The sequence below is a fragment of the Streptomyces sp. NPDC049040 genome (assembly GCF_043197715.1).
In the GTDB taxonomy this organism is placed as follows: domain Bacteria; phylum Actinomycetota; class Actinomycetes; order Streptomycetales; family Streptomycetaceae; genus Actinacidiphila.
In genome coordinates this window covers 56080-113750 of record NZ_JBICTO010000008.1, presented here as the reverse complement: position 1 = coordinate 113750, position 57671 = coordinate 56080, and the positions used below count along the sequence as shown (strand labels likewise).

Annotated in this window: 45 protein-coding genes and 1 tRNA gene (2 of these 46 only partly in view); 25 read left to right on the top strand and 21 right to left on the bottom strand. The window is 73.6% G+C overall.

Annotated features, from left to right (window positions below):
* Positions 1-332 carry the start of an FMN reductase gene (locus ACGFMP_RS21690; protein WP_393674416.1) on the bottom strand. The gene continues 352 nt to the left of window position 1, outside the view, so only the first 332 of its 684 coding nucleotides appear in the window; it begins with the start codon at positions 330-332; its stop codon lies beyond the left edge, outside the window.
* Positions 329-1420 (bottom strand): LLM class flavin-dependent oxidoreductase, encoded by a 1092-nt coding sequence (locus tag ACGFMP_RS21685; protein ID WP_393674415.1) that lies wholly within the window; start codon positions 1418-1420, stop codon positions 329-331. Before ACGFMP_RS21685 ends, ACGFMP_RS21690 begins: the two co-directional genes overlap by 4 nt.
* Before the next feature lie 308 nt (positions 1421-1728).
* Between ACGFMP_RS21685 and ACGFMP_RS21680 the strand changes: the two genes are divergently transcribed.
* Both ACGFMP_RS21680 and ACGFMP_RS21675 read left to right on the top strand, forming a co-directional pair.
* Positions 1729-1801, top strand: a tRNA-Arg gene (locus ACGFMP_RS21680).
* A gap of 46 nt (positions 1802-1847) precedes the next feature.
* The gene (locus ACGFMP_RS21675; RefSeq protein ID WP_393674414.1) at positions 1848-2798 is read left to right on the top strand and encodes a pseudouridine synthase; all 951 of its coding nucleotides are present in this window, start codon (positions 1848-1850) and stop codon (positions 2796-2798) included.
* 7 nt (positions 2799-2805) lie between these two features.
* On the opposite strand, the gene ACGFMP_RS21670 is transcribed toward ACGFMP_RS21675, so the two are convergent.
* Positions 2806-3615 carry a VOC family protein gene (locus ACGFMP_RS21670; protein ID WP_393674413.1) on the bottom strand — a complete coding sequence of 270 codons (810 nt, stop codon included), beginning with the start codon at positions 3613-3615 and terminating at the stop codon, positions 2806-2808.
* A 241-nt stretch (positions 3616-3856) separates the two neighbouring features.
* Between ACGFMP_RS21670 and ACGFMP_RS21665 the strand changes: the two genes are divergently transcribed.
* Positions 3857-4060, top strand: a complete 204-nt coding sequence (locus ACGFMP_RS21665) for a hypothetical protein (protein ID WP_393674412.1) — start codon at positions 3857-3859, stop codon at positions 4058-4060.
* Between the two features lie 93 nt (positions 4061-4153).
* Here the strand turns inward: ACGFMP_RS21665 and panD are convergent, their stop codons facing one another.
* Together panD and ACGFMP_RS21655 are read right to left on the bottom strand one after the other, a co-directional pair.
* The gene (panD, locus tag ACGFMP_RS21660) at positions 4154-4582 is read right to left on the bottom strand and encodes an aspartate 1-decarboxylase (RefSeq protein ID WP_393674411.1); all 429 of its coding nucleotides are present in this window, start codon (positions 4580-4582) and stop codon (positions 4154-4156) included.
* Positions 4583-4701: 119 nt separating this feature from the next.
* Positions 4702-6810 (bottom strand): FUSC family protein, encoded by a 2109-nt coding sequence (locus ACGFMP_RS21655; RefSeq protein WP_393674409.1) that lies wholly within the window; start codon positions 6808-6810, stop codon positions 4702-4704.
* 117 nt (positions 6811-6927) lie between these two features.
* Here ACGFMP_RS21655 and ACGFMP_RS21650 point away from each other — a divergent pair, with 117 nt between their 5' ends.
* From ACGFMP_RS21650 to ACGFMP_RS21635, 4 genes are all read left to right on the top strand, one after another.
* Complete coding sequence (locus ACGFMP_RS21650) at positions 6928-7362, top strand: MarR family winged helix-turn-helix transcriptional regulator (protein WP_393674407.1); 435 nt, start codon at positions 6928-6930, stop codon at positions 7360-7362.
* A gap of 279 nt (positions 7363-7641) precedes the next feature.
* On the top strand, positions 7642-7854 hold the full coding sequence (locus ACGFMP_RS21645) for a heavy-metal-associated domain-containing protein (protein WP_393674406.1): 213 nt from the start codon (positions 7642-7644) through the stop codon (positions 7852-7854).
* Positions 7855-8018: 164 nt separating this feature from the next.
* Positions 8019-10274, top strand: coding sequence for a heavy metal translocating P-type ATPase (locus ACGFMP_RS21640; protein WP_393674633.1), 2256 nt, complete (start codon positions 8019-8021; stop codon positions 10272-10274).
* Between the two features lie 30 nt (positions 10275-10304).
* On the top strand, positions 10305-11471 hold the full coding sequence (locus ACGFMP_RS21635) for a winged helix DNA-binding domain-containing protein (RefSeq protein ID WP_393674405.1): 1167 nt from the start codon (positions 10305-10307) through the stop codon (positions 11469-11471).
* Positions 11472-11557: 86 nt separating this feature from the next.
* Here ACGFMP_RS21635 and ACGFMP_RS21630 read toward each other — a convergent pair whose 3' ends face one another.
* Positions 11558-13372, bottom strand: coding sequence for a D-alanyl-D-alanine carboxypeptidase family protein (locus tag ACGFMP_RS21630; protein WP_393674404.1), 1815 nt, complete (start codon positions 13370-13372; stop codon positions 11558-11560).
* 1046 nt (positions 13373-14418) lie between these two features.
* Between ACGFMP_RS21630 and ACGFMP_RS21625 the strand changes: the two genes are divergently transcribed.
* The 5 genes from ACGFMP_RS21625 to ACGFMP_RS21605 all read left to right on the top strand — a co-directional run bounded on the left by ACGFMP_RS21625 (position 14419) and on the right by ACGFMP_RS21605 (position 20541).
* Positions 14419-15120: a GPP34 family phosphoprotein gene (locus ACGFMP_RS21625; RefSeq protein ID WP_393674402.1), complete on the top strand. Its 702-nt coding sequence runs from the start codon at positions 14419-14421 to the stop codon at positions 15118-15120.
* Positions 15121-15682: 562 nt separating this feature from the next.
* Positions 15683-16537: a helix-turn-helix domain-containing protein gene (locus ACGFMP_RS21620; RefSeq protein WP_393674401.1), complete on the top strand. Its 855-nt coding sequence runs from the start codon at positions 15683-15685 to the stop codon at positions 16535-16537.
* Positions 16538-16779: 242 nt separating this feature from the next.
* Positions 16780-16989, top strand: coding sequence for a DUF397 domain-containing protein (locus ACGFMP_RS21615; protein ID WP_393674400.1), 210 nt, complete (start codon positions 16780-16782; stop codon positions 16987-16989).
* A 250-nt stretch (positions 16990-17239) separates the two neighbouring features.
* Positions 17240-18436, top strand: coding sequence for a PLP-dependent aminotransferase family protein (locus tag ACGFMP_RS21610; RefSeq protein WP_393674399.1), 1197 nt, complete (start codon positions 17240-17242; stop codon positions 18434-18436).
* Positions 18437-18966: 530 nt separating this feature from the next.
* The gene (locus ACGFMP_RS21605) at positions 18967-20541 is read left to right on the top strand and encodes a sodium:solute symporter family protein (RefSeq protein ID WP_393674397.1); all 1575 of its coding nucleotides are present in this window, start codon (positions 18967-18969) and stop codon (positions 20539-20541) included.
* An 18-nt stretch (positions 20542-20559) separates the two neighbouring features.
* On the opposite strand, the gene ACGFMP_RS21600 is transcribed toward ACGFMP_RS21605, so the two are convergent.
* The 4 genes from ACGFMP_RS21600 to ACGFMP_RS21585 all read right to left on the bottom strand — a co-directional run bounded on the left by ACGFMP_RS21600 (position 20560) and on the right by ACGFMP_RS21585 (position 28431).
* Positions 20560-21663 (bottom strand): ADP-ribosylglycohydrolase family protein, encoded by a 1104-nt coding sequence (locus tag ACGFMP_RS21600; protein ID WP_393674396.1) that lies wholly within the window; start codon positions 21661-21663, stop codon positions 20560-20562.
* Positions 21664-21878: 215 nt separating this feature from the next.
* Complete coding sequence (locus tag ACGFMP_RS21595; protein WP_393674395.1) at positions 21879-23111, bottom strand: phosphodiester glycosidase family protein; 1233 nt, start codon at positions 23109-23111, stop codon at positions 21879-21881.
* A gap of 165 nt (positions 23112-23276) precedes the next feature.
* Positions 23277-25823, bottom strand: coding sequence for a tetratricopeptide repeat protein (locus ACGFMP_RS21590; RefSeq protein ID WP_393674393.1), 2547 nt, complete (start codon positions 25821-25823; stop codon positions 23277-23279).
* Positions 25824-25854: 31 nt separating this feature from the next.
* On the bottom strand, positions 25855-28431 hold the full coding sequence (locus ACGFMP_RS21585) for a bifunctional FO biosynthesis protein CofGH (RefSeq protein WP_393674392.1): 2577 nt from the start codon (positions 28429-28431) through the stop codon (positions 25855-25857).
* Between the two features lie 228 nt (positions 28432-28659).
* Here ACGFMP_RS21585 and ACGFMP_RS21580 point away from each other — a divergent pair, with 228 nt between their 5' ends.
* Positions 28660-30198, top strand: a complete 1539-nt coding sequence (locus tag ACGFMP_RS21580; protein ID WP_393674391.1) for a CehA/McbA family metallohydrolase — start codon at positions 28660-28662, stop codon at positions 30196-30198.
* Positions 30199-30290: 92 nt separating this feature from the next.
* Here ACGFMP_RS21580 and ACGFMP_RS21575 read toward each other — a convergent pair whose 3' ends face one another.
* The gene (locus ACGFMP_RS21575) at positions 30291-30836 is read right to left on the bottom strand and encodes a GNAT family N-acetyltransferase (protein WP_393674390.1); all 546 of its coding nucleotides are present in this window, start codon (positions 30834-30836) and stop codon (positions 30291-30293) included.
* Between the two features lie 287 nt (positions 30837-31123).
* Positions 31124-32233 carry an AMP-binding protein gene (locus tag ACGFMP_RS21570; protein WP_393674389.1) on the bottom strand — a complete coding sequence of 370 codons (1110 nt, stop codon included), beginning with the start codon at positions 32231-32233 and terminating at the stop codon, positions 31124-31126.
* A gap of 333 nt (positions 32234-32566) precedes the next feature.
* On the opposite strand from ACGFMP_RS21570, the gene ACGFMP_RS21565 reads away from it, so the two are divergent.
* From ACGFMP_RS21565 to ACGFMP_RS21555, 3 genes are all read left to right on the top strand, one after another.
* A complete protein-coding gene (locus ACGFMP_RS21565) occupies positions 32567-35503 on the top strand; it encodes a BTAD domain-containing putative transcriptional regulator (protein WP_393674388.1) in 2937 nt (978 codons plus the stop codon).
* A 194-nt stretch (positions 35504-35697) separates the two neighbouring features.
* A complete protein-coding gene (locus ACGFMP_RS21560; RefSeq protein ID WP_393674386.1) occupies positions 35698-35859 on the top strand; it encodes a hypothetical protein in 162 nt (53 codons plus the stop codon).
* A gap of 429 nt (positions 35860-36288) precedes the next feature.
* Positions 36289-36933: a hypothetical protein gene (locus tag ACGFMP_RS21555; RefSeq protein WP_393674385.1), complete on the top strand. Its 645-nt coding sequence runs from the start codon at positions 36289-36291 to the stop codon at positions 36931-36933.
* 80 nt (positions 36934-37013) lie between these two features.
* Here the strand turns inward: ACGFMP_RS21555 and ACGFMP_RS21550 are convergent, their stop codons facing one another.
* Both ACGFMP_RS21550 and ACGFMP_RS21545 read right to left on the bottom strand, forming a co-directional pair.
* Entirely contained in the window at positions 37014-39383 is a 2370-nt protein-coding gene (locus ACGFMP_RS21550; protein WP_393674631.1) for a PQQ-binding-like beta-propeller repeat protein, read from the bottom strand.
* 237 nt (positions 39384-39620) lie between these two features.
* The gene (locus tag ACGFMP_RS21545) at positions 39621-40415 is read right to left on the bottom strand and encodes a VOC family protein (protein ID WP_393674384.1); all 795 of its coding nucleotides are present in this window, start codon (positions 40413-40415) and stop codon (positions 39621-39623) included.
* Positions 40416-40720: 305 nt separating this feature from the next.
* Between ACGFMP_RS21545 and ACGFMP_RS21540 the strand changes: the two genes are divergently transcribed.
* From ACGFMP_RS21540 to ACGFMP_RS21530, 3 genes are all read left to right on the top strand, one after another.
* Positions 40721-41368 carry a TetR/AcrR family transcriptional regulator gene (locus ACGFMP_RS21540; RefSeq protein WP_393674383.1) on the top strand — a complete coding sequence of 216 codons (648 nt, stop codon included), beginning with the start codon at positions 40721-40723 and terminating at the stop codon, positions 41366-41368.
* Positions 41369-41833: 465 nt separating this feature from the next.
* Positions 41834-42742, top strand: a complete 909-nt coding sequence (locus ACGFMP_RS21535) for a trypsin-like serine peptidase (protein ID WP_393674382.1) — start codon at positions 41834-41836, stop codon at positions 42740-42742.
* A 72-nt stretch (positions 42743-42814) separates the two neighbouring features.
* A complete protein-coding gene (locus ACGFMP_RS21530) occupies positions 42815-43984 on the top strand; it encodes a flavin-containing monooxygenase (RefSeq protein ID WP_393674381.1) in 1170 nt (389 codons plus the stop codon).
* Between the two features lie 78 nt (positions 43985-44062).
* On the opposite strand, the gene ACGFMP_RS21525 is transcribed toward ACGFMP_RS21530, so the two are convergent.
* The gene (locus ACGFMP_RS21525) at positions 44063-45439 is read right to left on the bottom strand and encodes an MFS transporter (RefSeq protein ID WP_393674629.1); all 1377 of its coding nucleotides are present in this window, start codon (positions 45437-45439) and stop codon (positions 44063-44065) included.
* A gap of 166 nt (positions 45440-45605) precedes the next feature.
* Here ACGFMP_RS21525 and ACGFMP_RS21520 point away from each other — a divergent pair, with 166 nt between their 5' ends.
* Positions 45606-46562 (top strand): GlxA family transcriptional regulator, encoded by a 957-nt coding sequence (locus tag ACGFMP_RS21520; protein WP_393674380.1) that lies wholly within the window; start codon positions 45606-45608, stop codon positions 46560-46562.
* A 31-nt stretch (positions 46563-46593) separates the two neighbouring features.
* Here the strand turns inward: ACGFMP_RS21520 and ACGFMP_RS21515 are convergent, their stop codons facing one another.
* Together ACGFMP_RS21515 and ACGFMP_RS21510 are read right to left on the bottom strand one after the other, a co-directional pair.
* Positions 46594-47001, bottom strand: coding sequence for an ATP-binding protein (locus ACGFMP_RS21515; RefSeq protein WP_393674379.1), 408 nt, complete (start codon positions 46999-47001; stop codon positions 46594-46596).
* A gap of 379 nt (positions 47002-47380) precedes the next feature.
* The gene (locus tag ACGFMP_RS21510; RefSeq protein WP_393674627.1) at positions 47381-47749 is read right to left on the bottom strand and encodes an STAS domain-containing protein; all 369 of its coding nucleotides are present in this window, start codon (positions 47747-47749) and stop codon (positions 47381-47383) included.
* A 241-nt stretch (positions 47750-47990) separates the two neighbouring features.
* Here ACGFMP_RS21510 and ACGFMP_RS21505 point away from each other — a divergent pair, with 241 nt between their 5' ends.
* Both ACGFMP_RS21505 and ACGFMP_RS21500 read left to right on the top strand, forming a co-directional pair.
* Entirely contained in the window at positions 47991-48602 is a 612-nt protein-coding gene (locus ACGFMP_RS21505) for a sigma-70 family RNA polymerase sigma factor (protein WP_393674377.1), read from the top strand.
* Entirely contained in the window at positions 48599-49942 is a 1344-nt protein-coding gene (locus ACGFMP_RS21500) for a maleylpyruvate isomerase N-terminal domain-containing protein (protein ID WP_393674376.1), read from the top strand. Before ACGFMP_RS21505 ends, ACGFMP_RS21500 begins: the two co-directional genes overlap by 4 nt.
* A 108-nt stretch (positions 49943-50050) precedes the next feature.
* On the opposite strand, the gene purU is transcribed toward ACGFMP_RS21500, so the two are convergent.
* Together purU and ACGFMP_RS21490 are read right to left on the bottom strand one after the other, a co-directional pair.
* Positions 50051-50929 (bottom strand): formyltetrahydrofolate deformylase, encoded by an 879-nt coding sequence (gene purU, locus ACGFMP_RS21495; RefSeq protein WP_393674375.1) that lies wholly within the window; start codon positions 50927-50929, stop codon positions 50051-50053.
* A gap of 45 nt (positions 50930-50974) precedes the next feature.
* Complete coding sequence (locus ACGFMP_RS21490; RefSeq protein WP_393674374.1) at positions 50975-51421, bottom strand: hypothetical protein; 447 nt, start codon at positions 51419-51421, stop codon at positions 50975-50977.
* A gap of 286 nt (positions 51422-51707) precedes the next feature.
* Between ACGFMP_RS21490 and ACGFMP_RS21485 the strand changes: the two genes are divergently transcribed.
* Positions 51708-52841 carry an ABC transporter substrate-binding protein gene (locus tag ACGFMP_RS21485; protein WP_393674373.1) on the top strand — a complete coding sequence of 378 codons (1134 nt, stop codon included), beginning with the start codon at positions 51708-51710 and terminating at the stop codon, positions 52839-52841.
* A 118-nt stretch (positions 52842-52959) separates the two neighbouring features.
* On the opposite strand, the gene ACGFMP_RS21480 is transcribed toward ACGFMP_RS21485, so the two are convergent.
* Positions 52960-54378: a hypothetical protein gene (locus ACGFMP_RS21480; RefSeq protein WP_393674372.1), complete on the bottom strand. Its 1419-nt coding sequence runs from the start codon at positions 54376-54378 to the stop codon at positions 52960-52962.
* 227 nt (positions 54379-54605) lie between these two features.
* Positions 54606-55985, bottom strand: coding sequence for a transcriptional regulator (locus ACGFMP_RS21475; RefSeq protein ID WP_393674370.1), 1380 nt, complete (start codon positions 55983-55985; stop codon positions 54606-54608).
* A gap of 360 nt (positions 55986-56345) precedes the next feature.
* Here ACGFMP_RS21475 and ACGFMP_RS21470 point away from each other — a divergent pair, with 360 nt between their 5' ends.
* Positions 56346-57002, top strand: a complete 657-nt coding sequence (locus ACGFMP_RS21470; RefSeq protein ID WP_393674369.1) for a bifunctional DNA primase/polymerase — start codon at positions 56346-56348, stop codon at positions 57000-57002.
* 120 nt (positions 57003-57122) lie between these two features.
* On the top strand, positions 57123-57671 hold the 5' portion of the coding sequence (locus ACGFMP_RS21465) for an ABC transporter ATP-binding protein (RefSeq protein WP_393674367.1). The gene runs 330 nt beyond the window's last position; only the first 549 of its 879 coding nucleotides appear in the window; its start codon is at positions 57123-57125; its stop codon lies off the right edge, out of view.

Sequence of the window (57671 nt, the reverse complement as noted above, 5' to 3'; positions counted from 1 at the left end):
CCGGTGAAGACCGGGGTGACCGCGATCAGACCGTCGGCCGAGGTGGCCGCGTCGACGGCGTCGCGCAGTTGCGGGCCGGGAAAGCCGGTCACCATGTTCTGCGCGATGTCGCCGGCGAGGTCCCGCAGCTCGATGACCCTGACCTCGACGTCGTCCGCACCGCCACTTTTGTCGACATTTCCGTCCGTGACATTGCCGTCCGCAGCGTTGCCGTACGCGGCGCTGCCGTCCGCGACATGCCGCTTGGTGGCGGCGGCCAGCCGGTCGGCGAGCAGCCGGGTCGAGGACGGGCGGCTGAGACCCGCGGTGATCACGACGATGCGCCTGGTCACGCGTCCACCTCCTGGGTGTCGCGGCGGGCGAGGAGCGCCTGGTGGGTGGGGCCTTCCGGCACGTGCGCCGGGCGGCCCTTGGCGAATTCGCGGCGCAGTACGGGGACGACCTCCTCGCCGAGCAGGTCGAGCTGTTCGAGCACCGTGCGCAGCGGCAGTCCCGCGTGGTCCATCAGGAACAGCTGCCGCTGGTAGTCGCCGAAGGACTCACGGAAGGCCAGCGTCTTGTCGATGACCTCCTGGGGCGAGCCGACGGTCAGCGGCGTCTGGTCGGTGAAGTCCTCGAGCGACGGGCCGTGGCCGTAGACCGGGGCGTTGTCGAAGTAGGGGCGGAATTCGCGTACCGCGTCCTGCGAGTTCTTCCGCATGAACACCTGGCCGCCCAGTCCGACGATCGCCTGGTCGGGCGATCCGTGGCCGTAGTGTGCGTAGCGCTCCCGGTACAGGCCGATGAGCTTCTTGAAGTGCTCCTTCGGCCAGAAGATGTTGTTGGCGAAGAAGCCGTCACCGTAGTAAGCGGCCTGTTCGGCGATTTCCGGGCTGCGGATGGAGCCGTGCCAGACGAAGGGCGGGACGCCGTCGAGCGGGCGCGGGGTGGAGGTGAAGGACTGGAGCGGCGTGCGGAACTTGCCGGCCCAGTCGACCGTGTCCTCCCGCCACAGTTTGTGCAGCAGGGCGTAGTTCTCCACCGCGAGCGGTATCCCCTGCCGGATGTCCTTGCCGAACCACGGGTAGACCGGTCCGGTGTTGCCCCGGCCCATCATCAGGTCGACACGGCCGTCCGCCAGGTGCTGGAGCATCGCGAAGTCCTCCGCGATCTTGACCGGGTCATTGGTCGTGATGAGCGTCGTGGATGTCGACAGGATCAGCCGATCGGTGCGCGCGGCGACGTAGCCGAGCATGGTGGTCGGCGAGGAGGGAACGAACGGCGGGTTGTGGTGCTCGCCGGTGGCGAAGACGTCGAGGCCGACTTCCTCGGCCTTCTGCGCGATGGTGACCATCGCCTTGATCCGCTCGTGCTCGCTCGGTGTGCGTCCGTTCGTCGGGTCCGTGGTGACGTCGCCGACTGTGAAGATCCCGAACTGCATCTCACCCACCATCCCATTGGTTGATTGTTCAACCACTCGAACGAGGATGCTTCCCCGGGTATTCCCGGCCGCCGACGACCCGCTCCGACCCCGCGCCGAGCACCCTCCTCCGGCCCGCCTCCGGCCCCGCACCCCGCCGCCACTCCCCCGCCTCCGGCCCGGAAGCCCGGTTGCGCAGCCGCCTCAGCGCCATCCGCCGCCCATCCGCTACCCTGTCCTTGGCCGCCGCCAGCGGCAGGCCAGGCCCCTTGCCGACGGCCGGACGACGCCTCCCTCCCGGGGGCCCGCCCAGGTCGTGGACAAGCCCGGCCCCAGTAGCTCAGGGGATAGAGCACGGCTCTCCTAAAGCCGGTGTCGCAGGTTCGAATCCTGCCTGGGGCACACAGACCTTTTCCTCCGGGGGACGAGCGGAGGAGGCGCGGGGCGCATGGCTCGCAGGGCAGGCCGCAGACCACCGCCGTCGCCGCTGCCGCAGCTGGAGGGCGTCGACGCCGTACGGCTGCGGATGCCGGGGGACGGCGCGGAGCGCTGGGCGACCGTCAGGGAACACCTGCTGGGACGCTACGGTGCCGCGATCGGCAACGGCCGGGTGGAGGCCATGCTCGCCGAAGGGCGCTTCGTGACCGCGGAAGGCCCCGTCGGGCCGGCGACGCCCTACCGGCCGGGCGGGTGGGTCTGGTTCCACCGCGACCGCGCGGCCGAGCCGGAGGTGCCGTACCCGGTGGGCATCGTCCACCGGGACGAGCGTGTCGTGATCGCGGACAAGCCGCACTTCCTCGCCACCACACCGCGCGGCCGGCATGTCACGCAGACGGCGCTGGCCCGGTTGCGGCACGACCTGGACCTGCCGCTGCTCTCCCCCGCACACCGGCTGGACCGGCTGACCGCGGGCCTGGTGCTCTTCGTCGTACGCCCCGAGGACCGCGGCGCCTACCAGACGCTCTTCCGCGACCGGCGGGTCCGCAAGGAGTACGAGGGCGTCGCCCTCCACGACCCGGCGGTACGGCTGCCGCGGACCCTGCGCAGCCGGATCGTCAAGGAGCGCGGGCGGATGGCGGCGGAGGAGCGGGCGGACGGCCCGCCCAACGCCGAGAGCCGTGTCGAACTCCTCGCCCACCGCGGCGGCCTCGGCCGCTACCTGCTGCTGCCCGCGACCGGCCGCACCCATCAGCTGCGCCTGCACATGAGCGGTCTGGGGCTGCCGCTGCTGCACGACCCCCTCTACCCGCGCCTGCTGCCGGAGTCCGCCGACGACGACTGGTCCCGGCCGCTGCAACTGCTCGCGCGGGCGCTGGAATTCACCGACCCGCTGACCGGCCGGGAGGTGCGCTACGAGAGCGGTCGGCAGCTGGCCGCCTGGCCGGGCGACGGGGCCTGAGCGGCCGTCAGGCCTCCGGAGAGGCCGGGGCCGCGGGGTCCACCGCGTGCAGCAGCGCGAAGAACGCGCCCTCGGGATCCCTGAGCAGCGCCAGCCTGCCCACGCCCGCCATGTCGGTGCCCGGCATCAGCACCGCGCCGCCGCCCGCGGCGGCCTTGGCGACGGTCCCGTCCACGTCGGGCACCGAGAAATACGGCTGCCAGTAGCTGGTGCCCTCGGGCAGCACGTCCGTGCCGAGCTGCATGATGCCGCCGTGTGAGCCCTGCCTGCCGCCGCCGGCCCTGGACACCACCACGTACGAGCCCGCGTCGCCCGGCAGCGGCATGTCCTCCAGGTCCCAGTCGAAGACGGCACCGTAGAAGCGCTTGGCCTGCGCCGCGTCCGTCGTGTAGAGCTCCGTCCAGCACAGGCCGCCGGCCCCGACGCGGTCCAGGCCGCCGTTCGTCCCCGGCTCCCAGACGGCGAACTCGGCGCCGCCCGGGTCGGTGTACCCGGCGAGCCGGCCCTGCTCGGCGACGGGCATCGGCGGGAAGCGGACGCCGCCGCCTGCCTGCTCCACGGCCTTGGTCGTCGCGTCGGCGTCCGGGGTGTGGAAGTAGACCGTCCAGGCGGGCTGCGCGTGCTCGTCCTGGAGGGGCCCGAGCGCGGCGACGGTCGCGCCTTCCAGCTCGAACATCCCGTATCCCCCCGCCTCGGGACCCGCCGTCCGGAACCGCCAGCCGAAGAGGTCACCGTAGAAGGCGGCCGCGGCGGTGACGTCGCGGCTCCCCAGGTCCACCCAGTTGGGCGCGCCGGGCACGTAGTCACTGGTGAGCATGCTGGAGACCTCCGTGGGCCGAGTGATCGGTGAGGCGATCGATCTGCCGGATTTGGACGCTGTGTCCTCCCTCACACTCAGCATGGCAGCAGCCGCCGGCAATCGGTGTTCCCACGCTCGGCCTGAGGCACCTTCAGCTGGTCAGAGGGGTCGCCGGGCGGCTGGCTCACCGTGGCGGCGCGGCCACTCGCGGTGGTCGGCGGATTCGGGATTGTCAGTGCCCCCGACTAGGGTGGTTCACATGTACGGGGGAAGTCTCGATCAGGCGAACGCCGCTCTGCGCGCGTATGTGCAGGAGCACGGCGACCGGCCGTGGACGGCCGAAGAGCTCGCGGAGCTGGCGCGGTTGCGTGCCCGCTGGACGGCTGCCGCGCGCGGCGCCCGGGTCGGCATACGCCCGGTGTCCGGGCCCGTCATGGGCGCCGCGGTGGTGACGGCGGCGTAGAAGTCCGCAGGGCCGGGGCATTGCCGGCGGGCGCGCTCGGCTTCGCCACCGAGCCTGCGGCGGACATCCTTCGGCGGTACGTCAGGCGCTGTGTCAGACGGTCGTGCGGGCCACGGCGTGCGGGGGGCGCACGGCGTCGGTGCCGGGAGCGGGCTCGGCGGTGTCGTCGCCGAGGGCGGTGATCCGGTTCGCGGCGTCGACATGGACGACGGACGGGCGCAGGGTGCGGGCTTCCGCGTCGTCGACCTGGGCGTAGCTGATGAGGATCACCAGGTCGCCCGGGTGCACGAGGTGGGCCGCGGCGCCGTTGATCCCGATGACACCGGAGCCGCGTTCGCCCTCGATGACGTAGGTCTCCAGGCGCGCGCCGTTGGTGATGTCGACGATGTGGACGAGCTCGCCCGGCAGCAGGTCCGCGGCGTCCATCAGGTCGGCGTCGACCGTGACGGAGCCGACGTAGTGCAGGTCCGCCTGGGTGACGGTGGCGCGGTGGATCTTGGACTTGAACATGGTGCGCAGCACGGTGCCGCCTCCTGTGGATGAGCAGGTCGCGTCCTCGCCCGGGGTACGCGCCGACTCGACAAGGGTAGAGGCCCCGGTCCCGGTTGCGGCGGGGGGCCCGGGGCGGAGTGCGCAATCTCTCAGGCGGCCCCGGGCGCTCCCGCCTCGGGGGAGGCGGCGGGGAGTTGGTGGTAGAGCCGGGCCAGGGCGGTGTTCAGCCGCTGGAGGTGCGGCGGGGGCGCGGCGGTGGGCTGCCGGGGCTCGGTGGCGTCCGGGCGGCGGCCGAGGCGGCGGCGGACCTGGCCGAGATTGCGGGCGGTCAGGACGAGGTGGGTGCGGGCGGCGGCGAGTTCGGAGGGGGACATGGCGGCCAGCGCCCGCGCCTCGCCGACGCACGCCGCCAGCGTGTCCGCCCAGTCCGCGGCGTGCGGTGCGGCGCCGGGGACGGTGCGGCGGGCGAAGAGGGCGCGGTGGGCCCGCGCGGAGGCCGTCGCGTCACCGAGGTCGCGTGCCGCGCGGTCCACGGCGCGGGCCAGCCTGCGCAGCGCCGCCGGCTCCGGCTCGGGTTCGCGCACCGCAGTGAGCAGGTCCTGGAGGGCTTGCAGGGTGCGGGCCGCCCGGCCCCGCATGACCGTCTCGGTGGCCAGCGGCAGCACGAAGTACGCGGCCAGGATGCCGCACGCCGAGCCCGTCAGGATGCCTTCGGGGCGTTGCAGCAGCAGGGCCGAGCCCTGCTCGCCGTTCAGCGAGTAGAGCACCGCCAGCAGGCTGGTCACGCAGAACGCCCACACGGCGTAGCTCACGTCGCGCAGCCATGTGCCGACGAGGAGATAGCAGAAGATCACCGCCACGGCGGCGGGCGCCGTCCCCGCCACCAGGTGGGCGACGAGGGTGCCGGTCACCGCTCCGGTGAGCGCCCCGGCCACCCGCAGCCCGCTGCGGTGCACCACGTCGCCGCGGGCACGGGCGGCGCTGCACACGACGAAGGCGGTGATCACGGTCCATGTCCAGTGGTGGGGGAAGAGGAGGTGGCCCACGGCGAACGCCGCGGCCATCGCGGCGACCAGTTGCGCGCTGAGGCGGGTGTGGGGTTGCGGGCCCTTGCGGGCCGGGGGGCGGGCCGGCTCGGGCGCCGGGCGTTCGCGGGCCGGTAGGGGCCGCACGGCTGCGGCCGCCGCCGCGACCTCGGCCAGCGCCTCGCCGAGGGGGTCGGCGACCGCACCGGTGCCGGCGCGGCCGGGCGCGGCGGCCTCGGCGGGGCTCTGCACCCGGGCCGCCTCCGCCGTCCCGGCCGCCCACGCCGTCCCTGCCGTCCCGGCCGCGGCTACGGCTCCGACTGCGGCTCCGGGCGGGACGATGTCCGCGGCGACCGTCAGCGCTCCCACCCCCGTCGCCCCTTCGGCCCCGTCCGCCCCGCTCCCCGCGGCCGTCCGGTGCACCCCGTCCGACGCCACCGCGGCGCCGGACGGGGCTCCCGGGTGTGGCACGGGGTCCGGCGCGCAGGCGAGGACTTCCGCGTGCAGGACCGCGGCGGCCAGGCGGGCGAGGGGCGCGGCGGGGCGGGCCGGCGGAAGGACGGCCGCGTCGAGCCGGTCCTCCGCGGTCAGGGCCGCACGGTGCAGGGCGAGGGCGGCGCGCGCGTACCGGGGGGTGCCCGGGGGAAGGGTGCGCAGGCGGCGGGCGGCCGGGATCAGGTCGAGGGCGGCCGCGGCGGCCTCCCGGGTGGGGCGGGCGGGAAGCGCGGCCTGGGAGAGCAGCACGCAGGTCACCGCCACGGCCGCGGACACGAGCCCCCACAGCGGCCCGGTGGCCTTGGCGGCGCTGGGCGGTATCGGCACGACCATGACGGCGATGAGCGGGGTGAGGGCCAGCCGTCCGAAGCGCCGTATCCGGCCGCCGAAACGCAGCAGATAGCGTGACGCGCCGACCGCGGCGACGTACATGGCCGCACCCGGCCACGGGTGGTGCAGCATGAAGCGCCCCACATAGGCGGCGGGCAGGGCGATGGCGGGGACGTAGAGCAGGGCGGAGAGACGATGCGCGAGGCTGGTCGCGTGCAGAGTGCGCGAGACCATGACGGCGACCACGGTCGCGATGACGACGATCCCGCCGGGCAGGTCCGCGGCGCGGCACAGCGCCGCGGTGATCAGCAGGGCGGCGAGCGCCGCCACGATCGTGCGGGCGGCGGTACGCAGCCGTACCCGCCCTGGGTCGAGCAGTCGCAGCCGGTCCCGCACGGGCTGTCCCATCCCCTCACCATCCACTACGCCTGGCGTAGGACTGATCCGTCGCAATGTCCGGCTCTACGCCTCATGAACATCCCCAGCCGTCCCAGATAGTACGCCGAGCTTACGAAAATGGCCGCCATGTTTCCTCCCCCGCCGCAGGACCCCGCCGCCGTGCTGCGTCGCGCGGTCAACCGGCTCGGCCGCCGCATGCGTGCCGAGCGGCCGCAGGACGGTCTGCCCCCCGGGCGCCTCGGCGTGCTCGCGCACCTCTACCGCTCGGGTCCGAGCGCCCCAGGCGCCATCGCCGCCGCACTGCACGTGCAGCCGCAGTCGCTGACCCGGACGCTCGCCGCGCTGGCCGGGGACGGGATGGTGAGCAGGACGAGGGACGAGGCGGACGGGCGGAGCCATGTCGTCGCACTGACCGACCGCGGCTTCGCGGCGATGGCCCGGGACGTGGCCCAGGGGGACGCCTGGCTGCGCGAGCGGATGGACGCCGAGCTGAACGACACCGAGCGGGAGGTGCTGCTGCTGGCCGCCGCCCTGCTGGACCGGCTGGCGGATGACGGCTGACGGCTGACGCGGGACAGGCGGACAGGGAGGCGGACGGGGCGGACAGGCGGGCGATCGGGCCGGGCAGGGCGGCCGGCACGTCGGCTGGGCAATGCGGCCGGGCAGGGCGGCCGGCACGGGGCAGGCGACCCAGGGCGGGCGACACAGGAAGGGCCGGTATCCGGGAGCGGGACCCGATACCCCCGGGGGGTGATCGCCGGAATACCCCTAGGGGGTATAAGCTGGTGAGCAGCGGAGCCGGAAAGAGCCGTCTCCGACCACCCGACGAGGAGCACCACCATGAGCGATGTCGTCTACTCGGTGTCCGGAATGAGCTGCGGCCACTGCGAGTCCGCGATCACCCGCGAGGTCACCGCCATCCCCGGCATCACCTCGGTCAAGGCGGTCGCGTCCACCGGTCTGCTGACCATCGCCTCGGAGCAGCCGGTGGACGACGAGACCGTACGGGCCGCCGTCGACGAGGCGGGCTACGAGCTCGTCGGCAGGGCCTGACCACCCACGGAGAGGGGACGGGACGGGCACGGGGAGCACGAACGGGAGCGACGATGAGCGGTATGGACGTACGGCACCAGGCCGGCGGGCGGCAGACCGGCACCGGGACGCAGGACGCCGCCGGGCAGCAGGACGGCCGGTGGGTCGAGCTGGAGATCGGCGGCATGACGTGCGCGTCCTGCGCCGCCAGGGTCGAGAAGAAGCTCAACCGGATGGACGGCGTGACCGCCACCGTCAACTACGCGACCGAGAAGGCGAAGGTCGGGTACGGCGACGGGATCGCGGTCGGCGACCTGATCGCGACCGTCGAGGCCACCGGCTACACCGCGGCGCTCCCCCCGCCGCCCGCGGCCGCCCACGCGCCGGAAAGCGCCGCAGGTCCCGCGCCGGCCGACGCCGAACTCACCTCGCTGCGCGAGCGGCTGACCACGGCGGTGGTGCTCGCCGTCCCCGTGGTCGTGCTCGCGATGGTGCCGGCCCTCCAGTTCGACAACTGGCAGTGGCTGTCGCTGACCCTCGCCTCGCCGGTCGTCGTCTACGCCGGCCTGCCCTTCCACCGCGCCGCCTGGACGAACCTCAGGCACGGCGCCGCGACCATGGACACCCTGGTCTCGGTCGGCACGCTGGCCGCCTTCTGCTGGTCGCTGTGGGCGCTCTTCTTCGGCGACGCCGGCATGACGGGGATGACGGACGCCTTCCGGCTGACGGTGTCCCGTACCCAGGGCGGCAGCGAGATCTACCTGGAGGCGGCGGCAGGGGTCACGGCGTTCGTGCTGGCCGGCCGCTATGTCGAGGCGCGCGCCAAACGCAGGGCGGGGGCCGCGCTGCGGGCCCTGCTCGAACTCGGCGCCAGGGACGTGGCCGTGCTGCGCGGCGGCGCCGAGGTGCGGGTCCCGATCGGCGAACTGGCGGTCGGCGACCGCTTCGTCGTGCGGCCGGGCGAGAAGATCGCCACCGACGGCTTGGTGCGCGACGGCACCTCGGCGGTCGACGCGTCGATGCTCACCGGCGAGTCGGTGCCAGTCGAGGTCGGTCCGGGCGACCGGGTCACCGGCGCCACCGTGAACGCCGGCGGGCGGCTGGTCGTGGAGGCCACCAGGATCGGCTCCGACACCCAGCTCGCCCGCATGGCGCGGCTGGTGGAGGACGCGCAGAACGGCAAGGCGGCGGCCCAGCGGCTCGCCGACCGGATCTCCGGGGTCTTCGTGCCCGCCGTCATCATGCTGGCGCTCGGCACCCTCGCGGCCTGGCTGGCGCTCGGCGAGGGCGCGGAGGCGGCGTTCACCGCGGCCGTGGCGGTCCTGATCATCGCCTGCCCGTGTGCGCTGGGGCTCGCCACGCCGACCGCGCTCATGGTCGGCACCGGGCGCGGCGCCCATCTCGGCATCCTGATCAAGGGTCCCGAGGTCCTGGAGTCGACGCGGGCCGTCGACACGATCGTGCTCGACAAGACCGGGACGGTGACCACCGGTGCGATGACGCTGACCGGGGTGCTGCTCGCCGACGGCGTCGAGGAGCGGGACGCGCTGCGGTTCGCGGGCGCCCTGGAGCACGCCTCGGAGCACCCCGTCGCACGGGCCGTCGCCGCGGGGGCCGCCGAGCGGATCAGGCAGGGGGTCCCCGCGGGCGAGGGCCTGGGAGGCGGGGACGGGCTGCCTGCTGTCGGCGAGTTCACCAGCCTGCCGGGGCTCGGCGTCCAGGGTGTCGTGGAGGGGCACAGGGTGCTGGTCGGGCGCGAGGAGCTGCTGCGCGACCGTTCGCAGCCGCTGCCGCCCGAGCTGGCTGCCGCCAAGGCCGCCGCCGAGGCGGGCGGCGGCACGGCGGTGGCCGTCGGCTGGGACGGCCGTGCCCGGGCCGTCCTGGTCGTCGCCGACGCGGTCAAGCCGGACAGTGCGGAGGCCGTACGGCGCTTGCGCGCGCTGGGGCTGCGGCCCGTGCTGCTCACCGGGGACAACGCGGCCGTCGCGGCGGCGGTGGCCGCGGAGGTGGGCATCGCCGCGGAGGACGTCCACGCCGGGGTCCTTCCCGAGGGCAAGGTCGCCGTCGTGCGCCGGCTCCAGGCCGAGGGCCGTACGGTCGCGATGGTCGGCGACGGGGTCAACGACGCGGCGGCGCTCGCGCAGGCCGATCTGGGGCTCGCGATGGGGACGGGGACCGACGCGGCGATCGAGGCGGGCGACCTCACGCTCGTGCGCGGGGATCTGCGGGTCGCCGCCGACGCGATCCGGCTGGCACGGCGGACCCTGACGACGATCAGGTCCAACCTGTTCTGGGCGTTCGCCTACAACATCGCGGCGCTGCCGCTGGCCGCGGCCGGGCTGCTCAACCCGATGATCGCGGGGGCCGCGATGGCCTTCTCCTCGGTGTTCGTCGTGGGCAACAGCCTGCGGTTGCGGGCGTTCTCACCGTCGGCCGGGTAGGGGGCGTCGCCGCTGCGCCAGGATGGCGGGATGACAACAGTGCGGCGGTTCTCCGTGGAGGCGCGGCGGGCGCGTCTGGTGGCACGGCTGGCGGCGAAGGCGGACGCGGTCGAGGACGTGGTGCGGCGGCTGGTCGCCGTCCACGCGACGGACCCGGCGACGGTGTATCTGGCCGTCGCCGCCCGGCTCGCGGACCCCGGCGGCGCGGTTCCCGCGGTGGAGCGGGCGCTCTACGCGCGGCCCGCGGGGCTCACCCGGATGCTGGCGATGCGGCGGACGATGTTCGTGGTCACCCGCGAATTCGCGCCCGAGGTGTACGCGGCCGCCGGGCGCAGGATCGCGGTGAAGGAGCGCAAGGGCCTGCTCGGCTACCTCGCGGACGGCGGCGGCTGGGACGCCGCGTGGCTGGCCGAGGTCGAGGCCGAGGTCACCGCGACGCTGGCCGCCCACCCGGAGAGCAGCGGTGCGCAGCTGTCCCGGCTCGTGCCGCGGCTGCGTGAGCAGGTCGTCGTCGCCCGCGGGAAGCCGTACGAGGCGACGCAGAACATCGCGAGCCGGATCATCCGCACGATGGCAGCCGAGGGGCTGATCGAGCGGCGCAGGCCTGCCGGGTCCTGGACCAGCGGCCAATTCCGCTGGGCGATCGCGGAGCCGCTGCCGGAGATGCCGGCGGAGCCCGCGCGGGCCGCGCTGGCGGGGGCGTGGCTGGGGGCATACGGGCCGGGCACCGAGGCCGACCTCAAATGGTGGGCGGGGTGGACGCTGGGCGAGACCAGGAAGGCGCTTGCGGCGGTCGGGGCCGAGCAGGTGCTCCTGGACGACGGCGCCACCGGTCACGTCCTTCCGGGCGACACCGGTGGGGAGGCCTCGAAGGAGCGGCCCGCGGTGCGGCTGCTGCCCGCGCTCGACCCGGTGGCGATGGGGTGGCAGGAGCGGGGCTGGTTCCTGCCGGAGGCGCGCGCCGGACTCTTCGACAGGACCGGGAACATCGGGCCCACCGTGTGGTGGGGCGGCGAGGTCGTCGGCGGCTGGGCGCAGCGGCCGGACGGCGCCGTGGTCTGGCGGCGGCTCGCCGACCGCGGGTCCGGTGTGGACGCCGCGGTCGACGAGACGGCCGCAGGACTCACCGTCCTGCTGGGCGATGTGCGGGTGACGCCCCGCTTCCGTACGCCCCTCGAACGCGAGCTCTGCGCGTAGGCGGCGGCCCTGTCCCGCGGCGCGGCTCTCCCCGGGGGAAGACCGGCACGCGGTGGGGGCTCCCCGGGGAGGGAGCCCCCCGGGGGTCAGAAGTGCGTCAGCTTCGAGGTGAAGGACGGGGACGACAGGTCGCTCTGCAGGACGGCCGGGACGGAGGCCCGGGCGGACCCCGTACCGATGGTGAGGGTCCCCACCACGGCACCGGCCTTGGCGCTGTGGGGCAGCCCGCCGGCCTGCGGGGTGAGGGTGATCGTGGAGCGGAGGCCGGGCCAGCCGGCCGAGGTGAGGTCGGCCGCCGCGACGACGGGGGTCGAACCGCCGAGGCCGTCGTGGATCTCGCCGATGACCTCGCCCTTCTTGACGACCGTCGCGGAGGTCAGGCCGCCCTGCACGGAGTCGATGAGCTGCTGGCTGCGGTCGAGCGCGGTCTGCAGGCTGTCGTTGACGGTGGTGCCGCCGTGCTGCTGGAGCACGACGCCGAGGATCAACTGCTGCTTGCCCGCCGCCTTCTTGTTCGCCGCCCACATCAGGGCGCCGCCCGCAGGTGTGCTCGAACCGGTCTTGATGCCGACGACGCCCGGCTTGACCAGGTCGTTGTTGTTGTTGAAGATCCGGCCGACGCCGGGCACGACGACGTTGGGGAGCGAGACGACCGAGCGGAAGACCTCGTTCTTCATCACCTCGCGGGCCAGCTTGAGCTGGTCGACCGCGGTGCTGACGGTGGTCTCCTCGAAGCCGCTGGCGCCGGTGTAGCGGGTCTGCGCCATGCCGAGGGACTTCGCGGCCGCGGTCATCTTGACGACGAAGGCCTCCTGCGTACCGGAGTCCCAGCGGGCCAGCAGCCGGGCGATGTTGTTGCCCGAGGGAACCAGCAGGAGTTGCAGCATCTGGCGCTCGGTGAACTTCTGGCCCGCCGTCACATGGGCGGTCGACTCGTCGGCGGACGCGGACTCGTCGGCGGCCTGCTGGTCGACGGCGATCAGCGGGCCGTTCTGCTTGCCGGTGAGCGGGTGGTCGCGCAGGACCACGTAGGCGGTCATCACCTTGGTGAGGCTCGCGATCGGCACCGGGTTCTGGGCGCCGTGCACCCCGAGCGAGCCCAGGCCCTCGACCTCGGCGACGGACTGCCCCTCGGCGGGCCACGGCATCGACTGCGGCAGCGGGGCGCCGGTGAAGGCGTACGACGACGCGCTGGTGAGCTGGAGGCTGGTGGCGGGCAGCGGGCGCACCACCTGGACGATGACGAAGACCACCGCGAGCAGGACGACGAGCGGGGTCCAGATCTTGAACCGACGCACCACGGTGCGCAGCACGGTCTGCTTGGGCGGCGGGGTGTTGGTGAGCTGGGCGAGCAGCTTGAGCGGGGTGGCCCCGGTGTTGCCGGAACCCGACGGCAGCAGCTGCGGCACGGGCATGGCCCGCGTCCCCTCGGGCCCGACCGCCTCGCCCTCGGGGGCGTCGGCGGACGGCGCGTCCGCGGCGGGGGGCGCCGCGGAGGCCGCGGAGGCCGCCCAGGCGGGCGCGGCGCCGGCTGCCGGGTGCCCGGTACGCCCGACGGGGCGTTCGGCCGGGAGATCCGACACCAGGGGCCTCAGCAGCGACTTGCGCACCGCGGCCCGGTGCACTCCGGTGTCCTCGGGGTCCGCGGACCCGGCGTCCGGTACGTCCGCGGGGGCGGACCTGCGTACGTCCGCAGGGGCGTCCGCAGGCGCGGACGCGGATGCGGATGCGGATGCGGACCCAGGCGCGTCCTCACGTGCGGACCCAGCCGCGTCCTCACGTGCGGACTCGGCCGCGTCCTCGGGTACGGGCTTCGCCGCCGTGGCAGCGCCGCCGGGCACAGGCTTCGCGGCGTCCGCGGGCGCCTCCGCGGGGGCGTCCTCATGTGCGGACTTCGCCACCTCAGCGGACGCGTTCCCTGGTGCGGATTCCCGTGCGTCCTCGGGTGCGGAGCCCGGTTCCGCTTGTGACGGACCGTTCGCTTCCGTTTCCGCGGCCGCGGACGCCTTCGACGCGGAGCCGCCCGCGGGGGGCGTGTCCTCCGGTGCCGCGTCCGGGGCGGAGTCGGGCGCGCCCTCCGACGCCGGGTCCGCCTCGCGAGCCGCTCCGGCTTCCGCGTCGGGCTCCGCTTCGGAAATCTCACCCTCCCGGCCGCCCGCCGTCCGGGCACCCGCTTCCGCCACCGGAGTGCGCTCCGGCGCGTCCTCGGGCGCGTCCGCGGAGGTGCCCTCCGGCGCGTCCTCCGGCGCGGCGCCATCCCCGGCTTCCGCTTCCCGAGTTGAAAGTTCACTCACCTCAACAGCACCAGTGGCACCGTCCACCTCGTCAGCCCCAGTCTTCGGATCACGATTTGGTTCCGTTTTCGCGGGCTCCGCGGCGGGTTCACGCGGGGTCGGCGGGGCGGACGGCGCAGCCGCGCCGGCGGTGGCGTCCACGATCACCACGTCACCCGTAGTATTCGGCCCGGTACTATCGGTGGACTCCGCAGCGGGGTGCGGACGGGCTTCGGAGCCCGGCAGATCAGCCGATTCCGGGGCGCCGGATGGGACACCTCCGACGGGCGCGCCCTCGTGCCGTACCGGCACGACGTCCGCCACAGCCGCCTCACGCACCTCAGAAGGCGCCCGGAACACCACCAGTCTCGGGTCCGCGGCCTTCGAATCGGCCACCTCCCCCGACGTCCCGTGCCGCTGCTCCCTGCCGGGGGACTCGCCCGCCACGCAGACCTCCTCCACACATCGTGCGGAGCGCCCGATGGCGCCCCTAGCCGTCCTGACCCACACCCGCAATAGTCCCGCGACCGACCCGCAGGCGATCCGCGACACCACCACCGCCCCCGTAGACGAGAACGACATACCAGCCGGTTCCCGCAGATATGGAGAAGGCGCTCTCGACAGGCCGGTGTGAGAGGCGTCACCCTGTCATTCATCCACGCGGGGAGGCATGGATGGGCAAGAGCCGCAGAACAATTCCGGAAGAGCTGTTGCTGCTCGCCTTGGACCCGACGACCGGGACCACGGCGCAGCCGCAATCACTCGACCTCGGCCTCGCCGGAGCACAGCTCGTCGAGCTGGCTCTGGCCGGACGGATAGCCCCTGACGGGGATCGTATCGCCGTGGTGCACCCACGGCCGACTGGAGATCCGACTCTGGACTCCGCCTTGGAGCTGCTGCGCCGTCGCGGCAGTCCGGTAAGGGCGGTCCACTGGATCGGCGGGCCCCGGCTGGGGCTGCGCCAGACGTATCTCGCACACCTGGAGCGCTGCGGCATGGTGCACGCCGTGCCGGGCCAGATGTGCGGGGTGCTGCCGACCACGAGGTATCAGGCGACCGACAGCGCGGTCAGCCGGGAGATCAGATCCCGGCTGGACAGTGCGATCCGCACCGGCGTACCGCCGGACCCGCGGACCGCGGCGCTCGCCGCGCTCGCCCACTCCGTGGGTCTCGGCAAGCACCTGTATCCGGGCAACGAGGGCCGGTCGTCCCGATCGCGCCTGCGGGACCTGATCAGGTACGACCCGATGGGCGGGCTCGTCGCCCACGCCGTGATGGACGTGCAGAACGGCGTGGCCGCACAGCCCAAGCGCCCACCGGCCCAGGCACAACGGGCGGTCGGGCACGGCACGATGGCCAGAGTCGGCGCCCGCTGACGGTCAGCGCGTCCGAGTACACCCCTGGTACGACCGGCACGCCGGAGCACCGAGCACCGAGCACCGAGCACACGGCAGTACGCGTCACAGAACAGCACGATGAGCCGCACTTCAGCTTTCCGCACTTCAGCTTTCCGCACTTCAGCTTTCCGCACTTCAGCACATCGGCTTTCCAGCACATCGGCTTTGCAGCACGTGGACCACCTCCGTTGCGTGCGGTGCCGGCGATACCGGCGGCAGTGCACGTACACGACCCGTAACGACACAGGACGGACGGCGGTGTCCGTCGGCAGGGACAGGACACCGCAAGGACCACGGTCCGTCCGCAGTGGGATCCCCTCCGGGAGCCGCTGTGCCGCGCGGGGTGGCGGGCACCGGACATCGTCCGGACCCGGCGCCCCGCGCGGCACTCTTTTCCGCCGCGCCGGAGCGCGCGGGAAAGGTCCGCGCGCCCCGGCGTGCGGACCGGGCAAGCTTGTTACGACCATTCGCCAGCGCGGTGATGACCGCTAGTGGCAGGCTGCTGACCATCAGTACGGATCAGCGTGGAGGTGCAGTTCCTGTGGTCGCCAACGTCAACCCCACCGTCAGGCGCCGCCGTCTGGGGTCGGAGCTGCGCAAGCTCCGTGAGGAGAAGGGGATGACGGCCGAGGAGGTCGCGGCCCGGCTCCTGGTCTCCCAGTCGAAGATCAGTCGTCTGGAGAACGGCCGCCGCAGCATCAGCCAGCGCGACGTCCGTGACCTGTGCGGGGTGTACGGCGTCGAGGACGTCCGTATCGTCGAATCGCTGATGCAGATGGCCAAGGAGTCCCGCCAGCAGGGCTGGTGGCACGCCTTCGGCGACATCCCCTACAGCGTCTACATCGGCCTGGAGACCGAGGCGGCGAGCCTGCGGGTCTTCGAACCCCAGGTGGTGCCGGGCCTGTTGCAGACCGCGGGCTACGCGGCCGCGATGATCGCGGGCAATCTGCCCGAGGCGACGCCCGACCAGGTCGAGAAGCGGGTCAGCGTGCGGATGCGCAGGCAGGAGCGGATCACCGACCCCGAAGGGCCGCTGCGGATGTGGGCGGTGGTGGACGAGGCGGCGCTGTGCCGCAAGGTCGGCGACGCGGGGATCATGCGCGAGCAGCTGTCACATCTGGTGGAGTTGAGCCATCTGCCGCATGTCACCGTGCAGGTGCTGCCCTTCGAGGCGGGCGCGCACCCGGGGCTGAGCGGGCAGTTCGCGGTCCTGGAGTTCACCGACGCGACCGATGCGACGGTGGTCTACCTGGAGGGTGTCAACAGCGACCTGTATCTGGAGAAGGACACCGATGTGCAGGCGTACAGCGTGATGTACGAGCACCTGCGGGCGCAGGCGCTGAGCGCTGAGGCCAGCCGGCAGTTCATCGGCGACGCGGCCCTGCGGTACACCTGAGCCGGGCCACCGGAGGGGCGGCAAGCTCGGACGCCTCGGGGTGAAGGTGGGCAAAATACTCTACTGCCTGCGCAACTGGCAAGAGTTGCAAGGAATATGCCACCTGGTCGGGTGAACAGGCCACCGGGTCGGTGATGTTGGCGGGTAGCGTCGAGCGCAGTCAGGCAGTGGTGTACGCCTCACCGCTCGATCGCATGGCGGAGTACACCCTGCCGCCGTCACCAGCACAGACCGGAGCAGAGATGGCAATCAAGCTGGGCAGCACCCCCGCGTGGCGGAAGTCCTCGCGGTCCACCGGAAACGGTGCCTGCGTCGAAGTGAAGTCACCGGCGGTCGCGGACGTCGTGGTCCGCGACTCGAAGGACCCGCAGGGTCCGGTGCTCACCTTTTCCCCCGAAGCGTGGTCGGCCTTCGTCACCGACGTGGACCACGGCACCTACGACCTGCGCTGACCGTCCTGCGCCGACCGCAGTAGAGCAGCACGGCTCTGCGGGGCCGCGGCTCCACCGCACCACGGCTCCACCCGCACGACAGTTCACCGCACGACAGCTCCACAGCACCACCGCGACAGCCCTCTCGACCGGTCGCCGTCCTGGCCGAGAGGGCCCGCTGCCGTCCGGGTGCCGGGACGGGTCCTGCCGACGGTGACCGGATGCCGAAAAGTATCTGGACAATACATCGAATCCGTCTAGGCTGCCGCTCATGACGACGATCGCCGGAGCCGCAGCACCGCCCCGACTGGCCGCCCGCGTGCGGGAGGTCGCCGCTTCGCCGGTACGGGAGATCCTGGCACTGACCGCGCGGCCCGAGGTGATCTCGTTCGCCGGCGGGCTGCCCGCCCCCGAGCTGTTCGACGCGGCGGGCATCAGGGCCGCGTACGACCGGGTGCTCGCGGAGCGGGCAGGCACGGTGCTCCAGTACTCCACGACCGAGGGCGATCCCGCGCTGCGGGCGGCGGTGGCCGGCCGGCTGACGGGGCGCGGACTGCCCACCGGCGCGGACGACTTGCTGGTGACCGGCGGCTCGCAGCAGGGGCTCGCGCTGCTGGCGACGGCACTGCTTGAGCCGGGCGACGTGGTGCTGGTGGAGAATCCGACGTACCTGGCGGCCCTGCAGTGCTTCGGCTTCACCGGCGCCCGGGTGGTGCCGGTGCCGACCGACGAGCACGGGATTCTTCCGGACGCCCTGGAGGACCTGGTGCTGCGCGAGCGGCCCAAACTGCTCTACGTGATACCCGACTTCCAGAACCCGACAGGCCGCACGCTGTCCGCGCGGCGCCGGGCCGCGGTGGCCGCGGTGGCCGGGCGGCACGGGCTGTGGATCGCCGAGGACGACCCGTACGGGGAGCTGCGCTTCGAGGGCGACCGCCTGCCGTGGATCGCCTCCCACGAGGCCGCCGCGGACCGCACGGTGCTGCTGGGCAGCTTCTCCAAGGTGATGGCGCCGGGGATGCGGCTGGGCTGGCTGCGGGCGCCCGCGGCACTGCTGCGGGCCTGCGTGATCGCCAAGCAGGCGGCCGATCTGCACACCTCGACGGTGGACCAGGCGGCTGCCGCCCGCTACCTCGCGGACAACGACCTGGACGCACACCTGGCCCGGGTGCGCACGGCCTACCGGGCCCGCCGCGACGCGCTGCTCGCGGGTCTGCCCGCGGCGCTGCCTGCGGGCAGCACCTGGAACCGTCCCGAGGGCGGGATGTTCGTCTGGGTGCGGCTGCCCGCGGGCCGTGACGCGACCGAGCTGCTGCGCGTCGCGATCTCGTACGACGTCGCCTACGTGCCGGGGGCGCCCTTCCATGCCGCCGCGCCCGACCCGGCGACGCTGCGGATGTCCTTCACGACGCACACCCCCGAGGAGATCGCCGAGGGGCTGCGCCGCCTGGCCCCGGCCCTCGCCTGACGACCTCCGGCCCACGCGGCCGGCCTCGACCGGCCCTCGCTGCCCCCTTTCGTGCCGTACGGGACCCGCTCCCGTACGGCGCTCTGTCGTGCCCGCGCACGGCCTGCGCCATGCCCGGGTCCGTGCCCGGGTCCGTGCCCGCGTCCGTGCCCGTGCCCGCGTCCGTGCCTCCGCACGTACCCGCGCAGGCTTTCGCGCGGGCTCCCGCGTCCATGTCCGCGCTGATGTCCAAACCGATGCCCAAGCCGATGCCCAAGCCGATGTCACGTCATGTCCACGCCCAGCGAAGTGCCCGATCATCGTGGGTTCGCGGTCCGGGTCATCACAATGCCAAGGGGAGTAAAGAGCAAGCAAAATCGTTCGGCTTGCTGACCTGGATTCAGACTCTTGAACGCAAGGGCTCTTGACCCGCACTCCTGAGCAGCGGTTCAATCCCGGATGTCCCCACTCCCGCACGGGGGCGACCCGCCCGGACGAGCGCCACAGCGAAGTGCGTTCCCGTTCACAAGGCGGACCCCCTGGAGGGGACAATGAACAGTCTCGACTGGACCGTGCTCATCGCCTACTTCGGCGTGATGGTCGCGATCGGCGTGTGGTCGCACAAACGTGTCGACACCGTCAGCGACTACTTCACCGCGGGCGGAAAGATGCCGTGGTGGCTGTCCGGCATCTCGCACCACATGTCGGGCTACAGCGCGGTGATGTTCACCGGATACGCGGGCATCTCCTACCAGTACGGCGTCACCTCGTACGTCACCTGGGCGCTGCCCATCGCCATCGGGGTCGCCATCGGCGCCAAGCTCTTCGCGCCGCGGCTGAACCGGGTGCGGTCCCGACTGCACGTCTCCTCGCCGCTGGAATACCTCAAGAACCGCTACAACCTGACGACGCAGCAGGCGCTCGCCTGGTCTGGCGTGCTGCTCAAGATCGTCGACGTCGGTGCCAAGTGGGCGGCCATCGCGACCCTGCTGTCGGTCTTCACCGGGGTGACCATCACCCAGGGCATCGTCATCACCGGTTCGATCACCGCGGTCTACTGCACCGTCGGCGGGCTGTGGGCCGACGCGCTCACCGAACTGGGCCAGTTCGTGATCCAGCTGGTGGCCGGCCTGGCGATGCTGGTCGCCGCGCTGCACAAGATCGGCGGCATCAGCGGCATCTGGAACGTCTGGGACGAGCCGGCCCTGCGCCACCACGGCCACCCCACCGCGGGCCCCTACACCACCGTCTTCCTGCTCGCCTACCTGTTCATCAAGACCTTCGAGTACAACGGCGGCATGTGGAACCAGGCGCAGCGGTACATGGCCACGGGCTCCGCCAAGGAGGCCTCCCGGGGCGCCATGCTCTCCTCCGCGCTGTGGTTCGTCTGGCCGGTCGTGCTGTTCTTCCCGATGTGGATCTCCCCGCTGCTGGTGCACGCCAAGAAGCCCGACGGGTCCGACTCCTACGCGCTGCTCACCGAACAGCTGCTGCCGCACGGGCTGCTGGGCCTGGTCGTGGTCGGCTTCTTCTCCCACACGATGGCCATGTGCTCCTCCGACGCCAACGCGATCTCGGCCGTCGTCACCCGTGACATCGCGCCCGCCTTCTCGAAGCAGGCCCGCGAGTGGACCGCCCGGGTCGGGCTGGTCGCCGCCCGGATCACCACGCTGGCCTTCCTCGGCCTGTCGATGGCCATCGCGACCCAGGTCAACTCGCCGACGTTCAAGGACATCATCACGATCGTGATCAAGTGGGTCGCCGGGCTCATGGGGCCGATCGCGATCCCCTTCATGCTGGGCCTGCTCCCCCGCTTCCGCCGCTCGGGACCCACCGCGGCCCTGACCAGCTGGGCGCTCGGCCTGCTCGCCTTCTACCTGCTCAACTACCCCATCAACGACGCGGTGTCGGGCGGCGTGAACCTCGAATACCAGATCTCGCTGCCGCTCGCGGTCTCGCTGGTCCTCTACATCGTCGTCGGCTGGATCAAGCCGGAGGACACGCCGGAGCGGGACGCGCTGCTCGCGGTGATCAACTCCGACGGGGGCGGCGCCGCGGCGGTCGCCCTTCCCGAGCCGGCAGAACCGGGCGACGAGGCCCTGCGGCCGACCGCCGCCAAGGAGTAGCCCCCCGCCCCGCCTGGCTCAGGCGGCCGGATAGCGGTCGAGCCAGGCGGGACTGGCGCCCGACGGGCCGTGCAGGGCGGGCGCCTGCGTCATCTCCATGGCGAAGTCGTCGGCGAGCTGGAGGATCGTGGCCCGGCCCTCCAGCTCGGCGATCCACGCCGGCGGCAGGGCCGTCTCCCCGTGCTGGACGCCCAGCAGGTTGCCGCAGATGGACCCGGTGGAGTCGCTGTCGCCCGAGTGGTTGACGGCGAGCAGCAGCCCGTGCCGCACATCCTCGGCGACCAGCGCGCAGTAGACCCCGATGGCCAGCGACTCCTCCGCGGTCCAGCCCTCGCCGAGCGCCTCGACACGCTGCGGCGACGGCATGCCCTGCCGTACGGCGCCGAGCGCGCTCTGCAGGGCGTCGGTGGTCTCCTGGTGGCCGGGGCGGGCGCCCAGCAGGGCGAGCGCGTGCTGCACCGAGCCGTCGAGCGCCTCGCCGCGGGCGAGTCCGTGGACGATGACGGCGAACGCCCCGGCGGCCAGCTGCCCGGTGGGGTGGCCGTGGGTCTGCGCCGCGCACTCCACCGCGAGCTGGAAGACCAGTTGCGGCTCCCACCCGACCAGCAGGCCGAAGGGGGCCGAGCGCATCACCGTGCCGCACCCCTTGGAGCCGGGGTTCTTCGGCTCCTCGACGGTGCCCATGCGGTCGTCGGACAGGCCGCTGAGGCAGGCGTTGCCCGGTGCCCTGCGGGCGTAGAGCCATTCCTCGCGGGCGAGCCAGCCGGCGTCCTTGCGGCGCTCGTCCGGTCCCCACTCGCTCTGGGTGGCCGCCCAGCGGCGGTAGGCGCGGTGGATGTCGGTGGGCGGGTGCCAGGCGCCGGTGTCCCGGCGCACCTGCGCGCGTATCAGGCCCTCGACGGTGAACAGCGTCATCTGCGTGTCGTCGGTGACGGCGCCGCGCCGCCCGTACGCGGTGACGTAGTCGGTGACCCCGTCCGGTCCGTGGTTGCCCTGGATCGCTTCGAGGGACTCGAACTCGATCCCCGCGCCGAGCGCGTCGCCGATCGCCCCGCCGAGCAGGCAGCCACGGACGCGGCTGCGGAAGTCCTGCTGCTGCGCGCGTCCCCAGACAGCGGTCAAAGCGGTCCCCTTCGATCTTCCCCCGATCCGAACCCGGTCTGCGCCTGCACGATAGCCGACAAGGCCAGGAGCGGAAGGGGTGCGAGGGGTAGATGAGGGTTGTCCCGGAAGGTGCGGCTCCGGGGAGATGGCGCGATATCTCCCCGGAGCGCGCTCCGGCGCGGAAGGTGCGCCCAGGCGGCGGGTGGGACGCCACCCGGACCGGCCGCGGGCCGTCAGCCCGCGGCGAAGATCCCGATCCCGTTGGCGACCGGCCGCTCGACACCGGCCGCCGGGTGGCTGCGCACGGTGACCGCGGCCGCTCCCGGGTCGCGGGCGACCATGGTGGTGGAGCCGCCGCCGTCCAGGTTGACGGCGTCGTCGCAACCCAGCTCCAGCATCACGGCGGCCAGTTCGGCGACGGTCAGGCCGGCGTTGGTCTCGGCGCTGCCGTCCAGGGCCAGCAGCCGCAGCGTGCGGCCGTGGTCGCCGAAGCCTGCCGCCGTCCTGGTCGCCGCGGTCTTGTCGTCGAGGCCCGCGAGGGGGGCGCCGGCCCGCAGTACGGGGAAACCGCCGACCGCGAAGGCGTACGGGACGCGGGTCGCCGATGGCGCCAAGTGCTCGTCGACCCGCACCCGGTCGCCAGGCCGCAGCGTGCGCAGGGTGTCCGCGCCCGCTTCCCGGCCGAGCAGCACGGTCGTGCCGCGGTCGACGGCGCCCGCACCGGGGGTGTCGGACACGCCGACCACGCGGCCTGCGCGTACGGCGACCTCATAGGTGTCGGTGCTGCAGCCGGCCGCCCGTGAGGTGTCGCTGCCGCACACCGCGCGCCCGCGCGAGACCGTGCCCCAGTCCGCGGTGTACGCGCCGATTCCGCCGACCGGCAGCGCGTACTGGTTGTAGCCGCCCAGCGGGTAGGTGGCGGTGGCCGTACGCACCCGGCCCTGCAGGGTCAGCGTGTCGAGCCGCGCCCTGCGGTCGACGCCGACGCCGAGCACGTCCCGCGTCGTCTCGCCCACCGGCATGGCGGGGCCGAACCGCTGGGCGTTCGGCACCGCGGCCTTCAGCGCCCGGCCCGAGCCGATCTCCGGGCCGACGGAGGCGCCGGTCGGGGTGACGCCGGGGTGCTGGGTCTCGTCGATGTCGAAGAAGTCCCCGTTCACCGCGGCGGTCGCGTGGCGGGCGTCCGCCATCTGCGACACCGCCGAACGGGCGCCGACCGCGCCGGGCGTCAGCAGGTCGGTGCGGACCCGCGGGTCGCGCAGGTCCACGGTCACGACGTGGCCCTGCACCACGCCGTGCGTGGTCTCCACGCTGATGTCCCTGAGGTCCACGCCGTGTGTCAGCCGCTCCTGCTGACCGTACGTCACCGCGCCCGCGGCGGCCTGCGCCCCGCCGGCCCCCGCGGTCACCGCCGCCACCGCGGCCACCACCGCTGCCGTGCACACCCCGACCCGACGTCGTCTCATGTCCCCTCCGCCTCTTGCGTGTCCATCCGGCCCGACTTCACCAATCCCCCATCCCCGCCTCCCCAACCACACGGTTGCCGAGCCGCTGTTGCTCTGTCCCCACTTGCGGCGGCTTGTCGCCCGGACGGTCGTCGTGGCTGGTCAGCCAGTGGTGGCGGACCGCGGTCAGCGCCGGGTGGGAAGCGGCGCGATCCCGGCGGCCGGGACAGCGACCGAGGCAGCGACCGGGACAGCGGCCGGGACAGCGGCCGGGACGGCGGCCGGGACGGCGGCCGGTTCCGCGGCCGGGACAGCGGCCGAGGCAGCGGCGCGGTCGGCCACGGCGAGGGCCTGCCGGTGGCGGCCGGCCAGTCGCAGCAGCCGGGCACAGTGGACGAGGGTCCCGGTGTCCGCCGCGCCCAGGTCGACGGCCCGGGTGAAGGAGTCGGCGGCCTCGGCGTACCGCCCGAGCGCTTCGAGGGCGAGCCCGCGTCCTGCGAAGACCCAGGCCGCGGCGTCCGGCCGGTCGGCGAGGGACCGGTCGAAGTCGGCCACCGCTTCCGCGTCGCGGCCGAGCCGCTGGTGGACGATGCCGCGCAGGGCGAGGTCGTCCGCGTCCGGCGGGGCCGCGGCCATGCACTCCTCGACGTCGGCGAGCGCCTCGGACGGGCGGTCGAGGCGGAGCAGCGCCATGGCCCGCAGGGCGAGCGCGGCGGTGTGGCCCGGGTCCGCGGCGACCACGGCGTCCAGGTCGGCCATGGCCTCGCCAGGACGGCCCGCCTGGAGCAGCGCACCGCCGCGGGTGGCGCGTACGGCGGGTGCCTGCGGGTCCGCGGGGTCGGCGGCGAGCGCGCGCGTGTAGTCGGCGACGGCTTCCTCCGGGCGGCCCAAGGTCCAGTGCATGGTGCCGCGTTCCGCGTAGAGCCGGAAGGTGCCGAGGCCCAGGTGCTCCGCCCGGTCGTAGTCGGCGAGCGCGGCCCGCGGGTCGCCTGCCTGGCGGTGGGTCCAGGCCCTGATGGCGTGGGCGACGGCCCGCCGCGGCCGGTCGAGCCGTCCACGCTCCAGGATGACCCCGAGCGCCGTGACGGCCAGCCGGGCCTCCCCCGCGAACGCGCCGGCAGCGGGCGGGGCGTCGGCGCGTTCGCCGGTGGCCCGGGCGTGGCCGTAGGCGTCGGCGTCGCCGTACACCGCGCCCAGCGCCCGCGCCCACTCGCCCGGTTCCGGCGCGCCGCCGTCCTCCGCCGCGTCGGCGAGCATGCGGATCCAGCGGCGTGCCGCGTCCGCGCCCGCGGTGCAGGCCCTGGCCAGGTGCAGCAGGGTGTCGGGGAGCGCGGCGCGGGGGTCGGCGCACAGCAGGTGGTAGCACTCGTGCAGCCGTTGCCCGCGCCAGGCCTCGTCGGCCCACAGCTCGCCCGCGCCTCTGCCGCGCCCGGCGCGCTCCGCCCAGCCGTGGAATGCGGCCGCGAGGCGTTCGTGCTGGTCGCGCCAGCGCTGCGGGGAGCGGGTGCGGCGCAGTCTGAGCATCTGGCCGCGGACGATGTCGTGGTAGCGGACGTGCCCGCTGCGGTCGTCCACGAACGGCAGCCCCCGCAGCCAGTCGTAGCGGTCGGCGGCGTCCGGGGCGTCGTCGGCGACCGCGACGCGGTAGATGTCCTCGTCGAGGTGCAGCGGGAGCGCCGCGGCGAGGGCGGCGGCACGGCCCGCGGGGTCGCGCTCCCAGGCCAGGAAGCGCTCCACGGCGGTGTCCGCGGGGTCGCCGACCGCGTCCGGGCCGCGGGGCCGGGTCACGGCCAGGGTGCCGACCAGCAGCGGAAGGCAGTCGGTGAGGCGCAGTACGACCTCGATCACGGCCTCGTCGGTGACGCCCCTGGCGGAGAGCAGCTGCCGCGCCTCGGCTTCGGTGAAGGGGCCGAGCGGCAGCGGGGTGACGAGGTCGAGGTGGTCGCCCCAGCCGGCCCGGTCCAGTGGGCGCTGCCCGGCGAGGGTGACGACCACGTTCGCGGGCAGCGCGCCGTGGCTGCCCTCGACGAACAGCTCGCGCAGCCAGCCGTCGAGCACCGGGCCGGTGCGCTCGTAGGTGTCGAAGAAGAGGACGAGCCAGCGGGCGCCGGCCGCGGCCGCGGCGAGGTCGGCGGTGAAGACGGGGCTCAGCACGGCGACCGGGTCGAGGACCAGCCGCACGTCCTGCTCGTCGCGGAAGCGGGCGCTGAGCACCGCCCGCAGGCGGTCGACGCCCTGCGCGACCTGCCCGGCGTCGACGGCGCCCGCGACCGCGCCGAGGCCCGGCAGCAGTCCGAGGCCCGCGAGTCCGGCCTGCGCGGCGACGGTGCTGCCCGCGGACGGCGGCGCGCCGCCCGCCGCGCCCAGTGCCTCGGCCTCGTGGCGGCGCTGCCGGTAGGCGGCGAAGAGCCGGTCGAAGGCCTTGAGCGGGCGGTCCTGTTCCGCCAGCCGGGCGGCGATCGCGGCCATGGCGGCGGGAACGGTGGTGGCCCGCTCGTCCACATGCCCGGTGAGCGCGCCGCGTTCCCTGGCGGCCCTGTCGAACTGGCCGAGCAGGGTGGACTTTCCCACGCCGCCCGGGCCGTGCACGTGGAAGAGGAAGTGGTGTGCCTCGTCGCCGGGGTCGGTGTCGAGGTTGGCCAGGAAGCGGGCCAATTCCTCGCGGCGGCCGACGAACCCGCCGCGGCGGCGGCGCCGCATCACCTCCTGCAGCGACAGCCGCTCACCGGCCACGCCCGGCCCTCCCTCAGCGTCCGCTAGGCGTTCAGTCCCCCAGCACGGGCAGCAGTTCCGGCAGGTGGCCGTCGGAGGCGAGGCCGGCCGCGATGCGCTCGGCGGGCACTTCACCGTACAACGTGGTGCGCTGCCTGGCGGGTCTGCCGGCGGCCTCCGCGATGGCGACCAGGTCGCGGATCGACCGGTAGGAGCCGTAACCGGAGCCCGCCATACGGGAGATGGTCTCCTCCATCAAGGTGCCGCCGAGATCGTTGGCACCCGAACGGAGCATGTCGGCCGCGCCGTCCGCGCCCAGCTTCACCCAGCTGGTCTGGATGTTGGTGATGTGCGGGTGCAGCAGCAGCCGGGCCATCGCGGTGACCGCCCGGTTGTCGCGGGCGGTCGGCCCGGGGCGGGCGATGCCGGCCAGGTAGACGGGCGCGTTGGTGTGGATGAAGGGCAGCGTCACGAACTCGGTGAAGCCGCCGGTGCGCTGCTGGATCTCGGCGAGCAGCCGCAGGTGGCCGAGCCAGTGGTGGGGCTGGTCCACATGGCCGTACATCATGGTCGACGACGAGCGGATGCCCAGCTCATGGGCGGTGCTGACCACCTCGATCCAGGTGGCGGTGGGCAGCTTGCCCTTGGTCAGGACCCAGCGCACCTCGTCGTCCAGGATCTCCGCCGCGGTGCCGGGGATCGAGTCGAGCCCCGCCTCCCTGGCGGCGGTCAGCCAGTCGCGGATCGACATCCCGGTGCGGGTGGCGCCGTTGACGACCTCCATCGGCGAGAAGGCGTGCATGTGCATGCCCGGGACGCGGGCCTTCACCGCCCGCGCGATGTCGAAGTAGGCGGTTCCCGGCAGGTCGGGGTGGATGCCGCCCTGCATGCACACCTCGGTCGCGCCGACCTGCCACGCCTGCTCGACCCGGTCGGCGACCTGGTCGAGGGAGAGGGTGTAGGCGTCGGCGTCGGTGCGGCGCTGGGCGAAGGCGCAGAAACGGCAGCCGGTGTAGCAGACGTTGGTGAAGTTGATGTTCCGCGTGACGATGTAGGTGACCTCGTCGCCGACGACGTCCCTGCGCAGGTCGTCCGCGATCCGGCACAGCGCGTCCAGCGCCGGGCCGTCGGCGTGCAGCAGCGCGAGCGCCTCGGCGTCGGTGAGCTTCGTCGGGTCGTCCGCCGCGGTGGACAGGGCCTTGCGGACGTCGGCGTCCACCCGGTCGGGCACCATGCCGGGTGCGGCCTGCTCGCGCAGCTCCGCCCAGTCGCCGTAGACGTCGTCGAAGTCGTCCCTGCGGTCGGCGGTGCGGCCCTCGGTGTCGATGGTGCGGTGCAGGTCGGTGCGGCCGCCGGCCGCGGGGAAGGCCTCGTCCGGCTCCTGCCAGGGCCGGCCCTCGACCTCGGCGTCCTCGCGCGCCAGGCCGGTGACCGGGTCGGCCAGCGCCCTCACGTGCGGCACCAGGCGCGGGTCGAGCCAGGGCTCGCCGCGCAGCACGAACTCCGGGTAGATGGTGAGCCTTTCCCGCAGCGCGAAGCCGGCCTCCGCGGTGCGCGCCGCCAGGTCGTCGATCTGCGGCCACGGGCGCTCGGGGTTGACGTGGTCGGGGGTGAGCGGCGAGACGCCGCCCCAGTCGTCGATGCCGGCCTCGATGAAGCGCGCGTATTCGCCGTCGACCAGGTTGGGCGGGGCCTGGATACGGGCCGCGGGGCCCAGCACCACCCGGGCCACGGCGATGGCCGCGGCCAGCTCCTCCAGCTCTGCGTCCGGCATTCCCCGCATCGCGGTGTCCGGCTTGGCCCGGAAGTTCTGGATGATCACTTCCTGGACGCCGTGGTAGCGGCGGGCGGTGCGGCGGATCGCGAACAGCGAGTCGGCGCGCTCCTCGTAGGTCTCCCCGATGCCGATCAGGATGCCGGTGGTGAAGGGCACGTTGGAGCGGCCCGCGTCCTCGAGGACCCGCAGCCTCACCGCGGGCTCCTTGTCGGGCGAGCCGAAGTGCGGGCCGCCGCGCTCCGACCACAGCCGGGTCGCCGTCGTCTCCAGCATCATGCCCATCGACGGGGCGACCGGCTTGAGCCGCTGCAGGTCCGTCCAGGACAGCACACCGGGGTTGAGGTGCGGCAGCAGGCCGGTCTCCTCCAGCACGCGGATCGACATCGCGCGCACATAGGCGAGCGTGTCGTCGTAGCCGTGCGCGTCCAGCCACTCCCTTGCCTCGGGCCAGCGGTCCTCCGGGCGGTCCCCGAGGGTGAACAGCGCTTCCTTGCAGCCCATCGCGGCGCCGCGCCTGGCGATGTCCAGCACTTCGTCGGGCGAGAGGTACATCCCCTCGCCCGCGCGGCGCAGCCTGCCCGGCACGGTCACGAAGGTGCAGTAGTGGCAGGTGTCCCTGCACAGCCGCGTCAGCGGTATGAAGACCTTGCGCGAATACGTGATGACGCCGGGCCGGCCCGCCGCTTCGAGCCCGGCGTCCCGCACCCGGGCGGCGGTCGCGGCCAGCCGCTCCAGATCGCCGCCGCGGGCCTGGAGCAGGACGGCGGCCTCTCCCGTGTCGAGGGCGACACCCTCCGCGGCGCGGTGCAGCGCGCGGCGCATGGCGTTGGCGGCGGGGGGCGGCAAGGTCATCCCCTGAGCATAGGTCGCCCCCGCGACATTGCGGCTCCCGCGCCACCCGGCGCCTCCTGTCGCCAATCTCTCCCGGCCCCGGGGAATACCGCCGGGGAAGGCCCCCCGGGTCCCCGCCCGCCGAGGAGGTGCGGACGGCCCGTCCGGGGGCGGGGGTTCGGGCTACGGCCCCCCGGCGCACAGGAGGTGGCCACCCTGGCGTCACCCGGCGGCGCGACCGTACCCGCCATGGACCGACGCGACGTACTCAAACTCTCGGCGCTGGCAAGCGCCACCGGCGTCCTTACGCTGGCTCCCGTGAACTTCGCCGCAGCCTCCGACTCCGCCGGCTCGGCCGGCGCCCCCGGCTCCTCCTCGGGCCAGGACCTGACGCGGACCGTCACCAGCCATCTCCCGACCGGCGTCGCCGACTTCGTGTACCTGCCGGTCGAGGTGCCGCGCGGGATCCGGCAGATCGCCGTGTCGTACACCTACGACCGGCCCGCGGTCCCCGCCGGGACCCTCGGCAACGCGTGCGACATCGGCATCTTCGACCAGCACGGCACCGACCTCGGCGGGCGCGGCTTCCGCGGCTGGTCGGGCGGTGCGCGCACCGAGTTCGCGATCAGCGCGGAGGAGGCCACGCCCGGCTATCTGGCCGGACCGGTCGAGGCGGGCACCTGGTACGTCGTGCTCGGCCCGTACACCGTCGCGCCGCAGGGACTCGACTACTCGGTGACGGTCACCCTCACCCCCGGCGACCGGGGCCGCACCCCGAAGCCCGACTACCCGCCGGAGCAGGTCGCCGGGCGGGGCCGCGGCTGGTACCGCGGCGACTGCCATCTGCACACGGTGCACTCCGACGGCAAGCGCACCCTGGAGCAGCTGGCCGCACTGGCCCGGGCGGCGAAGCTGGACTTCATCAACTCCAGCGACCACAACACCAGTTCCGCGCACCCCTTCCTCGGCCCGCTGGCGGGCGACGACCTGCTGATCCTCACCGGCGAGGAGGTGACCACGCGCAACGGCCACTTCCTGGCGATCGGCCTGGACGGCGGGGAGTTCGTCGACTGGCGCTACCGGGCGCGCGACGACGCCTTCGACTCCTTCGCGCGGCAGATCCGCCGCGCGGGCGGCATCGTGGTGCCAGCCCACCCGTACGGCACGAGCCTGGCCAGCCAGTGGAAGTTCGGCTACGACAACGTCGACGCCATCGAGGTCTGGAACGGCCCCTGGACCACCGACGACGAGCTGTCCCTGCTCACCTGGGACAACCTGCTGACCGGTGCGGTGCGCCGGGGCGACGGGCACTGGGTCCCGGCGATGGGCAATTCCGACGCCCACCGCGACCCCGACGTCGTGGGCCTGCCGCAGACCGTCGTCCTGGCGGACGGCCTCAACCGGCACGCGCTGCAGGCGGGGATCAGGGCCGGGCACTCCTGGATCGCCGAGAACGCGGGAGTGCAGCTCGCCTTCACCGCGTCGGGGCCGCACGGCGAGCACGCGGGCATCGGCGACCGGCTGCCGGTCGCACCGGACGCGGACGTCACGGTGAGCCTGACCGTCTCGGGTGTCCCGGCGGACTCGCTGCTGCGCCTGGTCTCCGACGAGGGCCAGGTCTTCGCGGCGCCGCTGCCCGCTTCCGGCGCGATCAGCTGGCAGACCACCGCCTCGCTCGCCGCCTACGTGCGCGCCGAGGTCCGCCACCCGGCGCCCGCGGGCAGCCCGGCCGGAATCCCCGGGCCGGCCGCGGCGATCACCAACCCGATCTGGCTGGGCCGCAAGTAGCGCCGGCCGGACACCGCGGCGCGGCGGGCGCGGACCCGCCGCCGCCGCGGTGCGTCCGGGTCCCCCGGGGGACCCGGACGGCGGTCCGGGCGTCAGGCGGTGCGCAGGCGGGCGGCGTCGGGCCAGGCCATCCGGAGCTTCGCCGGGGTGCCGTCGAGCCGGCCGGGGTCGCCGCCGGGGGCCTCGACGAGGGCCGTCTCCACATGGGCGGCACCCAGGGCGGTGTAGAAGGCGCGGGCCTGCGCGTTCTGTTCCAGGACCCACAGGTGGAGGGCGGGCGACGCCGCCTCGGCGACGGCCGCCTCGGCCGCGCGGCAGAGGAGCACGCTGCCCACACCCGTGCGCTGCCGGGCCGCGGTCACGTGCAGGTTGTCCACCAGGCTGCCCCATGTGCCGTCGTCGTCGAAGACGACATGGACGAAGCCGAGCACGTCCGCGCCGTCCTCGGCGACCAGGGTGCGGGTCCCGGCGGGCGAGGCGAGGCGCGCCGACCAGACGGCCTTGCGGTCGCTGAGGACGTCGCCGTCGAGATAGGCGTCGGAGTAGGCCCCCCGGTAGTGGCGGCGCCAGCTGTCGGCGTGCAGCCGCGCCACCGCTTCCGCGTCGTCAGGACCTGCGTTGCGGATCGACGCCGCCATGCCGTTCTCCTCTTGCCGCCTGCTGAGCCGACCGCAGTCAACCGGACGCGGGGTGGCGCGGGCCAGCGGATTTCGGGCGGCGGACCTGCGGTGGACGGCGGATCCCCAGCGGGCGGCGGACCTCCGGCGGGCGGCGGACCTCCGGCCCCGGACAGCGAGCGGTGGGCGGGCGGCCCGGGACCCGGCGGCGCAGGGACGCGGCCGGGGAGGCGTGCGGGTACGCGGGCGGGGAGGCGTGCGGGTACGCGGCCGGGGAGGCGTGCGGGTACGCGGGCGGGCGCGCGCCGTCAGCCGGTGACCCGTACCGGGAGGAGGATGCGCCACACGGCCTCCTCGAGACCGTGCACGGCGGCGATCCAGCCGACGTTCTCCTCGTCGGTGCCCAGGCGGATCGCCTGCGCGAGTTCCGTCATCGCGTCGGCGAGGTCGCCGTGGCACATGGCCGCTTCCAGGCGGCCGCCGGCCGGGCCGTCGTCGTGGTAGCAGTGGTACGCGGCCGCGCCGCGCAGGACGCCGACCGGGCGCCACTGGGTGGCCAGCCGCCAGACCGGCTCGCCCCCGACGCGTACGCCGTCCGCCTCGACGACCTGCGTGCGGTTGCGGTCGACGGCCAGCGCCTGCCAGCCGTCGGTGCCGGTGAGGATCAGGTCGGGTGCGCAGCGCTGCACGGCCCGCGGCACCGCGCGGGTCGCGTCCGCCGTGGACACCACGAGCGGCACCGCGGCCATCCCCGCGTAGAGGCAGCCGAAGAAGGCGCCCGCGAGATCGGGGCCCTCCGGGTAGACGAGCAGCACGCGGCTGCCGGGGCTGAGCAGCGTGCCGAGCCGGGCGGCCACCGCCCGTGCGCGCCGGTCGAGTTCCGCGAAGCTGCAGCCCGCGGTGCCGGTCCCCGAACCCGCCCGCCCCTCGAAGGGCAGCTCGGGGACCAGCATCGGGTGCCGCTCCGCGCGCCGGCGCAGCAGCGGCCCCGGCAGCCGGCCGCCGTCCCCCGCGACCGGCCGGGCGCCGCCGCCCCCGCCGCCGGGCCGGGCCCTGCGCGGCTTGCCGTGCTTTCCGCCGCTCACGGCAGCGGTCTGCACAGGCGCGGCGAACTGCGGCGCGTACGCCGGGCTCGGCGGCTGCGGGACGTGCAGCGGGCGCACGGAGTCGTCGCGCTGCGGCCGGCCCCACCAGCCGGACCGCCCTCCCCGCACCCCGGTCCCTGCGGCGCCGTCGAACACGCCGGACCCTGCGGCGCCGTCGAGCGCGCCGGACCCGTCCGGGACACCGGTCGGGTATGCGTCCGGCTCGTACGAGCCCGATCCGTACCCGCCTGTCCCCTGGCCGCCGGAGCCGAACCCGTCCGGCGCGCCGGGACCCCGTACCACCGTCCGGTACGACCGATCCGCGCGATCCACGCACTTGGCACACATCGCCGATCAGCTACCCGTCCTGTCGCACAACGTCCCACGGCCCGATCCATCCCCACACACCACAACCTCCGCGCACGCACAGCCGGAACGGCAAATTCAGCCCAACTTCCGCCGTTGGGCCGGTTAGGGGCCCGCATGGGGTGACCCGGGACGTCCCGACACGGCAAACTGACACGGACGGGGCCGAACCAGCGGCCCCACCGACGAGTGCCATGCGGACAACTGTTCCGCCCGGCGATGAATGATTGATATACGCGCGGAGAGCGGTCCGGCTCCTTTTCCGACCGGTTCGGTCCGCGCACGGTTCAGGGGGCACGGATGGGAAGCGGGACGGAACCGGGCCGCGGCCTGCGGTTCGCGGTCCTCGGGCCGGTACGCGCCTGGCACGACGACCAGCCGATCGGCACCGGCTCACCGCAGCAGCGCGCGCTGCTGGCCGTGCTGCTGCTGCGCGGCGGGCGGACGGCCACCGCGTCGGAGCTACAGGACGCCCTGTGGGGGGAGAACGCGCCCAACACGGCGCTGGCCGCGCTGCGTTCCTATGCCTTCCGGCTGCGCAAGGCACTCGGCTCGCAGACCCTGGTCACCGACTCCGGCGGTTACGCGATCCACGTGCCCGCCGAGGCCCTGGACGCCACCCTGGTCGAGCAGCTGGCCGCGGAGGCCGAGAAGGTGCGGCAGAGCGACCCGGCGCAGGCCCGCGAACTGCTGCTCAGCGCCCTGGACATGTGGAACGGCGAGCCGCTCGCCGGACTGCCGGGCCCCTACGCCGAGACCCAGCGGGTCCGGCTCGCCGAATGGCACCTCGGCCTGATCGAGACCAGGCTCGAACTCGACCTGGAGATCGGCGCCCACGCCGAGGCCGTCTCCGAACTCACCGCGATCACCGCGGAGCACCCGCTGCGCGAGCGGCTGCGCGCCCTGCTGATGCTCGCCCTCTACCGCAGCGGGCGGCAGGCCGAGGCGCTCGGCGTGTACGCCGACACCCGGCGGCTGCTCGCGGACGAGCTGGGCATCGACCCGTCCGCCGAGCTGAGCGACCTGCACCAGCGCATCCTCGAGGCGGACGCCGGGCTGGCCCCGCCGCAGGGCGCCGCCGCGCCGGGCGCGGCCGAGGTGCCGCGGCCCGCGCAACTGCCTGCCGCGGTCCCCGACTTCACCGGCCGGGCCGCCTTCGTGCGGGAGCTGGGCGAGCAGCTGGCGGCCGCCTCTCGCGGCAGCGGGGTGATGGCGGTCTCCGCCGTCGCGGGCATCGGCGGCGTCGGCAAGACCACGCTGGCCGTCCGGGTCGCGCACGAGGCGCGCGAGGCCTTCCCTGACGGGCAGTTGTACGTCGACCTCCAGGGCACCGGCCCGCGGCCGGCGGAACCCGAGGCGGTGCTCGCCTCCTTCCTGCGCGCGCTCGGCCTGCCGGACGCGGCGATCCCCGACTCGCTGCCCGACCGCGCCGCCCTCTACCGCTCCACGCTCGACGGCCGCCGGGTCCTGGCCCTGCTCGACAACGCCTACGACGCCGCCCAGATCCGGCAGTTGCTGCCCGGCACCCCCGGCTGCGCCGCGCTGGTCACCAGCCGGGTGCGGATGGTGGACCTCGCCGGCGCGCACCTGGTGGACCTGGACGTGATGTCCCCGGAGGAGTCGCTGCTGCTGTTCACCCGCATCGTCGGCGAGGAGCGGGTCGGCAGCGAGCGCCAGGCCGCCCTCGACGTCGTCGCCGCCTGCGGCTTCCTGCCGCTCGCGATCCGTATCGCCGCCGCCCGCCTCGCCGCCCGCCGCACCTGGACCGTGTCCGTGCTCGCCGACAAGCTCGCCGACCACCGGCGGCGGCTGGACGAACTGCGGGCCGGCGACCTCGCCGTCAAGGCCACCTTCGCGCTCGGCTACGACCACCTGTCGCCCGCACAGGCGCGCGCCTTCCGGCTGCTCTCGCTGCCCGAAGGGCCCGACATCTCGCTGGACGCCGCGGCGGCCGTGCTCGACCTGGACCGCTACAGGACCGAGGAACTCCTCGAAGCACTGGTCGACATCAGCCTCATCGAGTCGGCGGCGCCCGCCCGCTACCGCTTCCACGACCTGCTGCGGCTCTACGCCCGCGACCGCGCGGAGGCAGACGAGCCCGAGGAGGCCCGCTGCGCGGCGCAGTCCCGCCTGCTGGACTTCTACCTGGCCTCGTCCGTCTCCGCCTACGAGCTGGAGAATCCCGGCGACCGGATCCTGGGCCACCTCGCGCCCACGACACACCCGGGCCTGTCCTTCGGCACCAGGCAGCAGTCCCTCGACTGGCTGTACTCCGAGGCCCAGGGACTGCTCGCCGCGGTGCAACAGGCCGCGGACGACGCCTGCGAGAGCTTCCTGCGGCGGGCCGTCGACGTCCTGCTCGTGGCCCAGGACCTGATGGAGTCAGGCGTCTACGCCCGGCAGTACGAGCAGGCCGCCAACGCGCTGGTCGCCACCGCGCAGGCCTGCGGCGACACCCTGGTCGAGGGCCGCGGCCGGGTCTGGCTCGGCCAGCTGCTGCGGGTCTCCGGCAGGTTCGAGGCGGCGGAGGCGGAGACCAAGCGGGCGCTGCTCCTCGGGCTCGCCGCCGAGGATCCGATGACCTGCAGCTACGCGCCGAACCTGCGCGGCACCCTGGCCCACCAGGGCCACCGCTTCGCCGAGAGCGCCGAATACCACGCCAGCGCCCTCGACGCCTTCAGGACCGACGGCAACAAGCACGGCGAGGCCGCGGCTCTGAGCAACCTGGCCCGCGCGCAACTGGAGCTGGGGGACAGCGCCTCGGCGATCGCCGCCACCGAGCGCACCGTGGCGATCTACCGCGAGCTCGGCGCCGGCTTCCGGCTCGGCAACGGCCTCTACTCGATGGGCGTCACCCTCACCGCCACCGGCTCCTACTACGAGGCGCTGGACTGCCTCACCGAGGCGCTCGAGGTCTTCCGCGCCGCCCGGCAGCACCTGTGGGAGGGCCTGGCCCTCTACCGGCTGGCCCAGCTGCACCTGGCCGCAGGCCGATACCGGCAGTCCGCCTCGCATGTCGAGCAGGCGCTGGTCATCATGCGCGAGATCGGCGGGGAGTGGCGCACCGCGAACGCGCTCACGGTGCTCGGCCGGGCCCTCGCGGCGATGGGCCAGGAGGTGCGCGCGCACGCCTGCTGGCACGACGCCCTGGCCGCCTACTCGTCGCTGGGGTCGCCCGACGCGGCGCAGGTGCGCCGGCTGCTCGGCGACGAGTCGGAGTCTTCGGCCGCGGTCTGAGCGGCGCCGCCCGGGGCCTCCGCGACCGAACCGGTACCCGGCATTGCCCAACTGGTGGCGTTTATCAGTTGATTATCGGTGGGTGTCAGGATTCCATCACTGAACGAGCTGCCCGCTCGGCGGTGCACGGGGGTCGCTGCCGAGCGGGCGTTACGACAGCGTCCCCAAGCTGGACACGCACACAGGAGAGCACCATGAGCGCAGATCAGCCCAAGGTCCCGACCGGCGACGGCACCGTCGAGCCGGACAACTTCCACACCGAAGGCACTCCCGAGCCGGTGGCGACCACACCGCTCACCACCAAGCCCGGCACGGTGACGCCGGACAACTTCCACACCGAGGGCACCAAGCCGTAAAGCCCGCGGTCTGGATCCCACGGGGGGATCACGGGGGGATCGGGGAGCACACGGGGGACCAGGGGGACAGCCCGGGAGGGGGAAACGTCCGCGGATCAGGGGATCGCGGACGGACGTCCCGGGCGAGCACAGCAGACCGGCCGCAGCGTGGAGGGGACGCTGAGGCCGGTCTGCTGGCTTTCGCGCTGCCCGCGGGGGCGGCTTCCTACGGGGCGGCTTCCTACGGGGGGCGTCTTCCTGCCGGGGCGAGCGCGGGGCGGCCGGTCCGGGAAGGCGGCGCGGGGGCACGGGCCGCCGGTGAGGTAGGCGGCGCGGGGGCACGGGCCGCCGGTCGGCGACGCGGTGCGCCTCCTGCGTGGCGAATACCGCAAACCGGGCGTAACCTCGGGCGCGAGGGGGCTGAGTACGCGAAAGAGGCGGTGCCGCCGGATGCTCCGCAACATCCTCGGCTCGCTCATCGCGCTCATCGGAGCGGCGCTCGCCGTCTGGAGCCCCTTCCGTATCTGGTACGGCGGGCGCCACGGGTCCGACATCCGGGTGCACGACCTCTTCACCGGGGTCGGTGCAGGCCCGGCCGACGCGGCCCTGCTCGGCTCCCTCTTCCTTCCGCTGGGCTTCGCGGCCCTGCTCACCCTGCTGGGAGTGCTGATGCGGTCCCGGCTGTCCGTCGGCGCGGCGGGGGTGCTGGTGCTGGGCGTCACCGTGCTGTGGATGGTCCGGCAGGCGCAGTCCACCGGTTCGCTCACGGCCGGCGGCGACGGCCTCGACGTCGGCGTGGCGGCCGCGGTGGGCGGCGGCGCGCTGCTCCTGCTCGGCGCGACCGTGATGCCGGGCCGCCGCGCCACCCGCGACGGCAGACCCGCCGCGGAGTACGGTGCGTGGCCGCCGGCCGACGCGGTCCGCCCCGACGACCAGCCGTCCTGGCCTTACGAGCCGCACGAGCCGCACGAGCCGTACGAACAGCCTGACGCCGGCGATACGGCCGCGGCGAAGGCGGCGCGCGAGGCCCCCTACCGGCCCGAGGACGACGACACCCTCACCCTTCCGCCGCTGCCCGACCGGCCACCGGGCTGACGGTCCGCCCTGTCATTGGCGGCCCGGGGCGGGAAGACGGGGCGCGGCTCTGGAAGTGGCGGGGGCGCGGCCGGTCGGTGCTACGCCCGGCGGGGCGACGCGCCGGTGCCCTTGGTGGCGTCGAGCGCGTACACGCAGCGGTCCTTCGAGCAGGCGTAGACGACGCCGTCCGCACTGACCGGTGAACCGGTGATCTCGCCGCCGGTCTCCAGGCGCCAGCGCAACTGGCCGCCCTGCGCGTCGACCGTGTAGAGGCAGTGGTCCTTGGATCCGAAGTGCACCCGGCCGTCGGCGACCGCGGGCGACCCGACGATCTCGCCCTGCGCCGCGAAACGCCAGCGGGGTGTGCCGCTGACCGCCTCCAGCGTGTAGAGAGCGCTGCCCGCGCCCAGGTGCACCGCCCCGGCCGCCACCACGACCGGCTCGACGGACTGCCGCGGCTCGGTGGCCACCCGCCACCGCTCCCGGCCGCCCGCCGGGTCGAGGGCATAGACCGTGCCGAGGTGGTCGGTGACGTAGACCCCGCCACCGGACGTCCCGGGGCCGGACACGTACGCGGGCGGTGCGAACATCACGGCCGGGGCGTCGAAATGCCAGCGCTCGGCCCCCGTGCGCGCGTCGAGCGCGAGCACCCGGGTGCCCGCGGTCAGATGGACGATGCCGTCCGCGACCACCGGCCTGGTGGGCACCGAGCCGCCCGCGCCGGACTCGCCGACGGGGTACGACCACATCTCCGCCCCGGTCAGTGCGTCGACCGCGTGCAGTTGGCCGCCGCCCTGGTAGTACACGGCCCGGCCGACGACGGTCGGCCCCGACTCCGGCGACTCGAACTCGGTCTGCGCGCCGCTCCGCTCCCACCGCAGCATCCCGCGGCCCGCGTCCCATGACTGGACCCCGCCGCCGCGGGTCCCGGTGACCACGGTGCCCGCGTCGGTCCTCACCGCGTAGACCCAGCCGTCGATCTGCGTACGCCACCGGTCGGCGCCGTCCGCCGCGTCCAGCGCGAAGAGGCTCGGGCCGTCAGAGGCGTGGATACGCCCGCCGGCCACCGCCATCGTCCACGCGACGTCCCTGGTCTTGAACTCGCGCCGCCCGCTCGCCACATCCAGCGCGTGCACCTCGAAGGAGGTGACGTACAGCAGCCCGCCGGCCACCACCGGGGTGCCCCATACGTCGTTGGACATCCGGAACCGCCAGGGCCGCCACTCCGCGGGCGGCGCCGCGGCCGCGCCCTGGCCGGGCACGGCCACCGGCGCGGGATCGCCCGCCCGGTGCGCCCCGGCTCTGCGGCGGACCCATTCGGTGCCGGGTGCGGCGCCGCTCACCGCCTTGTGTTCTGCGGCCTCCGCGACCCGCAGGCCAGGGCCGATCGGCGCGGAGCCGGCAAGCTGCACCGCCTCACCCGCGCCGTGCCGGCTGTGGCCGCCGTCGCCGCCTGGCGAGTGCGCCGGGATCGGCGGCGGCTGGGCCGGGCGGGGCGGCAGCAGGTCGGCCTGCGCTCCGCGGGGCCGGCCGGCGGCGTGCGCGCCGCGCCCGCTGTCCGCTGCGGCCGGCACCCGGCCGCTGCGGCGCTGCTCTATCAGGGCGACCGCCCCCGGCGGCAGCCAGGCCGACGCCGTCCCCGTGTCGTCGCCACCGGTGGAGAACAGGTGCGGGGCGAGCTGCGCCTGGAGGTCGGCCGGGGTGGGCCGGCCCTCGGCCTCCATCCGCATGCAGGACTCGATGAGCGGGCGCAGCTCGTCGGGCAGGCCGTTCAGGTCGGGGCCCTCGCGCAGCAGCATGAACACGGTCTCCACCGGGTTCGCACCGTGGAAGGGCGCATGGCCGGTCGCGGCGAAGACCAGCGTCGAGCCGAGCGAGAAGATGTCGCTCGCCCCGCGCACGCTGCGGGAGTCGCGTGCCTGCTCCGGCGACATGTAGGCGGGGGTCCCGACCGCGACGTTGGTCATCGTCAGCCGGGTGTTGGACACCCCGGAGGCGATACCGAAGTCGATGACCCGCGGCCCGTCCTCGACGACCAGCACGTTGGACGGTTTCATGTCGCGGTGCACCAGGCCGGCCGCGTGAATCGACTGGAGGGCCTCGGCGATGCCGGCGGCGAGCCAGCGCACCGCCTGGGCGGGCATCGGCCCGGCCTCGTTGACGATCTCCTCTAGCGACGGCGCCGGGACGTAGGCGGTGGCGAGCCAGGGCACGGCGGCCCGCGGGTCGGCGTCCACGACGGCGGCGGTGTAGAAGCCGGACACGGCGCGAGCCGCCTCCACCTCACGCGTGAAGCGGACCCGGAAGAGCTGGTCCTCGGCGAGCTCCGCGCGCACGGTCTTGATCGCCACCCGGCGGCCGGAGGCCGAGCGGGCGAGATAGACCAGCCCCATGCCGCCGGCGCCGAGCCGTCCCAGCACCTCGAAAGGGCCGATCCGTCTCGGGTCGTGCTGCGTCAGCTGCTCCACCACTGCCCTGCCACCTCCCCGTACCCGCGTTGTTGCGGCCCTGCTCCGCGTCCGTACGTCCTGCCCTTCGCGGTCCGTTGCCCGCGCCCACGCCAGAGTACGGACCTGATTGTTCCTGGGAAGAGCGCCGGTTGCGAACCCGGGGCCATCACGACACGCACAGGGAGCGAACTCGTTATCATCCGCCATCTGTCGCCCCGGGAGCGGCACAACGCGCCGAAAAGGATCGGGGGGCCGTCAACTCCCTGCTATGGGGCTCTCCTTGCGCTGGCGGTCGATGATGGTGAAGGTCGCGCCCTGGTCGTCGGTGACACCGGCGAGCCGGCCGAAGGGCGAGTCCGCGGGCTCACCGGTCACCCGGCCGCCGAGCTCCCGCACCGTCTCGACGGCCACATCGCAGTCCGCCACCGCGAAGTAGACGCGGAAGGCGGCGGGCTGGTCCTCCGGCACCCCGGCACCCAGCTCCAGCCGGCCGCCGACCTGCCGCTCCGGCTCGGCCGGCAGCGCCCACACCTTGTAGTCGAAGTGCTCGCCGTCGCCGATCTGCTCGGCCCGATACCCGAACAGCGCCTCGTAGAAGGTGTCGACCGCCGCCGCGTCCCGCGTGTGGTTCTCCGTCCAGCAGAAGGCCCCGGGGCGGTCGGTGATGCCGAAGCCCAGATGCTCCCCCGCCTGCCACACGCCGAACACCGAGCCTCCGGGGTCGACCGCGCCCAGCATCACCCCGGCCTCCCCCGCCTTGTCCGGGCCGAAGACGACCTGCCCGCCGGCCGCGCCGATCCTGGCGGCGGCGCCGGTCGCGTCGGGCGACGCGAAGTAGACGCTCCAGGCGGTGGGCATCGCGGGATCCGGCTTGGCCATCAGGGCCGCAGCCGGCCTGCCGTCGCGGAAAGCCAGTGTGTAGTGCCCGAAATCCTCGCCCTGGTCCTCGAAGGTCCAGCCGAACAGCTCCCCGTAGAACCGCCGGGCCGCCGCCAGGTCGGGCACCGCCGCGTCGACCCAGCAGGGTGCGCCTTCACTGAATGCGGACATGATCCGGTCCTTCCTCTCCATGGATCCCCATCTGCTCGACGGCCGCCCCGGCCGCCTTCTTCAGTGATCTTCCCCACAGCCTGAGGGCCTAATTCGAACATATGGTCAATTCTTCGAGGGGCCACCCGTCGGGTACCGCAAAAGGCCACAAAAGGTACACAAAGGTCGGCTCGGCGACCCGAAAGCAGGTTCCGCTTAGCTCTCGCAAACCCTCATTGACCTGCGTCTTCCGTACCACCAAGCACCCCCTCCCCATTTGCACGCGGCCAAATCGCGCGAGGATCACCCGCCGGTAAGCTGACGGCATGACAGGACAAGTTCGCACCGTCGACGGACGTGTCGCGGGTCGCCGAGGGCAGGCGACGCGGCAGAAGCTGCTCGACTGCCTGAGCGAGATGCTCAGCACGTCGCCGTACCGGGACGTCAAGGTGATCGACGTCGCACGGATGGCCGGCACCTCGCCCGCCACCTTCTACCAGTACTTCCCCGACGTCGAGGGCGCCGTCCTGGAGCTCGCCGACGAGATGGCGAAGGAGGGGGCGAGCCTGACGGAGTTGGTCGCGGGCCGCTCCTGGGTCGGCAAGTCGGGCGCCCAGGCGGCCGACGAACTCGTCGACGGCTTCCTCTCCTTCTGGCGGAAGAACGACGCCATCCTCCGCGTCATCGATCTCGGTGCCGCTGAAGGGGATAAACGTTTCTCCAAAATCCGCACCAAGATCCTCACCGCGGTGACGGGCTCGCTCACCGAGTCCATCAAGGAGCTTCAGGGCAAGGGTCGCGTCGACAAGGACGTCAGCGCACCGGCCATCGCCGGCTCACTGGTGACCATGCTCGCCGCGGTGGCCGCACACCAGAAGGGCTTCACCGGGTCCGGCTTCAAGCAGGCCGACCTCAAGCCCAACCTGGCGCTGCTCGTGCACCTCGGTGTGACCGGCAAGAAGCCGCCCAAGTAGTCGCGGGCACAGCCGCCGAGCGGCCGAGCGGCCGAGCCGCCGAACCGGTTGCCGGAGCAACCGAGGCCTGTGTCGCCACGAGCGGTACGGCAGACCCGTGCGGGCGGGCCTCCGCACGGCGGGCGGTGGCGCGAAGGACGCTGCGCGATCGGCACCGGCAATGCGGACCGGCGCGAATTGCCCGACCGACCGGTCCGACGTGGCGCGACGAGCCCGGCGCGGCGGCCCAAATCCGGCGCGGCATGAGGTCGCCGCCGGCGCGTGGCGGCCCCTGACGCGCGGACAGCCGCGCACAGCGGACGCCCGCAAGACCGGCGGCACAGCCGCGCACAGCGGACTGCCGCAAGACCGGCGCGGGCCACCACCGGACGACCGCAAGACCGGCGTGGGCCGCCACCGGTCGACCGCGCCGTCGCCCTCGCGACCGCGACCCGTCCTCCGCCGCTGCCGAAGGGGCCGACGCCCGTGCTGCTGCGACGCATGCTGCTGCCACTGACGTGCACCGCGCTCATCGCGCTCCCGGCTGTCCTGTGGCCCGCGCGCGGCGGAACCGTCCGTACGGCTCCGGGCTGGACCGCGCAGGCCGCCGCCCGCTTCTGGACGCCCGAGCGGATGACCGCCGCCATGCCGGCGCCGGGGCGCAGCCTGCCGCCGGTCGACCAGGCGGCCGCCGAGACCCCCGCCTCGGAGGCGCCCGACTCCGCCGCGTACATCGCGGGAGTGCCCGCCGTGGGCGTGCTCTTCTCCGTCGGCGACGACATGGCCGCGCATTACTGCACGGCGAGCGTCGTCCACAGCCCCGGCCGTGACCTCGTCCTCACCGCGGCCCACTGCGATCCGGGTACCGACGTCGGCTTCGTGCCGCAATACCGCGCCGGTGTCGGCGCGGACCGGCAGCCGTACGGGATCTGGGCGGTCGCGGAGGTCTTCACCGACCCGCGCTGGGCGCCGGACGACGATGCCGCCTCCGACCACGACGTCGCCTTCGCCCGGGTGAGGCGCAACAGGCACGGGCAGCGCCTCGAGGACGTCACGGGCGCCAACCGGCTTGCCCCCACCCCCGGCTACCGCAACCGCGTCACCGTCATCGGCTATCCGCGGCTCGGCGGCGACCCGACGGACCGGGCGGTCGCCTGCACGACCACCACGGGACGCCTCGACCGGCGCGACCAACTGCGCCTGTTCTGCGACGGCTTCTCGGGCGGCACCTCGGGGAGCCCCTGGCTGCTCGGCTACGACAGCCGCACCGGGACCGGCACGGTGATCGGCCTGATCGGCGGCCTCGGCGGCGGCGGTCCCACCGACCGCGTCTCCTACAGCCCCCTCTTCTCGGACGCGGTCCTCGCCCTCTACCGCAGGGCCACCGGCGGCTGACGCGTCCCTGTCCCGCCGGGCGGCTACGCTCTCGACCGCAGCCAGTACCCCGCCCCACCACAGGAGTTCCGCATGTCCGAGCCAACCCCCACCCCAGCGGCAGCGGGCCTGGCCGCGACGCCCGACGCGATCGTGATCGGCGCGGGCCCCGGCGGCCTGGCAGCGGCGGCGGCGCTGCGGCAGCGTGGCCTACGCCCTCTCGTCCTGGAGCGCGCGGAACAGCTCGGCGCGTCCTGGCGCGGCCACTACGACCGGCTGCACCTGCACACCACCCGAAGACTCTCCGCGCTGCCGGGGCTGGGGATACCCCGCGCGTACGGCCGCTGGGTCGGCCGGGACGACGTGGTGCGCTACCTGGAGCAGTACGCGGAACACCACAGCCTCGACGTCGCGACCGGGATCGCCGTGGACCGCGTCGAGCGGGGCGACGCCGGCTGGGAACTGCCCGCCACCGGCGGCCGGGTGCTGGGCTCACCGGTCGTCGTCGTGGCCACCGGCCACAACCACACGCCCCACATCCCCGACTGGCCCGGCCGCGACGCCTTCACCGGCGAACTGCTGCACGCCGCCGACTACCGCAATGCCGCCGCATACGCGGGCCGTGACGTGCTGGTCGTCGGGGTCGGCAACACCGGCGCAGAGATCGCGGTCGACCTGGTCGAAGGCGGTGCGGGCCGGGTGCGGCTGGCGGTGCGCACCCCGCCGCACATCATGCGCCGCTCGACGGCGGGCTGGCCGGCGCAGGCCAGCGGCATCCTCGTCCGGCGGCTGCCGACGCGGCTGGTGGACCGGGTGGCGCCCTACATCGAGCGGGCGAGCGTGCCGGACCTGTCCGCCTACGGTCTGCCGCGGCCCGAGAGCGGGTTGTACGCGCGGGTGCTGGACGGGGCGATCCCGGTGCAGGACGTCGGGCTGATCGACGCGGTGCGGTCGGGGCGGGTCGAACCCGTCGCCGCCGTCGAACGGTTCGAGGGCGGGCAGGTGCATCTCGCGGACGGCTCGCAGATCGCCCCCGAGGTCGTGGTCGCCGCGACCGGCTACCGGCGCGGGCTGGAGGGGCTGGTCGGCCATCTCGGGGTGCTGGACGGCCGCGGGCGCCCGGTGGTGCACGGGCCGCGCACCCCTCCGGGCGCGCCGGGGCTGTTCTTCACCGGGTTCACCAACCCGATCAGCGGGATGTTCCGCGAGATGGCGATCGACGCCCGCCGGATCGCCAGGGCGGCGTCCCGCATCCGCCCGTGATCTGCGACGACGGGGCATTCGATCACTCGTTCGAGTGATCGGGAGCGGATGCGGAACCGGGGGCCTGCGGCGGTCCGTTCACACCATGACCGCCATCGCGGGAGGCGCGGCGACCGGCCGCCGGCGGATCACCAGGGACATCAGCGCGGCCAGCGCACACAACGCACCGGAGGTGTACCAGACGACGTCGTACGAACCGAAGGCATCACGGGCCACACCGCCGAGGAAGGCGACGAGCGCGGCACCGATCTGGTGGGCTGCCAGCACCCATCCGAAGACGATCGCGCTGTTCTCGCCGTAGTGCTCGCGGCACAGGGCGATCGTCGGCGGCACCGTGGCCACCCAGTCGAGTCCGTAGAAGACGATGAACAGCACCATCGGCGGGTGGACGCTGTCGCCGAGCAGCATGGGGAGGAACATGAGCGAGAGTCCGCGCAGGCCGTAGTAGATGGCGAGCAGCCGGCGCGGGGAGATGCGGTCGGTGAACCATCCGGAGGCCACCGTGCCGACGATGTCGAAGACGCCGATCACGGCGAGGAGTGAGGCGGCGGCCGTCACGGGCATGCCGTGGTCGTGGGCGGCGGGCACGAAGTGCGTCTTGACGAGGCCGTTGGTGGAGGCCCCGCAGATCGCGAAGGAGCCGGCGAGCAGCCAGAAGGTGCCGGTGCGCGCTGCTTCGCCGAGTGCCCGCAGCGTACGGGCGGCGGCGCCGGTGACCGGCGGCGGCTTGGGGACGAACTCCTCGGCGCCGTAGGGGGCCACGCCCACGTCGGCGGGGTGGTCGCGCAGCAGGAACCAGACGAAGGGGACGACGGCGACGGCTGCCGCCGCCACCAGCGCCGCGGCCGGCCGCCAGCCGTGGTGCTCGGTGATCCAGGACAGCAGCGGCAGGAAGACCAACTGCCCTGCGGCGCCTGCCGCGGTGAGGACACCGGTGACCAGGCCGCGGCGGGCGTCGAACCACCGGTTGGTGACGGTGGCGGCGAAGGCGAGGGCCATGGACCCGCTGCCGAGGCCGACCAGGACGCCCCAGCACAGGATGAGTTGCCAGACCTGCGTCATGGAGACGGTCAGCCCCGCGCCGAGCGCGATCGTCAGCAGGGCGCAGACCACCACCCGCCGGATGCCGAAGCGGTCCATCAGCGCGGCGGCGAAGGGGGCGGTGATCCCGTACAGCGCGAGGTTGATCGACACGGCCAGGCCGATCATGCCGCGCGACCAGCCGAATTCGGAGTGCAGGGGGTCGATCAGCAGACCCGGGAGGGAGGCGAATGCGGCGGAACCGATCAGCGTCACGAAGGTGACGGCGGCGACCACCCACGCGCGGTGCAGGCGCGGGCGGCGGCCGGGACGGACAGGGAGGCCACTGGTGGCAGGCGCGGGGACTTGAGATGTCTGCGTCACATGAGCAGTCTCCGGTGGCGGGTTTCCGGGGACGAGTGGCCCGATGGCCATCATATGCAAGAATCGGGCCATGACTCCCCCGCTGCCGCCTCAGCCGCCCGCACAGCCGCAGCCACAGCCACAGCCACAGCCCGCCAGGCCCCCGGCCGCTGCCGCCGCGCCCGGTACCGGATCCTCCGCCGGGGTCTTCCGGCACCCGGAGCGGCACCATGTCGCGGTGTTCACCCTGAACGGCGTGATCCCCTTCGAGCTGGGCATCCCGCTGCGGATCTTCGGCGCCGCCGTGGGCACCGAGGACCGTGCGCCGCTCTACGAGGTCGTGACGTGCAGCGTCGAGCCGGGCGAGGTGCGCACCGACGCCGACTTCCCGATCGTGGTGTCGCACGGTCTGGAGGCGCTGGCCGAGGCCGACACCGTGGTCGTGCCCGCGTCGCACGAGCTCGGGGTGGTCTTCACCGAGGGGGTGCTCACCGCGCCGCTCAGGGCGGCCTTCGCGGCGATCCGGCCCGGCACGAGGGTGGTCTCGATCTGCACCGGCTCGTATCTGCTGGCCGCGGCGGGCCTGTTGGACGGCCGCCCCGCGACCACGCACTGGACCAGCGCCGACCATTTCCAGCAGCTCTTCCCGCAGGTCAGGGTCGACCCGGACGTCCTCTACGTGGACGACGGGGATGTGCTGACCTCGGCAGGGGTGGCCGCGGGCATCGACCTGTGCCTGCACATCGTGCGCAGGGACTGCGGCACCGCGGTCGCCAACTCCGTCTCCCGCCGCACCGTGGTGCCGCCGCACCGCGAGGGCGGGCAGGCGCAGTACATCCACCGGCCGCTGCCCGAGCCGCAGTTGGCCAGTACGGAGCGGGCCAGGGCGTGGGCGCTCGACCGGTTGGAGCAGCCGCTCACGCTACGGCAGCTGGCCGAGCGGGAGTCGATGAGCGTGCGCACCTTCACCCGGCGCTTCCGGGAGGAGGTGGGCATGAGCGCGGGCCGTTGGCTGATCCAGCAGCGGGTCGAACTCGCCAGGCAGTTGCTGGAGTCGACCGATCTGAGCGTGGACCGGATCGCCGTGAAGGCGGGTTTCGGCACCGGCGCCTCGATGCGGCAGCACCTCCAGCTGGCGGTGGGGGTGTCACCGACGGCCTACCGGCGCACCTTCCAGCCGTCCGGGCACCGCTGATCCCGGCACCTTGCCCGCCGCCCGACGGCGATCAGGTGAGGGCGGCCGCGCGGTCGACCTCGCACCAGATCTGCTTGCCAGCGCCCTCGGGCTGCCAGCCCCAGCGGTCGGCGAGGCCGTCGACGAGTTCGAGCCCGCGTCCGCCGGTGTCCTCGCGACGGGCGTGCCGCGGGGCGGGCGGCGTCTCGCTGGTGTCGGAGACCTCGACGCGTACCGGCGCCGCGGGCGCGGCCGGGAAGAGCATCCGCAGCACCGCGGGGCAGCCGGTGTGCACCACCGCGTTGGTGACCAGTTCCGAGATGAGCAGGATGAGAGTCTCGGCGACCGGCTCGTCGGCACCTATTCCGGATCCGACCAGCCGCGACCTCGCCCAGCGGCGCGCTCTCCCCACTTCCGCGGGGTCCACGCCGACCTCCAGTTGCACCTGCAGCATCTGCACTGCTCACACCATCCGAACCGGCGGACACAAGGCCTCACGCCTGCCCAGGATCACCGTGCGTGATCCCGACCCCACACAGCATGATTGCCCGACAGTCACTCCAACAAGCGCTTCCGTCATATTCCATCGCAATGGCCCACGCGTGCCGCATACTGTCCGGCGCATCGGGCGGGGCGCAGAACGCCCAGGCCGCAGCACCACCCGGGTCGACCGGGCGGTACCTTCGAGCAGCCTTGGACATACGCGCACCCGATGGAGCGTACCCGAGGCAGGTGCCGACTCCACCGCGTGACAAGTCACGCATCGGACACAACACCGCGCGGACGCTCCGTAATCGGCCCGCATCAATCGGCCCGCATCCGCGGGCCACCGTGGGGCGTCAGGCGCTCAGGGGCTGGGCGGCGTCGTCGGTGGCGGCCGCCAGATCGGGGAAGACCTCGAACAGCCGGCGCACTCCGAGCGCGGCGAGCACCCGGTTGACGTGCGCGCCCTCACCGGGCACCGCACCCTCCTCGGGCAGCACGATCCGCAGCCGCCCGGCGCAGGACCGCATCAGCCGGCGGGCGCCGATCAGCACGCCCACCCCGCTGGAGTCGCAGAAGCGCACATCGGCCAGATCGAGCACCACGTTGCGCTGCCCCTCGGCCACCGCGTCGTGGACCTTCTGCCGTACCGCGGGCGACGAGATCAGGTCCATCTCGCCTGCGACCGTCACGACCGCCCAGCCGTCTCGCTCGGCTCGGGTCACCAGCACGGGACCGCACCTCGCCTCGCTGTCGGTTTCAGCTTCGTCATCACAACGACCCTATGCCCGTTCTCAACCGCAACTCTGCAATCTTCCGGTCACACCCGGATAACAGACCGACAGAACCGATCACATGAGGGGCCAGGTTGGTGCAAAGGGGCGCATGCCGTGGTGGACGGCGGGTACGGTCGAATGCAGCGGCCACCGGGCCGGTGAGGCGGCCGACGACGCAAAGGGGCGGCAGATGGCTACACCCGCACCGCCACGTTGGGACCGCAAGATGCAGCAGCGCCTCGCCCGCGGCGAGGAGGCGGCGCTCGGCGAGCTCTACGACCGCTACGCCTCACTCGTGCACAACCTGGCCCACCGGGTGCTCGACGACGACGAGGCGGCCGACCTGATCACCCGCGAGGTCTTCGGGTACATCTGGGAGAATCCGGACGACTACGACCCCAAGCACGGCTCCCTGCGCTCCTGGATCGCCGCTCTCACCCAGAGTCAGGCGGTGCACCGGCTGCGCCAGTACGAGAGCCGCGGGCGTTCGACGCCCACCGAGGTCGAGGCCAGGGTCCGGGAGGCCAACACCGCGGCCCGCGCCGACTTCATCGTCACCTCGATGCCCGCCCCGCTGCGTGACGCGCTCGAACTCGCCTACCGCGAGCGCCTCGACTACCGGGACGCCGCCGAGGGCCTCGGGGTGAGCGCCGACGAGTCGCGGCGCCGGCTGCGGCTGGGTCTGCAACTGCTGTCCACCGCCATGGAACCGGTCGGCGACCAGGAGGATCTCCCGTTGGAGCGCCGCGGCCCGCACAGCCCCTTCGACACCGGCGGCCAGGGCCGCATGGAGCGGCCGTGAGCGGCCCCGCCTACCGCGACGGAGACGGCCCGCAGGGCGGCGAAGACCTGCCCCGGGTGCCGAGCCAGCGCGACCAGTCCGGCACCCCGCGCGAGCCCGCGACGCCACCGGCCGAGCCCGTGCGCCCGCCCGCACATCCCACGCCCCCGCCGCCTTCCGCACCGACCCCGACCTCGCCGCCTTCCGCACCACCGCCGACCCCGCAGCCCCGGCTGCCGCGGTACGACCACGGCACCCTGAAGTCCCTGCTCGGCGCATGGGCGCTCGCTGTCTGCTCGCACGACGAGTCGCTTGCCGTCGAGGTGCACCTCACCGACTGCGCAAGCTGCGCCGACGAGGCGCTGCGGCTGCGCGACGCGGTGGGCCTGCTGCACCGTGAGGAGAGCCTCGACCTCGATCCGCTGCTGCGCGCCCGGGTGCTCGAGGGATGCCTCGGCCGCCGCCCGGCCCGTATCCCGGTACCCGAATGGGCCGCGCCCTACGACGCGGAGGCAGCCAGGCTCGACGCGCTGCTGCGCGACCTCGGTGACAGCTACTGGCACGAGCCGGTCGAACTGCGCTGGTACGACGGCGCCCCGGTGACCAGGAAGGTCACCATCGGCCAGGTCATCGCCCACCTCACCACGGTCGACGGCCTGGTGGCGGTGGCCCTCGGCCTGCCGGGAGCGGACCGCGGCGGCGCCCTCGCCCTGCCGTCCGACCCCGTGGGCCGCACCGAGGCGCTGTGGACGGCGCAGCGCGCGGACGGCGGTTCCGGCGGCGCGACCGGCGCGGAGTTGCGCGACGCCTGGCGCGGCCAGAGCCACACCCTGCTGCGTACGGTGTCCTTCGCGGGCAGCGGCGCCGCGGAAATCGGCGTCGACTACGGGGCGTTCGCGCTGCCGATGCGGGACGCCTTCGTCGACCGCGCCTTCGAGTGCTGGATCCACGCCTGGGACATCGCCGAAGCCGTGGCCTATCCGTACGACGCGCCCGCGCCGCGCAACCTGAAGCGGATGATCGACCTGGCCGCCAGGATGCTGCCCGCCGCGCTGGCCGAGCGGCGCAGGGGCGGGCTCGCCGACTCCGTCGCCCGGCTCACCGAGGCCGGTGCGCCGGGGCGTTCGCTGCTGCTGGAGATCGAGGGCGCGGGCGGCGGCGAGTGGTATCTGCCGCTGGACTCGCCCGGCGCGCTCGCCTCGCACGACCACACGGTCGCCCATGTGGCGCTGGACGGCGTGGAATTCTGCCAGCTCGCGGCGGGCCATCTGGAGCCCGAGCGGATCGCGTTCGGCCAGCAGGGCGACCGTGACGCCATCCGGGACGTGCTCTTCGCCACGGCGTCGCTCTCCCGGCTCTGAACGGCCCGCCGGCCGGCGGTCGCCGAGGCCGGCGGCGGCTCGAGGCGCTCAGGCGAGGACTCGGGTCGAGACCGAGACCGAGACCAAGACCGAGGCTCAGGCTCAGGCTCAGGCGAAGACGACCGTGCGGCGCCCGTTGAGCAGCACCCGGTGCTCGCTGTGCCACTTCACCGCGCGTGCCAGCGCCTGGCACTCCACGTCGCGGCCGATGGCGACCAGGTGCTCGGGGGTGACCTCGTGGCCGACCCGCTCGACCTCCTGCTCGATGATCGGCCCCTCGTCGAGGTCGGCCGTCACGTAGTGCGCGGTCGCGCCGATCAGCTTCACTCCCCTGTCGTGCGCCTGGTGGTAGGGCTTGGCGCCCTTGAAGCTCGGCAGGAAGGAGTGGTGGATGTTGATGATCTGCCCGGACAGCTCCCGGCACAGGTTGTCGGACAGCACCTGCATGTAGCGGGCGAGCACCACCAGTTCCACGCCTTCGCTGCGCACCAGGTCGAGGACCTGCGCCTCGGCCTCGGCCTTGGTGTCGCGGGTGACCGGGATGTGGTGGAAGGGGACGCCGTAGGAGCCGACCAGCTCGCGGAAGTCGGTGTGGTTGGACACCACCGCGGCGATCTCGACCGGGAGTGCGCCGATGCTGGTGCGGAACAGCAGGTCGTTGAGGCAGTGCCCGAACTTGCTGACCATGAGCACGATCCGCATGCGCTCCGCGGACGGGTGGATCCGCCAGTCCATGTGGTAGGCGTCGGCGATGGCCGCGAAGCTGGCGCGCAGCTTGTCGACGTCGACCGGGGGGTCGGCGGAGAAGTGCACCCGCATGAAGAACAGCCCGGTGTCGCGGTCGCCGAACTGCTGGCTGTCCACGATGTTGCAGCCGGTCATGAAGAGGTAACTGGAGACCGCGTGCACGATGCCCTGCTTGTCGGGGCAGGACAGGGTCAGGACGTACTGCGGCTCGACGGGCGGCTGCGACGGCTGTTCGTTCACCTCGTCAGCCTCGCATACGCGGCCGCTTCCGCGCCGGGCTGTCCGTCACGCGGAACGCGTGTAGATCGCCAGCACCTCCAGCGAGCGCGGCGGGCTGTCCGGGTCCTCGCCGTCCGCTCCCGCCATCAGGACGTGCGCCTCGCGCGCGGCCTGGACCGCGTCCGGCCAGCCGGCGTGCTCCAGGTAGGCGGAGGCGGGCGCGTCGGCCCCCACCTGGTGCAGGATCTTCAGCACCCGCAGCACGGCGACGTCGACGAGCGCCGCCTCCTGCGGGTCGCGGAATATCGTGCCGACGTACTTCTCGGCGGACCAGTTGTCGAGCCAGGTGTCCTCGACGAGGCGGTAGACGGCGTCGGTGACGTCGCCGTAGCCCGCGCGTCCGGTCTGCCAGACCTCGCGCTGGAAGACCGGGTCGCTGATCATGTGCAGCGCCGATCGCACATTGCTGCGCCAGCGCCACCACGGCATGTCATTGAGGGGCATGCCTCCCATCGTGAGGGAGACACGGCCGCGACGGGAAGACTTCTCCGAACCTTGCACGACGGGCAATCGTACGCAGTCGAACGACGGCACCTGTAATTCACCTGAAAGTGACCGTCCGTTCCCGTGGGATCACCCTCGTGTTGGGCCCGTACCGGAATCTTCCGTATCTATGACTGAACGGCGCATGTGCAGGGTTCGCCAGGCTGTCGTCCCACTGCTGGCCGCAAGTGCGCTGATCAGTGGCTGTGGCGCGCTCCCGGGGGGCGCGGGGGGCTCCCCGGGGCCCATCGTGGTGATGACCTGGGCACCGGAGGACACCAGGGCGACGAACATGCCGGGCATGATCGCGATGGCGCAGACCTTCGAGAGCTACATCAACGACTCCGGCGGGCTCAACGGCCGCAAGCTGAAGGTGCTGACCTGCAACGAGCGCAACGACTCGGTGGCGGTGTCGAAGTGCGCCCAGCAGGCCGCGGACGCCCACGCGGTCGCGGTCGTGGGCTCGTACAGCGAGGAGGGCGGCTCCTTCACCACGGCGCTCGAGTCGAACAACATCGCCTACGTCGGCGGATACGGCATCACGCAGGACGAATTCCAGAGCCCGCTGTCGTACCCGATCAACGGTGGGCTGCCCGCGCTGCTCGCCGGCAGCGGCGGTCAGCTGTCGGAAGGGTGCAAGAAGGTCGCGCTGGTGCGGCCCGACACCATCACCGGCGACCAGTTCCCGATCTTCCTCGACGAGGGCCTCACGTCGTCCGGGCGCCCGGCCGCCCGCGACCTGCCCGCCAAGGACGACGCCACGGACTACACCGACGTCGCGGAGCGGTCGATCGGCGACAACAAGTCGAGCAACTGCGTGTCAGCGGTGCTCGGCAGCCACACCAGCACCTTCTTCGACTCGCTGCGCAGGCTCGGCGACAAGCCGCCGAAGGTCCGGCTGTCCTCGGTGATAGGCAGCGTCCAGCAGTCCCTGGTGGACGCCACCGGCGGCCCTGACAGCCCGCTGGAGAACGCCCTGGTCACCGACTGGTACCCGCCGGCCTCCGACCCCAAGTGGAACCAGATGAAGTCGGTCGTCACCAAGTACGCCTTCTCCGACGACCGCATCGACGTGGCCGACCCCGGGGTGCAGACCACCTGGATCGCCTACACCGTCTTCGCCAAGGTCATCGAGGCGATGGAGAAGGGCACGGCGATCACCGCCAACAGCGTGCAGCGGGCGCTCGACCGCACCACCGGGCTGTCCACCGGCGGGCTCACCCCCGACCTCGGCTGGACGGACAACGACCTGCTCGACATCCCCGACCACGCCCGCCTGGTCGACTCCAAGGTCACCTACCAGGTGGTCAAGGGGGGCAAGCTGGTGCAGCAGGGCTCGGGCTTCGTGGACGTGGCGGCGAAGCTGAAGAAGGCCACGAGCGTCAGCTGAGGCCGTCCGCCGGTCCGGGTCCTGGTCGGGACCCGGACCCGGACCCGGAGCCGGAGCCGGACCCGGATACCCGGGTCCGCCCGGCCGGCGGGCTCGTGCGACGAGCCGCCGAGGGGCCTCAGAGCTGGCTGTACTGCCGCTGCGTGAGGCTGTACTTGCTCGCGATGGCATTCCACAGCTTCACCGCGGTCTTCTTCTGGCTGGTCGCGGTGGCGCTCTCCCTGCTGGCCGCCTGCGTCTCCGAGGTGCTGCGGGCGTGGCCGCCCTTGCAGACCTTGCCGCCGTGCGCGGCCTGGTCCGCCCATGCCGCGTAGTGGCCGTCGGCGGCGGAGGACGCCTGCCAGGCCTTGGTGAGGGCCGTGGTCAGTTCCGCGTGGTTGGGCAGCTTGTCGACGGCAAGGCCGCTGAGCTGGGTGACCAGGTCGGTGCGCTGGGTCGCGGCGGCACGCAGGTCCGCGGCGGCGCCCGGCAGGTTCTTGCAGCCCTTGATCGACTCGACCGCGCCGACCACCGAGCTGCGGCTGGCGCCGCTGGTCTTGAGCAGCGCGTCCAGCGCCTTGGCCTGCGCCTCCGCGTCGTTGCCCGCGGCCGCGCCGGGGCTGCTCGACGCGGATCCCGTCGCCTTGTCCGTGGCGGTCGCGACCGGCTTGCCGTCCGCCGAGGACTTGCCGCCGCCGCCGCTGTTCATCAGGGCGCCGACCACGAGGCCGGCGACCACGCAGCCGGCCACCACGATCCCGATGACCACCTTGGGCGACGTCCGGCGCCCGCCGTCGCCGTCGTCGTAGCCGTCCTCTGCGTAGCCGGGCTCCCACGGCGGCCGGCCGTATCCCTGCTGCTGTGCCTGCTGCTGGGCGGACGGGGGCTGGATGATGCGCTGGCGCAGCGGTTCCGGGCCGGGGACGTCGTTCCTGAACAGGTGGTCGTAGTCGCTGTCGTGCTCGGGTCCCGGCTGCTGCGGCTGCTCGTAGCCGCCCTGCGGCGCGAACTGCTGCGGGCCGCCGTAGGACGGCTGGTCGGCGAAGGGCTGCGGCTCGGGATACTGCTGCTGCTCTGCGTACTGCTGCCCGCCGGGGAAGTCCTGCCCGGGGTAGCCCTGCGGCTGCTGCTGCCCGTAGGCGTCGTACGGCTGCTGCTGGTGCTGCTCCTGGAACATCCCCAGCGGCAGCGCCTGGGTGGCCTCGGCGGGAGTGGGCTCCGGCGGGGCCGTGTTCGGATAGGGCGGCAGCATCTGGGTGGCGTCCGCGACCGGGGCGGGGGGCTGCGGCGGCGCCGCGGCCATGGGGGCGGGCCCTGCGCCGGGGTAGGGCGGCAGCATCTGGGTGGCGTCCGCGGGCTCGGCGGCCTGCGGCGGGTAGGACGGCGGTGTTTGCGGTGGTACGGGCGGGGTGCCGCCGTGCTGCGCGGGCTCGCCCCAGGGGGTGCCGCCGGCCGGCTGGACGTGCTCGCCGTAGGGCGCGGGCGGCTGCTGCCCTCCCGGGAGGACGACGCCCCGGTACGGTTCGGGCGTTTCCTCGCCGCGTCCGTTGCTGTGCATCGCCGTTGACTCCCGCCTTCACCCAGTGTCGGACGTCTGCACACGCTACCGGGTCAACAGCGAGAGGGACCACGAACCCGAACGAGCGAGCGCCCCGACATGGCGTTGACGTGCGGGCCGGGGCGCCGCGGGAGGCGGCGCCGCCGGGTTTCTCCAGCACTTTGGGGCGTGCCACTCGAACGGTGTCGGTCGGATAACGATTCGGTGGGTACTTGCCGGTTGGCCGTTTACGCGGCGTCCTGGGACTCCAGCCGGGCGCCGAACTCCCTTACCGACGGCTCGGCGGAGAAGGGATCGAGCCGGCGTCTGAAGTCCTCCAGATACTCCGCTCCGCGGTCGGAGCGCAGACCGGCCAGCATGGTGACGGCCTGGGTGCCGGTGTGGCAGGCCTGTTCGATCTCGCGCTGCTGCACCTGGGCGTCCGCGAGCAGCAGCAAGTCGATGGCCCGGCGCCTGGCGCGGCTGACGGGGTGTGCGGCGAGGGCCTCCTCCGCACGTCTGGCGGCGGGTACGGCCTGGCCCAGGTCCCGGTGACAGTGCGCCAGTTCGTCGGCCAGGTAGGCGTGGTCGAAGTGCGCGATCCACGGCGGGTCCTGGTCGGGCTCCGAGCGCTCCATGGCGGCGACGGCGAGACCGGCGACGGTGGCGAAGGTCCTGGCGTCGCCGAGCAGCGCGTGGCCGCGCGCCTCGGCCGCGTAGAACATCGCCTCCGCGGTGTGGCCGACCTGACCCCTCGCGCCTTCCTGTGCGGCGCGGGCGAGTTGGGCGATCTCCCGCGGATTGCCGAGGGCCGCGGCCAGGTGGCTCATGCTCGCGGCCAGGATGTAGCCGCCGTAGCCGCGGTCGCCCGCCGCCTGGGCGAGCCGCAGCGCCTGGATGTAGTAGCGCTGCGCCAGGCCCGGCTGGCCGGTGTCCACCGCCATGTACCCGGCAAGCTCGGTCAGTCGGGCGACGGCCGAGAACAACTCCCGCCCGACCGACTCGCGGTAACTGCCCGCCAGCAGGCCCGACACCACGCTGTTCAGGTAGTGCACCACCACCGGCCTGACATGGCCGCTGCCGAACCTGTGGTCCAGGTCGGTGAGCGCCTGGGTGGTGGCCTTGACCGCCTCGACGTCCGAAGCGCCCACCCTGGCACCGCCGTTGCGCGCCACGCCCTGGTCCGGCCTGGTGATCAGCCAGTCCCTGCTCGGCTCGACGAGGGCGGAGGCCGCGACCGTGGAGCCGGACAGGAAGTCGCGCCTGCCGACGTCGCTGCGCCACAGCTCGCAGACCTGCTCGATCGCGCCCGGCACCGTCGGCGCGAAGTGCAGGCCGATGCCGGTGGCCAGGTTCTTGCCGTCGGCCATGCCGATCTCGTCTATGGTCACCCCGCGGCCGAGCTTGCGCCCCAGCGCCTCGGCCACGATCCCGGGCGCCCTGCCCCTGGGCTGCTGGCCGCGCAGCCAGCGGGCCACCGACGTCTTGTCGTAGCGCAGGTCGAGGCCGTGCTCGGCCCCGCACATGTTGACCCTGCGGGCGAGCCCCGCGTTGGAGCAGCCCGCCTCCTGGATCAGCGACTGGAGCCGCTCGTTCGGCTGCCGCGCCACAAGTGGCCGTGCGGCCATGGTGTCCCCCTCGTCTCGTCAACCCCGTCCCGGTGACCGACGTCCGTACGGCACTGCGCCCCGGCGGCCCTGCGGCCCCGCGGCGCCTCGGCCCGACTGCGGTGTGCCCGGCGGCCGCACGCCGCTGGATGCGCTGCCGTACGGCTGTGCGGCTCACTGTGCGGATGCTTCCCACCCCGCGGGTGGAAAATGCCCCGCTTTGCCGACGTTTCGCCGGAGCCGCCCGGCGGGCCGCCCCCCACTGCTTACCCGCACCGGACGCCGGCTGCCCGTACGCGCCCCCGGCAGTGCATCCGTGCGCCCGCCATGAGCCGCGACATCACCCCGTAACCGACGGTCACGCGGAGAGTTGTGCAGCGCGTGGAAGACAGCATCGGCGTCCCGCGCCGCTTCACCGGTCAACTGCTCGACGCGGCGGTCCGTTACGCGGAGGAGCGGCACTGGGACGTGGTGCCGGGCTCGTGGCTGGAGACCGGCGCCTCCGGTGTGCCCCGCTGCTCCTGCGGCTCCGCCGGCTGCGGCGCGCCGGGCGCACACCCCATACGGCCGGACTGGACGGCCCGCGGCAGCGTCAGCGCCCCCGCGGTGCGCAGGATGTGGCAGACGCATCCGGAGTCGTCGGTCCTGCTGCCCACCGGGCGCACCTTCGACGCCGTCGACGTCTCAGAGGACGCCGGATGCCTGGCGCTGGCCCGCATGGAGCGGATGGACCTGCCGCTCGGCCCCGTACTCGGCGCCCCCGGCCGCCGCCTGCTGTTCTTCGTCCTGCCGGGCGCCGCAGCGAAGGTCCCGGACCTCTTGCGGCGGCTGGGCCGGCCGCCCGAGTCACTCGACCTCTCGGTGCTCGGCGAGGGCGGCTGGGTCGTCGCGCCGCCGACCAGGACCGTGCCGGGGGGCTGCGCCCAGTGGGCCCGCCGGCCGACCCCGGCGAACCGCTGGCTGCCGGACGCGGCGGAGCTGCTGAGCCAGCTGGCGTACGCCTGCGGCCGCGAGGCGGCCGCGGCCCGCGCCCGCTGACCCGCCGCCTGTCACCGGCCGTACTCTCGGCCGCGATCTCGTCACTGTCAGTGGCCCCCCTTAGGGTGGCGGTACACGTGAGGGAAGCGCGGACACGGACACGGGGAGGGGTGCCGCGACATGGCGGACGAGACGGAAAGCACGCCGGCACGGGCGGTGCGAGGGGCGCCCCTGCCGTATTACGGGGCGGCCGGAGGCACGGGGCGGGCGCAGGAGGGCGCGGAGCCGGAAGGGCCCGTTCCCGCGGTCCTGGTGCGCGGGCTCTGGAAGCGCTTCGGCGAGCAGGCGGCCGTCGCGGGGATCGACCTGGACCTGCCCTCGGGCCGTTTCATCGGCCTGGTGGGGCCCAACGGCGCGGGCAAGACGACGACGCTGTCCATGGTCACCGGCCTGCTGCGGCCCGATGACGGCCTGGTGCGGATCAGCGGCGTCGACGTGTGGTCGGACCCGGTCTCGGTCAAGGCCAGGATCGGCGTACTCCCCGAGGGCCTGCGGCTGTTCGAGCGCCTCTCCGGGCGCGAGCTCCTCGCCTACACCGGCAGGCTGCGAGGTCTGCCGGGCGCCGAGGTCGACAAGCGGACCGCCCAGTTGCTCGACGTGCTCGACCTGACCGACGCCCGGCACAAGCTGGTGGTGGACTACTCGACCGGCATGCGGAAGAAGATCGGC

What these genes read in the sequence shown, in the direction of transcription:
- ACGFMP_RS21560 (WP_393674386.1), top strand. Translation starts at nt 35,698, where the DNA reads ATGAGCGCAGATCAGCCCAAGGTCCCGACCGGCGACGGCACCGTCGAG.
- ACGFMP_RS21610 (WP_393674399.1), top strand. Translation starts at nt 17,240, where the DNA reads ATGACGACGATCGCCGGAGCCGCAGCACCGCCCCGACTGGCCGCCCGC.
- ACGFMP_RS21625 (WP_393674402.1), top strand. Translation starts at nt 14,419, where the DNA reads ATGGGCAAGAGCCGCAGAACAATTCCGGAAGAGCTGTTGCTGCTCGCC.
- ACGFMP_RS21540 (WP_393674383.1), top strand. Translation starts at nt 40,721, where the DNA reads ATGACAGGACAAGTTCGCACCGTCGACGGACGTGTCGCGGGTCGCCGA.
- ACGFMP_RS21505 (WP_393674377.1), top strand. Translation starts at nt 47,991, where the DNA reads ATGGCTACACCCGCACCGCCACGTTGGGACCGCAAGATGCAGCAGCGC.
- ACGFMP_RS21530 (WP_393674381.1), top strand. Translation starts at nt 42,815, where the DNA reads ATGTCCGAGCCAACCCCCACCCCAGCGGCAGCGGGCCTGGCCGCGACG.
- ACGFMP_RS21650 (WP_393674407.1), top strand. Translation starts at nt 6,928, where the DNA reads ATGTTTCCTCCCCCGCCGCAGGACCCCGCCGCCGTGCTGCGTCGCGCG.
- ACGFMP_RS21635 (WP_393674405.1), top strand. Translation starts at nt 10,305, where the DNA reads ATGACAACAGTGCGGCGGTTCTCCGTGGAGGCGCGGCGGGCGCGTCTG.
- ACGFMP_RS21475 (WP_393674370.1), bottom strand. Translation starts at nt 55,985, where the DNA reads ATGGCCGCACGGCCACTTGTGGCGCGGCAGCCGAACGAGCGGCTCCAG.
- ACGFMP_RS21595 (WP_393674395.1), bottom strand. Translation starts at nt 23,111, where the DNA reads ATGAGACGACGTCGGGTCGGGGTGTGCACGGCAGCGGTGGTGGCCGCG.
- ACGFMP_RS21585 (WP_393674392.1), bottom strand. Translation starts at nt 28,431, where the DNA reads ATGACCTTGCCGCCCCCCGCCGCCAACGCCATGCGCCGCGCGCTGCAC.
- ACGFMP_RS21580 (WP_393674391.1), top strand. Translation starts at nt 28,660, where the DNA reads ATGGACCGACGCGACGTACTCAAACTCTCGGCGCTGGCAAGCGCCACC.
- ACGFMP_RS21545 (WP_393674384.1), bottom strand. Translation starts at nt 40,415, where the DNA reads ATGTCCGCATTCAGTGAAGGCGCACCCTGCTGGGTCGACGCGGCGGTG.
- ACGFMP_RS21645 (WP_393674406.1), top strand. Translation starts at nt 7,642, where the DNA reads ATGAGCGATGTCGTCTACTCGGTGTCCGGAATGAGCTGCGGCCACTGC.
- ACGFMP_RS21685 (WP_393674415.1), bottom strand. Translation starts at nt 1,420, where the DNA reads ATGCAGTTCGGGATCTTCACAGTCGGCGACGTCACCACGGACCCGACG.
- ACGFMP_RS21605 (WP_393674397.1), top strand. Translation starts at nt 18,967, where the DNA reads ATGAACAGTCTCGACTGGACCGTGCTCATCGCCTACTTCGGCGTGATG.
- ACGFMP_RS21640 (WP_393674633.1), top strand. Translation starts at nt 8,019, where the DNA reads ATGACGTGCGCGTCCTGCGCCGCCAGGGTCGAGAAGAAGCTCAACCGG.
- ACGFMP_RS21655 (WP_393674409.1), bottom strand. Translation starts at nt 6,810, where the DNA reads ATGGGACAGCCCGTGCGGGACCGGCTGCGACTGCTCGACCCAGGGCGG.
- ACGFMP_RS21665 (WP_393674412.1), top strand. Translation starts at nt 3,857, where the DNA reads ATGTACGGGGGAAGTCTCGATCAGGCGAACGCCGCTCTGCGCGCGTAT.
- ACGFMP_RS21555 (WP_393674385.1), top strand. Translation starts at nt 36,289, where the DNA reads ATGCTCCGCAACATCCTCGGCTCGCTCATCGCGCTCATCGGAGCGGCG.
- ACGFMP_RS21525 (WP_393674629.1), bottom strand. Translation starts at nt 45,439, where the DNA reads ATGGCCATCGGGCCACTCGTCCCCGGAAACCCGCCACCGGAGACTGCT.
- ACGFMP_RS21675 (WP_393674414.1), top strand. Translation starts at nt 1,848, where the DNA reads ATGGCTCGCAGGGCAGGCCGCAGACCACCGCCGTCGCCGCTGCCGCAG.
- ACGFMP_RS21480 (WP_393674372.1), bottom strand. Translation starts at nt 54,378, where the DNA reads ATGCACAGCAACGGACGCGGCGAGGAAACGCCCGAACCGTACCGGGGC.
- ACGFMP_RS21485 (WP_393674373.1), top strand. Translation starts at nt 51,708, where the DNA reads ATGACCTGGGCACCGGAGGACACCAGGGCGACGAACATGCCGGGCATG.
- ACGFMP_RS21615 (WP_393674400.1), top strand. Translation starts at nt 16,780, where the DNA reads ATGGCAATCAAGCTGGGCAGCACCCCCGCGTGGCGGAAGTCCTCGCGG.
- ACGFMP_RS21490 (WP_393674374.1), bottom strand. Translation starts at nt 51,421, where the DNA reads ATGGGAGGCATGCCCCTCAATGACATGCCGTGGTGGCGCTGGCGCAGC.
- ACGFMP_RS21670 (WP_393674413.1), bottom strand. Translation starts at nt 3,615, where the DNA reads ATGCTCACCAGTGACTACGTGCCCGGCGCGCCCAACTGGGTGGACCTG.
- ACGFMP_RS21575 (WP_393674390.1), bottom strand. Translation starts at nt 30,836, where the DNA reads ATGGCGGCGTCGATCCGCAACGCAGGTCCTGACGACGCGGAAGCGGTG.
- ACGFMP_RS21565 (WP_393674388.1), top strand. Translation starts at nt 32,567, where the DNA reads ATGGGAAGCGGGACGGAACCGGGCCGCGGCCTGCGGTTCGCGGTCCTC.